Annotated in this window: 56 protein-coding genes (2 of these 56 running past the window's edge); 31 read left to right on the top strand and 25 right to left on the bottom strand. The window is 69.6% G+C overall.

Going from position 1 to position 54,091, the window contains the following annotated elements:
* A protein-coding gene (locus tag AC07NG_RS02545) for an alpha/beta hydrolase family protein (protein WP_494591988.1) crosses the window boundary here: on the bottom strand, positions 1-677 show its 5' portion. 802 nt of this gene lie to the left of the window's left edge; only the first 677 of its 1,479 coding nucleotides appear in the window; the start codon lies at positions 675-677; the stop codon falls past the left edge of the window.
* Between the two features lie 84 nt (positions 678-761).
* A complete protein-coding gene (locus AC07NG_RS02540; RefSeq protein WP_487291348.1) occupies positions 762-1,748 on the bottom strand; it encodes a 2-hydroxyacid dehydrogenase in 987 nt (328 codons plus the stop codon).
* Positions 1,749-1,820: 72 nt separating this feature from the next.
* Between AC07NG_RS02540 and AC07NG_RS02535 the strand changes: the two genes are divergently transcribed.
* The 7 genes from AC07NG_RS02535 to AC07NG_RS02505 all read left to right on the top strand — a co-directional run bounded on the left by AC07NG_RS02535 (position 1,821) and on the right by AC07NG_RS02505 (position 7,288).
* A complete protein-coding gene (locus tag AC07NG_RS02535; protein ID WP_487291346.1) occupies positions 1,821-2,366 on the top strand; it encodes an SH3 domain-containing protein in 546 nt (181 codons plus the stop codon).
* A gap of 107 nt (positions 2,367-2,473) precedes the next feature.
* Positions 2,474-2,989, top strand: a complete 516-nt coding sequence (gene fabA, locus AC07NG_RS02530) for a 3-hydroxyacyl-[acyl-carrier-protein] dehydratase FabA (RefSeq protein ID WP_110119995.1) — start codon at positions 2,474-2,476, stop codon at positions 2,987-2,989.
* A 68-nt stretch (positions 2,990-3,057) separates the two neighbouring features.
* Positions 3,058-4,272 (top strand): beta-ketoacyl-ACP synthase I, encoded by a 1,215-nt coding sequence (fabB, locus tag AC07NG_RS02525; RefSeq protein ID WP_492854084.1) that lies wholly within the window; start codon positions 3,058-3,060, stop codon positions 4,270-4,272.
* A gap of 76 nt (positions 4,273-4,348) precedes the next feature.
* Complete coding sequence (locus AC07NG_RS02520) at positions 4,349-5,227, top strand: hypothetical protein (RefSeq protein ID WP_494591986.1); 879 nt, start codon at positions 4,349-4,351, stop codon at positions 5,225-5,227.
* A gap of 28 nt (positions 5,228-5,255) precedes the next feature.
* Positions 5,256-6,179: a phytanoyl-CoA dioxygenase family protein gene (locus AC07NG_RS02515; protein WP_494591984.1), complete on the top strand. Its 924-nt coding sequence runs from the start codon at positions 5,256-5,258 to the stop codon at positions 6,177-6,179.
* 65 nt (positions 6,180-6,244) lie between these two features.
* Positions 6,245-7,060: an enoyl-ACP reductase FabI gene (locus AC07NG_RS02510; RefSeq protein ID WP_492854081.1), complete on the top strand. Its 816-nt coding sequence runs from the start codon at positions 6,245-6,247 to the stop codon at positions 7,058-7,060.
* A gap of 81 nt (positions 7,061-7,141) precedes the next feature.
* Positions 7,142-7,288, top strand: coding sequence for a hypothetical protein (locus tag AC07NG_RS02505; RefSeq protein WP_494591982.1), 147 nt, complete (start codon positions 7,142-7,144; stop codon positions 7,286-7,288).
* On the opposite strand, the gene AC07NG_RS02500 is transcribed toward AC07NG_RS02505, so the two are convergent.
* The 4 genes from AC07NG_RS02500 to AC07NG_RS02485 form a co-directional block, all read right to left on the bottom strand.
* Complete coding sequence (locus AC07NG_RS02500) at positions 7,285-7,893, bottom strand: TetR/AcrR family transcriptional regulator (protein WP_487291338.1); 609 nt, start codon at positions 7,891-7,893, stop codon at positions 7,285-7,287. The two genes, AC07NG_RS02505 and AC07NG_RS02500, sit on opposite strands and share 4 nt — an antisense overlap.
* Entirely contained in the window at positions 7,893-9,491 is a 1,599-nt protein-coding gene (locus AC07NG_RS02495; RefSeq protein WP_494591980.1) for a DHA2 family efflux MFS transporter permease subunit, read from the bottom strand. Before AC07NG_RS02495 ends, AC07NG_RS02500 begins: the two co-directional genes overlap by 1 nt.
* A 12-nt stretch (positions 9,492-9,503) precedes the next feature.
* Positions 9,504-10,619 (bottom strand): HlyD family secretion protein, encoded by a 1,116-nt coding sequence (locus AC07NG_RS02490; RefSeq protein ID WP_494591978.1) that lies wholly within the window; start codon positions 10,617-10,619, stop codon positions 9,504-9,506.
* A gap of 302 nt (positions 10,620-10,921) precedes the next feature.
* Complete coding sequence (locus AC07NG_RS02485; RefSeq protein ID WP_494591976.1) at positions 10,922-12,718, bottom strand: DUF885 domain-containing protein; 1,797 nt, start codon at positions 12,716-12,718, stop codon at positions 10,922-10,924.
* Between the two features lie 142 nt (positions 12,719-12,860).
* Between AC07NG_RS02485 and AC07NG_RS02480 the strand changes: the two genes are divergently transcribed.
* Together AC07NG_RS02480 and AC07NG_RS02475 are read left to right on the top strand one after the other, a co-directional pair.
* Positions 12,861-13,850, top strand: coding sequence for a TraB/GumN family protein (locus tag AC07NG_RS02480; protein WP_492854075.1), 990 nt, complete (start codon positions 12,861-12,863; stop codon positions 13,848-13,850).
* A 23-nt stretch (positions 13,851-13,873) separates the two neighbouring features.
* On the top strand, positions 13,874-14,266 hold the full coding sequence (locus tag AC07NG_RS02475; protein WP_494591974.1) for a VOC family protein: 393 nt from the start codon (positions 13,874-13,876) through the stop codon (positions 14,264-14,266).
* Between the two features lie 60 nt (positions 14,267-14,326).
* Here the strand turns inward: AC07NG_RS02475 and AC07NG_RS02470 are convergent, their stop codons facing one another.
* On the bottom strand, positions 14,327-15,124 hold the full coding sequence (locus AC07NG_RS02470) for a MipA/OmpV family protein (RefSeq protein WP_494591973.1): 798 nt from the start codon (positions 15,122-15,124) through the stop codon (positions 14,327-14,329).
* Positions 15,125-15,496: 372 nt separating this feature from the next.
* Here AC07NG_RS02470 and ffh point away from each other — a divergent pair, with 372 nt between their 5' ends.
* From ffh to rimM, 3 genes are all read left to right on the top strand, one after another.
* Positions 15,497-17,020: a signal recognition particle protein gene (ffh, locus tag AC07NG_RS02465; RefSeq protein ID WP_110121191.1), complete on the top strand. Its 1,524-nt coding sequence runs from the start codon at positions 15,497-15,499 to the stop codon at positions 17,018-17,020.
* Between the two features lie 24 nt (positions 17,021-17,044).
* Entirely contained in the window at positions 17,045-17,560 is a 516-nt protein-coding gene (gene rpsP, locus AC07NG_RS02460; protein ID WP_110121190.1) for a 30S ribosomal protein S16, read from the top strand.
* A 168-nt stretch (positions 17,561-17,728) separates the two neighbouring features.
* The gene (gene rimM / locus AC07NG_RS02455; RefSeq protein WP_492854072.1) at positions 17,729-18,301 is read left to right on the top strand and encodes a ribosome maturation factor RimM; all 573 of its coding nucleotides are present in this window, start codon (positions 17,729-17,731) and stop codon (positions 18,299-18,301) included.
* Positions 18,302-18,306: 5 nt separating this feature from the next.
* On the opposite strand, the gene AC07NG_RS02450 is transcribed toward rimM, so the two are convergent.
* The 3 genes from AC07NG_RS02450 to AC07NG_RS02440 are packed head-to-tail and all read right to left on the bottom strand — an operon-like array spanning position 18,307 to position 20,822.
* On the bottom strand, positions 18,307-19,419 hold the full coding sequence (locus tag AC07NG_RS02450; protein WP_494591971.1) for a dipeptidase: 1,113 nt from the start codon (positions 19,417-19,419) through the stop codon (positions 18,307-18,309).
* Positions 19,420-19,469: 50 nt separating this feature from the next.
* Complete coding sequence (locus AC07NG_RS02445) at positions 19,470-19,976, bottom strand: MarR family winged helix-turn-helix transcriptional regulator (RefSeq protein WP_494591969.1); 507 nt, start codon at positions 19,974-19,976, stop codon at positions 19,470-19,472.
* A 51-nt stretch (positions 19,977-20,027) separates the two neighbouring features.
* A complete protein-coding gene (locus tag AC07NG_RS02440) occupies positions 20,028-20,822 on the bottom strand; it encodes an alpha/beta hydrolase (protein ID WP_494591967.1) in 795 nt (264 codons plus the stop codon).
* Positions 20,823-20,949: 127 nt separating this feature from the next.
* On the opposite strand from AC07NG_RS02440, the gene thpR reads away from it, so the two are divergent.
* The 5 genes from thpR to AC07NG_RS02415 all read left to right on the top strand — a co-directional run bounded on the left by thpR (position 20,950) and on the right by AC07NG_RS02415 (position 25,211).
* On the top strand, positions 20,950-21,516 hold the full coding sequence (gene thpR / locus AC07NG_RS02435) for an RNA 2',3'-cyclic phosphodiesterase (RefSeq protein ID WP_494591966.1): 567 nt from the start codon (positions 20,950-20,952) through the stop codon (positions 21,514-21,516).
* Between the two features lie 113 nt (positions 21,517-21,629).
* The gene (locus AC07NG_RS02430; protein WP_492854068.1) at positions 21,630-22,094 is read left to right on the top strand and encodes a DUF4126 family protein; all 465 of its coding nucleotides are present in this window, start codon (positions 21,630-21,632) and stop codon (positions 22,092-22,094) included.
* The gene (locus AC07NG_RS02425; RefSeq protein ID WP_494591965.1) at positions 22,094-23,476 is read left to right on the top strand and encodes an FAD-containing oxidoreductase; all 1,383 of its coding nucleotides are present in this window, start codon (positions 22,094-22,096) and stop codon (positions 23,474-23,476) included. Before AC07NG_RS02430 ends, AC07NG_RS02425 begins: the two co-directional genes overlap by 1 nt.
* 93 nt (positions 23,477-23,569) lie before the next feature.
* Complete coding sequence (locus tag AC07NG_RS02420; RefSeq protein ID WP_494591963.1) at positions 23,570-24,148, top strand: TetR family transcriptional regulator; 579 nt, start codon at positions 23,570-23,572, stop codon at positions 24,146-24,148.
* 28 nt (positions 24,149-24,176) lie between these two features.
* On the top strand, positions 24,177-25,211 hold the full coding sequence (locus AC07NG_RS02415) for an NAD-dependent epimerase/dehydratase family protein (protein ID WP_494591961.1): 1,035 nt from the start codon (positions 24,177-24,179) through the stop codon (positions 25,209-25,211).
* On the opposite strand, the gene AC07NG_RS02410 is transcribed toward AC07NG_RS02415, so the two are convergent.
* A complete protein-coding gene (locus AC07NG_RS02410) occupies positions 25,145-25,594 on the bottom strand; it encodes a MerR family transcriptional regulator (protein ID WP_494591959.1) in 450 nt (149 codons plus the stop codon). The two genes, AC07NG_RS02415 and AC07NG_RS02410, sit on opposite strands and share 67 nt — an antisense overlap.
* A 72-nt stretch (positions 25,595-25,666) precedes the next feature.
* Between AC07NG_RS02410 and AC07NG_RS02405 the strand changes: the two genes are divergently transcribed.
* Entirely contained in the window at positions 25,667-26,650 is a 984-nt protein-coding gene (locus AC07NG_RS02405) for an aldo/keto reductase (RefSeq protein WP_494591957.1), read from the top strand.
* 9 nt (positions 26,651-26,659) lie between these two features.
* Here AC07NG_RS02405 and AC07NG_RS02400 read toward each other — a convergent pair whose 3' ends face one another.
* Entirely contained in the window at positions 26,660-28,033 is a 1,374-nt protein-coding gene (locus AC07NG_RS02400) for a sensor histidine kinase (protein WP_494591955.1), read from the bottom strand.
* A 34-nt stretch (positions 28,034-28,067) separates the two neighbouring features.
* Positions 28,068-28,463: a DUF2237 family protein gene (locus AC07NG_RS02395; RefSeq protein ID WP_487291304.1), complete on the bottom strand. Its 396-nt coding sequence runs from the start codon at positions 28,461-28,463 to the stop codon at positions 28,068-28,070.
* Positions 28,464-28,609: 146 nt separating this feature from the next.
* Here AC07NG_RS02395 and AC07NG_RS02390 point away from each other — a divergent pair, with 146 nt between their 5' ends.
* Together AC07NG_RS02390 and AC07NG_RS02385 are read left to right on the top strand one after the other, a co-directional pair.
* Positions 28,610-29,488, top strand: coding sequence for an HpcH/HpaI aldolase/citrate lyase family protein (locus AC07NG_RS02390; RefSeq protein ID WP_492854061.1), 879 nt, complete (start codon positions 28,610-28,612; stop codon positions 29,486-29,488).
* A gap of 11 nt (positions 29,489-29,499) precedes the next feature.
* Complete coding sequence (locus tag AC07NG_RS02385) at positions 29,500-30,600, top strand: hypothetical protein (protein ID WP_494591952.1); 1,101 nt, start codon at positions 29,500-29,502, stop codon at positions 30,598-30,600.
* A 178-nt stretch (positions 30,601-30,778) separates the two neighbouring features.
* Here the strand turns inward: AC07NG_RS02385 and AC07NG_RS02380 are convergent, their stop codons facing one another.
* The 3 genes from AC07NG_RS02380 to AC07NG_RS02370 all read right to left on the bottom strand — a co-directional run bounded on the left by AC07NG_RS02380 (position 30,779) and on the right by AC07NG_RS02370 (position 32,931).
* Positions 30,779-31,801, bottom strand: coding sequence for a proline iminopeptidase-family hydrolase (locus AC07NG_RS02380; protein WP_494591950.1), 1,023 nt, complete (start codon positions 31,799-31,801; stop codon positions 30,779-30,781).
* A 164-nt stretch (positions 31,802-31,965) separates the two neighbouring features.
* Entirely contained in the window at positions 31,966-32,310 is a 345-nt protein-coding gene (locus AC07NG_RS02375; protein ID WP_487291297.1) for a DUF5076 domain-containing protein, read from the bottom strand.
* A 36-nt stretch (positions 32,311-32,346) separates the two neighbouring features.
* Positions 32,347-32,931 (bottom strand): hypothetical protein, encoded by a 585-nt coding sequence (locus tag AC07NG_RS02370; protein WP_494591948.1) that lies wholly within the window; start codon positions 32,929-32,931, stop codon positions 32,347-32,349.
* Positions 32,932-33,105: 174 nt separating this feature from the next.
* Here AC07NG_RS02370 and coaBC point away from each other — a divergent pair, with 174 nt between their 5' ends.
* Both coaBC and dut read left to right on the top strand, forming a co-directional pair.
* A complete protein-coding gene (coaBC, locus tag AC07NG_RS02365) occupies positions 33,106-34,317 on the top strand; it encodes a bifunctional phosphopantothenoylcysteine decarboxylase/phosphopantothenate--cysteine ligase CoaBC (protein WP_494592325.1) in 1,212 nt (403 codons plus the stop codon).
* Positions 34,314-34,775: a dUTP diphosphatase gene (gene dut, locus AC07NG_RS02360; protein WP_487291294.1), complete on the top strand. Its 462-nt coding sequence runs from the start codon at positions 34,314-34,316 to the stop codon at positions 34,773-34,775. The genes coaBC and dut overlap by 4 nt, the downstream gene beginning before the upstream one ends.
* A gap of 37 nt (positions 34,776-34,812) precedes the next feature.
* On the opposite strand, the gene AC07NG_RS02355 is transcribed toward dut, so the two are convergent.
* The gene (locus tag AC07NG_RS02355; RefSeq protein WP_233245315.1) at positions 34,813-34,923 is read right to left on the bottom strand and encodes a hypothetical protein; all 111 of its coding nucleotides are present in this window, start codon (positions 34,921-34,923) and stop codon (positions 34,813-34,815) included.
* Positions 34,924-35,306: 383 nt separating this feature from the next.
* Between AC07NG_RS02355 and AC07NG_RS02350 the strand changes: the two genes are divergently transcribed.
* Positions 35,307-37,100, top strand: coding sequence for a methyl-accepting chemotaxis protein (locus tag AC07NG_RS02350; RefSeq protein ID WP_494591945.1), 1,794 nt, complete (start codon positions 35,307-35,309; stop codon positions 37,098-37,100).
* Positions 37,101-37,332: 232 nt separating this feature from the next.
* Here the strand turns inward: AC07NG_RS02350 and AC07NG_RS02345 are convergent, their stop codons facing one another.
* The gene (locus AC07NG_RS02345; RefSeq protein ID WP_494591943.1) at positions 37,333-39,459 is read right to left on the bottom strand and encodes a M3 family metallopeptidase; all 2,127 of its coding nucleotides are present in this window, start codon (positions 39,457-39,459) and stop codon (positions 37,333-37,335) included.
* Between the two features lie 156 nt (positions 39,460-39,615).
* Between AC07NG_RS02345 and AC07NG_RS02340 the strand changes: the two genes are divergently transcribed.
* The 3 genes from AC07NG_RS02340 (at position 39,616) to AC07NG_RS02330 (ending at position 41,470) form a co-directional block, all read left to right on the top strand.
* Entirely contained in the window at positions 39,616-40,467 is an 852-nt protein-coding gene (locus tag AC07NG_RS02340; protein ID WP_110121170.1) for a glutamate racemase, read from the top strand.
* Between the two features lie 68 nt (positions 40,468-40,535).
* On the top strand, positions 40,536-41,069 hold the full coding sequence (locus AC07NG_RS02335; protein WP_494591941.1) for an SRPBCC family protein: 534 nt from the start codon (positions 40,536-40,538) through the stop codon (positions 41,067-41,069).
* A gap of 53 nt (positions 41,070-41,122) precedes the next feature.
* Positions 41,123-41,470: a hypothetical protein gene (locus AC07NG_RS02330; protein WP_494591939.1), complete on the top strand. Its 348-nt coding sequence runs from the start codon at positions 41,123-41,125 to the stop codon at positions 41,468-41,470.
* A gap of 26 nt (positions 41,471-41,496) precedes the next feature.
* Here AC07NG_RS02330 and AC07NG_RS02325 read toward each other — a convergent pair whose 3' ends face one another.
* From AC07NG_RS02325 to AC07NG_RS02305, 5 genes are all read right to left on the bottom strand, one after another.
* Positions 41,497-42,582, bottom strand: coding sequence for a GNAT family N-acetyltransferase (locus AC07NG_RS02325; RefSeq protein WP_494591937.1), 1,086 nt, complete (start codon positions 42,580-42,582; stop codon positions 41,497-41,499).
* Positions 42,583-42,675: 93 nt separating this feature from the next.
* Positions 42,676-44,820 carry a prolyl oligopeptidase family serine peptidase gene (locus AC07NG_RS02320; protein ID WP_494591935.1) on the bottom strand — a complete coding sequence of 715 codons (2,145 nt, stop codon included), beginning with the start codon at positions 44,818-44,820 and terminating at the stop codon, positions 42,676-42,678.
* Entirely contained in the window at positions 44,821-46,971 is a 2,151-nt protein-coding gene (locus tag AC07NG_RS02315) for a prolyl oligopeptidase family serine peptidase (protein ID WP_494591933.1), read from the bottom strand.
* Positions 46,972-47,159: 188 nt separating this feature from the next.
* Entirely contained in the window at positions 47,160-47,942 is a 783-nt protein-coding gene (locus tag AC07NG_RS02310) for a potassium channel family protein (protein ID WP_494591931.1), read from the bottom strand.
* Positions 47,943-47,955: 13 nt separating this feature from the next.
* The gene (locus AC07NG_RS02305) at positions 47,956-48,765 is read right to left on the bottom strand and encodes a hypothetical protein (RefSeq protein WP_494591929.1); all 810 of its coding nucleotides are present in this window, start codon (positions 48,763-48,765) and stop codon (positions 47,956-47,958) included.
* A 161-nt stretch (positions 48,766-48,926) separates the two neighbouring features.
* Between AC07NG_RS02305 and dapF the strand changes: the two genes are divergently transcribed.
* The 4 genes from dapF to AC07NG_RS02285 all read left to right on the top strand — a co-directional run bounded on the left by dapF (position 48,927) and on the right by AC07NG_RS02285 (position 52,913).
* Complete coding sequence (dapF, locus tag AC07NG_RS02300) at positions 48,927-49,781, top strand: diaminopimelate epimerase (RefSeq protein WP_494591927.1); 855 nt, start codon at positions 48,927-48,929, stop codon at positions 49,779-49,781.
* The gene (locus AC07NG_RS02295) at positions 49,694-50,605 is read left to right on the top strand and encodes an SDR family NAD(P)-dependent oxidoreductase (RefSeq protein ID WP_494591925.1); all 912 of its coding nucleotides are present in this window, start codon (positions 49,694-49,696) and stop codon (positions 50,603-50,605) included. Before dapF ends, AC07NG_RS02295 begins: the two co-directional genes overlap by 88 nt.
* Complete coding sequence (gene mtaB, locus AC07NG_RS02290) at positions 50,602-51,933, top strand: tRNA (N(6)-L-threonylcarbamoyladenosine(37)-C(2))-methylthiotransferase MtaB (RefSeq protein ID WP_494591923.1); 1,332 nt, start codon at positions 50,602-50,604, stop codon at positions 51,931-51,933. The genes AC07NG_RS02295 and mtaB overlap by 4 nt, the downstream gene beginning before the upstream one ends.
* 98 nt (positions 51,934-52,031) lie before the next feature.
* Positions 52,032-52,913, top strand: coding sequence for an endonuclease/exonuclease/phosphatase family protein (locus tag AC07NG_RS02285; protein WP_494591921.1), 882 nt, complete (start codon positions 52,032-52,034; stop codon positions 52,911-52,913).
* A 2-nt stretch (positions 52,914-52,915) separates the two neighbouring features.
* On the opposite strand, the gene AC07NG_RS02280 is transcribed toward AC07NG_RS02285, so the two are convergent.
* Complete coding sequence (locus AC07NG_RS02280) at positions 52,916-53,317, bottom strand: thermonuclease family protein (protein ID WP_494591919.1); 402 nt, start codon at positions 53,315-53,317, stop codon at positions 52,916-52,918.
* A gap of 178 nt (positions 53,318-53,495) precedes the next feature.
* Here AC07NG_RS02280 and AC07NG_RS02275 point away from each other — a divergent pair, with 178 nt between their 5' ends.
* Positions 53,496-53,930, top strand: coding sequence for a GFA family protein (locus AC07NG_RS02275; protein WP_494591917.1), 435 nt, complete (start codon positions 53,496-53,498; stop codon positions 53,928-53,930).
* Here the strand turns inward: AC07NG_RS02275 and AC07NG_RS02270 are convergent.
* Positions 53,899-54,091, bottom strand: the end of a protein-coding gene (locus tag AC07NG_RS02270) for a hypothetical protein (RefSeq protein WP_494591915.1). Its footprint extends 359 nt past the window's final position; the window shows 193 of its 552 coding nt (coding positions 360-552); the start codon falls outside the window, past its right edge; its stop codon occupies positions 53,899-53,901. The two genes, AC07NG_RS02275 and AC07NG_RS02270, sit on opposite strands and share 32 nt — an antisense overlap.

Genomic DNA, 54,091 nt, shown 5'->3' with positions numbered 1-54,091 from the left:
CGCAGCACCGGCCGGCCGTCCTGGACGTCCCAGCCACGGGTGGTGGCGCCGCCGTATTCCACCAGCTCGGCCTCGCCGGTGTAGACGTCGACCTTGTAGACGCCCAGGGCGTCGCGGGTCATTTCCCATACCGCCATCAGCACGTGGCGCGGGTCGTCGCGCAGCATGTCGACGACATAGCCGAGATCGAAGTTCTCGCGCAGCTTGATGCGCTTGTCACCGAACAGCACGACCTCGTCGCCGCCGCCGACATTGATCGCCAGGATCCGGCGCACCGACAGTCCGCCGTACGAGGCGCCGATCCGCGAGCCGGTCGAGGTGAACGAGGCCACGCTGTTGTTGTTGATCCAGATCAGCAGGCGCTCGTCATTGGCCCAGGCGATCCGCTCGACATTGATCGAGCCGATGCGGATGGTCTTGGGCCCGTCGGCGGGATCGGCCGCCTTCAGGAAGGTGACGGTGGCGATCTTCTTGCCGTCGATGTCCTGCAGCGCCAGCAGGGCGATCTTCTCGCCGTTGGGCGACAGGGCGGCGCTGCGCACCCGCGAGGGCTTCAGCAGCTCGTCCAGGCTCGGCGGCCCATCCGCGGGCGCGGACTCCGCCGCGACCGAACTCCAGGCCGACAGGATAGCCGGCACGCCAAAAGCGCCCCCCACGACGCCGCGACGCGAAATCATCGAACTCGAAACCCCCGATACAGGGGTCTAGCTAAAGCTTGGCCTTGGACAAGGTCAAGTTGTCCGCCGCCGAAGGCTCTCGCCTCAGAGCATCGCCGGGATGACGCGGTCGGGCGGACGGTGGCCGTCCATGAAGGTCTTCACGTTGACGATGACCTTCTCGCCCATGTCGATGCGGCCCTCGACCGTGGCCGAGCCCATGTGCGGCAGCAGCACCACGTTGGGCAGCTTCAGGAGCTTGGGGTTGATGGCCGGCTCGTGCTCGTAGACGTCCAGGCCCGCGCCGGCGATCTCGCCGCGCGCCAGCATGTTGGCCAGGGCCCCCTCGTCGATGACCTCGCCGCGGGCGGTGTTGACGACGATGGCGTGGGGCCGCAGCAGCTTCAGCCGCCGGGCCGACAGCAGGTGGTAGGTGGCCGGGGTGTGCGGGCAGTTGATCGAGATGATGTCCATCCGGGCCAGCATCTGGTCGAGGCTTTCCCAGTAGGTGCAGCCCAGCTCCTCGGCGATGCGCGGGCTGACGGGCTTGCGGTTGTGATAGTGCACCTGCATGCCGAAGGCCTTGGCGCGGCGGGCCACGGCCTGGCCGATCCGGCCCATGCCGACGATGCCCAGGCGCTTGCCCCACAGGCGGCGGCCCAACATCCAGGTCGGCGACCAGCCGTGGAAATCGCCGGCCTTCACCACCTCGGCCCCCTCGACCACGCGGCGCGCGGCGGCCATGATCAGGGTCATGGTCAGGTCGGCGGTGTCTTCGGTCAGGACGCCGGGGGTGTTGGTGACGATGATGCCGCGGGCGTTGGCCGTGGCGACGTCGATATTGTCGACCCCGGCCCCGAAATTGGCGATCAGCTTGAGCCGGTCGCCGGATCGCGACAGAAGGCGCGAGTCGATCCGATCGGTGATGGTGGGCACCAGCACGTCGGCTCGTCCCATGGCGTCGACGAGCTCGTCGGGCGTCAGGGGCTTGTCGGCCAGATTCAGTTCTGTGTCGAACAGCTCGCACATCCGCGTCTCGACGGGATCGGGCAGCTTGCGCGTGACGACGACTTTGAGCTTGCGAACGGGCATGGGCGGTCTGAAAAGCCTTCCCTGACGGGCGTTCTAAATCTGTAGCAAAGGGGCCGGAAGCGGCCAAGCAACATGCCGGTGAAAAGCAAACATCGTTCGCTTGGTGGTTTTCGCGGCTTGGGCGGTCTGATCGCGGTCGCCGCCCTGCTGGCGGCGGGCGCCGCGCTCGCCCAGCCGCCGACCACGACCCCGTCGGGCCTTCCGGTGCCGCGCTACGTCGTGCTCAAGTACGGCGAGGTCAACGCCCGCCAGGGTCCGGACGAGGATCACCGCCTGCTGTGGATCTACAAGGCCAAGGGGCTGCCGGTGCAGGTGGTGGCCGAAACCCGCGAGTGGCGCAGGATCTGCGATCCCGAGGGCGGCCTGGCCTGGGTGCACAAGCGCACCACCGACGGCCGCCGCACCGCCATGCGCGTGCAGGACGCTCCCCTGCCCCTTCATTCTTCGCCCAAGGCCGAGTCGCGGATCAGCGCCTATCTGCGCGGCCGCTCGATCGCCACGCTCGACAAGTGCGAGAAGGGCTGGTGCCGCCTGAAGGCCGACGGGGCCTCGGGCTGGGCGCCGGAGGACCAGTTCTGGGGCGCCAAGGAGGCGCTGCAGTGTCCAGAAGCGCGCTGACCCGGACGATATTCGCCCTAAAAGAGCGACTTGAACGGGCGGTCCTCACCAATTGTCGCCGAATGTAACATTGAGGCCCGCCCCGCCGCCGTGCTAGGGGCGTTCTCATGCAAAAGAGCGCCTACACCTTCGAAGAGCTCCTGGCCTGCGGCCGGGGCGAATTGTTCGGACCCGGCAACGCCCAGCTGCCCGTGCCGCCGATGCTGATGTTCGATCGCATCGTCCGCATCGAGGCCGACGGCGGCGCGCACGGCAAGGGCTACATCGAGGCCGAATTCGACATCAATCCGGACCTCTGGTTCTTCGGCTGCCACTTCATCGGCGACCCCGTCATGCCCGGCTGCCTGGGCCTGGACGCCCTGTGGCAGCTGGTCGGCTTCTTCCTCGGCTGGTCCGGGGCCCCCGGCCGCGGCCGCGCCCTGGGCGTCGGCGAGGTGAAGTTCACGGGCCAGGTCACGCCGGACATCAAGAAGGTGGTCTACAAGATCGACCTGAAGCGTGTGATCATGCGTAAGTTGGTCATGGGCATCGCCGACGGCGTCCTGGAAGCCGACGGCAAGGTCATCTACGAAACCAAGGACCTCAAGGTCGGCCTGTTCACGGCCGAACAGATGGCGGGTTGATCCAACCGACTAGCCGGCCGTTCTGCAAGGAGCCGGCTCCGGCGGATCGGGGAGAAAGAGGTACAGATATGCGTCGCGTCGTCGTCACGGGACTGGGCGTCGTCTCGTCCATCGGCAACAACGCCAACGAGGTGCTGGCTTCGCTGCGCGAAGCCAAGTCGGGCGTGGTCGCCGCACCGGAATACGCCGAGCTCGGCTTCCGCTGCCAGGTGCACGCCGCGCCTCAGATCGAGTGGGAAGGCCTGGTCGATCGCCGGGCCGCGCGCTTCCTCGCGCCCGGCACGGCCTACGCCCACATCGCCATGGAGCAGGCGATCGCGGATTCCGGTCTCGAAGAGTCCGAGATTTCCAACGAGCGCACCGGCCTGATCGTCGGTTCGGGCGGCCCGTCCACCCGCGTCATCGTCGAGGCCGCGGCCACGACGAAGGAACGCGGTCCCAAGCGGATCGGTCCGTTCGCGGTGCCCAAGGCCATGAGCTCGGGTCCGTCGGCGGTGCTGTCGACCTGGTTCAAGATCCGCGGGATCAACTATTCGATCAGCTCGGCCTGCGCGACCAGCGCCCACTGCATCGGCGCGGGCGCTGAGCAGATCCAGCTGGGCAAGCAGGACATCGTCTTCGCTGGCGGCTGCGAGGAGCTGGACTGGACCCTGTCGAACCTGTTCGACGCCATGGGCGCCATGAGCAGCAACTTCAACGACCGCCCGGCCGTGGCCAGCCGCGCCTACGACAAGGACCGCGACGGCTTCGTGATCGCCGGCGGCGCCGGGATCGTCGTGCTCGAGGAGTACGAGCACGCCAAGGCGCGCGGGGCCAAGATCTATGGCGAGCTGATCGGCTACGCCGCCAACTCCGACGGCTATGACATGGTCGCCCCGTCGGGCGAAGGCGCGGCCCGCTGCATGAAGCTGGCGATCGCCGAGACCGGCGGCCGCACCATCGATTATCTGAACCCGCACGGCACCTCGACGCCGGTCGGCGACAGCAAGGAGATGGGCGCGGTGCGCGAGGTGTTCGGCGACAAGGCGCCGCTGATCTCGTCGACCAAGTCGCTGACCGGCCACAGCCTCGGCGCGGCCGGCGCTCAAGAAGCGATCTACTCGATCCTGATGCTCAAGAACGGCTTCGCGGCCGAGAGCGCCAACATCGAGAACCTCGACCCCGAGTTCGCCGACCTGCCGATCCTGCGCCAACGCTCTGACAAGCCGCTCGACGCGGTGATGTCCAACAGCTTCGGCTTCGGCGGCACCAACGGCACGCTGATCTTCGGCCAGGTCGACTGACCTGATCCGGGCCGCCGCGATCGATACGGTTCGCGGCGGCGCCCGCCGCCTGTGGTCCATGGCGGATGGACCCGGCGTGGCCGTGGTCCGGTCGGCAGGCGCCTCGCCCCTGCCGGCCTTCCGCCCGCTCGACGGGGCCTGGGCCGAGATCTGCCGGGCCGCCGCCGATCCCGCCTCGCGCCTCGAAGCCCGCCTGCCGGCCCTGGTCGCGGCCGGCGCCCTGCCCTACGGCCTGGTCGGCGACAGTCACGGTCGCTTGCTGTGCCGGCGCGGCCGACGTGACGGGCGCTGGCTGCTGCCGATCTGGAGCCTGGAGACCGGCGCCTCGGCTCGCGGCCTCGCCGGGGATGGCGGTCGGTCGGGCGCGGGCCCTCGCGTCCGCGCCGCCCTCGCCCGCCTGCTGGCGATCGACGGCCTGCCGATCCTCGCCAAGTTCGGCCAGGTCGACATAGAGTTCGTGCATCCCTTCAAGCGGCTGGCGGCCGGCGCCCTGGCCTTCGACGACGCTGAGTTCGACGCCTTCGCGGACGAGACGATCGCCCGCTATGTCGCGTTCCTGGTCGATGCCGTTCCAGCAAGCCAGCGGGCCCGCGTGCGGGTGATGTCGCTGTTCCCGCCTGCCCTGTCGGACGCCGCCTGGCGCGCTGGCTATGTCAACGGCCACATCATCGACCAGCACGGCCCGGCCGGCCAAGATCTGGCGGCGGCGCTGGTCGGGCTGGAGATCCCCGACCTGGCGCGACGCACCGCGCTGCATCGCCGCGTTGGCGAACGCTTGCGCCTGGCCGTCGAGGCCGAGGGCTTGACGTTCGTCGACGATCTGGCGCCGTTCCTGGGTGCGGACGGGCTGGTCGATCCCGCCCTGCTCGGTCCGGTCGCCAGCCGCGACCATCATCTCGACTTCCGCGCTTCCCGCGCCGCGATGCTTGACCGGATCTGGTCGATCGTCGATTGAGTATCGCCACGGTTCGGGGCGTTACGAAATGTCATCTCGTGTTGCGGGCGCGGCGGCGCAGGCGATTTCCGCTCCTTGGATCGAGGCCGGGGATCTTGAGGCTCGTCTGGCCCTGACCGACGCGCCCGAGGCGCACAAGGCCTTCGCCCGCGATCTGGCCCGCGACGGCCTGGCGATCATCGACCTCGGCGACGACCTGCTGGACCTCTGCGACCGCATTGACGCCGAGACCGCCCATCATTTCGAGAGCGGCGCGACGCGGGTGCACGACGCCTGGCGTCGGTCGGAGGCCATCCGACGGGTCGCCACCCATCCGGAGATCCTGGCCCGCCTGGCCCTGGCCTATGGTCGCGAGCCGTTCCCGTTCCAGAGCCTGAATTTCCACCGCGGCAGCCAGCAGGACGTCCACGCCGACACCCTGCATTTCCACGCAGAGCCCGGCGGCTTCATGTGCGGCGTCTGGCTGGCGCTCGAGGATGTGCGGCCCGAGGCGGGTCCCCTCGTCTACTACCCCGGCAGCCACCGCCTGCCGGTGCTGACCATGGCGGAAGCCGGCGCCGAGGACGGCGCGACGACGGCGGCCAACTACAACGACCTCTACGCCCCGGCGATCCGGCGGCAGCTCGACGAGGCCGGGCTGAAACCGAGCCTGGCCATGCTCAAGAAGGGCCAGATCGCGGTGTGGGCGGCCAATCTCGCCCATGGGGGTTCGAAGATGCTCGACCCGGCGTCCACGCGGCGCTCGCTGGTGCTGCACTACTATTTCGAGGACTGCATCTACTACACGCCGATGCTGTCGACGAAGGACCGCCAGGCGCGCCGCCTGCCCGCCGACATCGCCACCGGCGGCTGGCGCTGGCCGCGCCGCGCGGGCCGCCGGGTGGCGGTTCCGGCCAAGCAGCTGGCGGCCGCGATCGTCTACCGGCTGACCCGCCACACGCCGCGTTTCTAGGGCGCCGGGGTTCCGTCGTCGCGACGGGACTGCTAACCAGCGGCCAAAGATCAAGGAGCCGACCGATGGCCGACGACTACGCATTCCCCAAGGGCGAGCTGATGGCGGGCAAGAAAGGCCTCGTCATGGGCGTGGCCAATCACAACTCCATCGCCTGGGGCATCGCCAGCCAACTGGCCGCCCAGGGCGCCGAAATGGCCTTCACCTATCAGGGCGAAGCGCTGGAGCGCCGCGTGCGCCCGCTGGCCGAGAGCATCGGCGTCAACACCCTGATCCCGGCCGACGTCACCGACGACGCCTCGATGGACGCGGCCTTCGCCGCCGTCGAGGAGAAGTTCGGCACGATCGACTTCGTGGTGCACTCGGTGGCCTTCGCCAACAAGGACGAGCTGAAGGGCTCGTTCGTCGACAACACCACCCGCGAGGGCTTCCTCACGGCGATGAATATCTCGGCCTTCAGCTTCGTCGACGTGGCCAAGCGCGCCGCCAAGATCATGCCGAACGGCGGCTCGCTGATCACCATGACCTATCTGGGGTCGGAGCGGACCATCCCGAACTACAACACCATGGGCGTGGCCAAGGCCGCCCTGGAAGCGGCGACCCGCTACATCGCCCGGGACCTCGGCCCCAAGGGCATCCGCTGCAACGCGATCTCGGCCGGCGCCATGCGCACGCTCGCTCTCGCAGGCATCGCCGGCGGCCGCGGCATGATCGCCCAGGGCCGCGCCTTCAGCGCCATGAAGGAAGACACCTCGATGGAAGGCGTCGCCGGCGCCGCCCTGTGGCTGGTCTCGGACCTTGGCCGTTCGACCACGGGCGAAGTCGTCCACGTCGACGCCGGCTTCCACATGATGGGCATGCCCGACGAAGCCGAGGGCTGATCCCCTTCGATTCTCGCTGACGAACGGGCCCGGTGGAGTGATCCGCCGGGCTTTTTCGTGTGCTATCTTCGGATTATGGACATGCCCGATGAAGCGCAGCGCGCCCGTGATATCGAGGCGCTGAGAGAAAAGATCCTTGATGGCGGACGATCGCCTTTGGGCCGGCCGGCGGACGACGCTTATTTCGACGAGCTGCGCGCCAGAATTCTCGGAAAGCAAAAGCCCTAAGGCGCGTAAGCCCGCATGAACCGCGCCGCGGCGGCCGCCGCCTGGGCGTCGAACTGGGCCGGGGTGCGGTCGGACGGCAGGCGCAGCAGGGCGCGCAGCTGGCTGTGGCCCAGGACCATGCCGGCGAAGAACTCGGCGGCCTGTTCGGGGTCGTCGACGGCCAGGCGGCCGAGCCTGGTCTCGGTCTCCAGGAACACCGCCAGCTGGCGGCGGGCCTGGCGGGGGCCGGCCTCGAACACCTCGTTGGCGACGTCGGGCATCTCGCCCGCGCCCTGGATGATCACCCGCAGCACCGAATAGCCGTTGGTGGTGATCACCGTCTCCAGCATCGAACGGGCGAAGGCCTCCAGGGCCTCCTGCGGATTGTCGACCGCGCCCGGCTCGTGCAGCGGCGCGGTGATGCGGGCCACCCGGCGGGCCATCAGCGCCTTCACCAGCTCGGCCTTGGAGCCGTAATGGTTGTAGACCGTCTGCTTGGAGACCCCCGCGCGGCGGGCGATCTCCTCCATTGGGGCGGAAAGGCCGCGCTGGCCGATCACCTCGACGGCGGCGTCGAGGATGGCTTCGGTCTTGGCGACGTCGATCTGGCCGGCGATCCTGGGCATCAGTGGGCGTCCGAAGGCGGAGGCGGCAGCACCTTGGGCGGGGCCGCCAGCAGGCTGACCACGGCGGCGGCGAAGCAACCGTAGGCCAGCAGGGTGAAGCTGTCGCCGAAGGCCAGCACGGTTGACTGCTGGGTGAGCATCTGGCCGATCGCCTTGCGCGCCGCGCCGTCCGGATCGGTGACGCCCAGCTGCTGCATCCGCGCGGCCAGGCCCGCCATCATGGTCGAGGTCTCGCCGCCGGCCATCACCTTCGACGACATGTCGTTGAAGTAGAGGGCGGTCTGCTGGGTGATGCTGGTGGCCAGCAAGGCCAGGCCGATGGCGCCGCCGGTGTTGCGCGCCAGGTTCACGAGGCCGGAGGCGTTCTTGACCATGTGCTGGGGCAGGGTGCTCATCGTGATCTGCTGGGTGGCGATCATCGCGATCATGACCCCGACGCCGCGACAAGCCTGGACCCCGGCGAATTCCCAGAAACCCCAATTTTTGGTCACGCCGTGGGCCATGTACATGCCCCAGCCCGCTAGCAGGAAGCCGATGCACATGGGGATGCGCGGATCCATCTTGCGCACGATGCGGCCGGCGACCGGGCCTGTGGCGAACATCGACAGGCCCGAAATGACCATGGTCGTGCCCACTTCCGAGGCCGAATAGCCCCGCACGCGGCTGAGAAACTGCGGCAGCAGGAAGGTGCCGCCGAACAGGCTGGCGCCCGAGATCGCGGTCATCAGCACGCCGATGCTGAAGTTGCGGTTGGCGAAGGCCCTAAGCTCGACGATCGGGTTCTTGTAGGTCAGCTGCCGCCAGATGAAGACCACGCCGGTGGTCACCGCCACGACGGTCAGGCCCAGGATCAGGTCGTCGTCGAACCAGTTCTCCTTGGCGCCTTCCTCCAGCACGTACTGCATGCTCATCAGGAAGGCGGCCATGACCGCCAGGCCCGTCCAGTCGAAGCCCTTGGCCAGGCTCGGATCGCCCTTGTCGAAGTCGCCCCACTTGGCGACCGCGAACAGCACCAGGATCCCGGGCGGGACGTTGATGAAGAAGAGCCAGCGCCAGGACAGCCACTCGGTCAGGTGGCCGCCCAGGGTGGGGCCGACGGTCGGGGCCAGGGTGACGATCAGGCCCATGATGACGCTGGCGGTGATCCGGCGCTCGGGCGGGAAGGCGGTGAAGGCCACGGCGAACACCGTCGGGATCATCGCCCCACCGATGAAGCCCTGCAGGGCCCGCGTCAGGATCATCATGTCGATCGACGAGCTGAGGCCGGTGGCCACGCTCATGACGATGAAGCCCAGGCACGAGGCCATGTAGAGGCGCTGGGTGCCCCACAGCCGCGACAGATATCCCGACAGCGGGATCATCACGACCTCGGGGATCAGGTAGGCGGTCTGGATCCAGCTGACCTGGTCGGTGCTGGCCCCGACGCCGGCCTGGATCTGCGGCAGCGAGGCGGCCACGATCTGGATGTCGAGGATGGCCATGAACTGGCCGATGACCATGGCCCCGAAGCCGAGGAACAGCTTAGTCCAGTCGACCTCGGCCGCCGGCTTTGCGGCTGGCGGGGCTTTGGCGGAGGCGGGGAAGGCGGCGTCGGTCACGACGGCGCGGCCTTAGCGGCTTTGAGCCGGGTGCGGGGCGTCCTGGCGGGCGACCTGCGGTCCCTGGGCGGCGTCGGCGAACGAGGCGCCCGAACGGTCGCGGACATCGACCTTGACCTCGACCGACAGGCCGGGGCGCAGGGCCGCGCCCAGCTTGCTGCGGTCGACGACGATCTTCACCGGCAGGCGCTGGGTGATCTTGGTGAAGTTGCCGACGGCGTTCTCGACCGGGATCAGGGCGAATTCCTGACCCGTGGCCGGGGCGAAGCTGTCGACCTTGCCGACGATCTTCTGTTTGCCGAAGGCGTCGGCCTGGATCTCGACCGGCTGGCCGATGCGCAGGCGCGAAACCTGGGTTTCCTTGAAGTTGGCGACGATGAAGCTCTGGCCCAGCGGCACGACCGACATCAGCGAGGTGCCCGGCTGCACCAACTGGCCCGGACGCACGCTGCGGGCGCCGACCACGCCGGCGGCGGGAGCGCGGATCACGGTGCGTTCCAGGTCGAGGCGGGCCTGGTCGACAGCGGCGTGGGCGGCGGCGGCCTGGGCGATGCTCTGGGCGCGGGCCGAGCCCAGCGCGCCGGCGGTGCGGCGCTCGGCCTCGAGGGCGGCCTGGGCGCTGGCGACGGCGGCGTCCGACTGCTTGGCGCCGGCGCGTTCGGTCTGGACCTTCTGCTGCGACACCCAGCCCTGCTTGGCCAGGGCGTCGTAGCGCTCGACATCGGCGCGGGCCCGGCCGGCGTCGGCCTGGGCGCTGCTCACGCCGGCCTGGCGCTGCTGGATCAGGGCCTGTTCGAGGATGGCCTTGTCGTCGACGCTCTTGATGGCGGCGTCGAGGGCCGCGGCGTTGGCGATCGCCTGGTCGAGCTTGGCCTGGAAGGTCGAGGGGTCGATCTTGGCCAGCACCTGGCCGGCCTCGACCCGCTGGTTGTCGGCCACCAGAACCTGCGCGACGTAGCCGGTGACCTGCGGGCTGACCGAGACGGTGTCGGCCTGGACGAAGGCGTTGTCGGTGCTCTCGAAGCGCTGCTTGTCGATGTACCAGAACACGCCGCCGACCAGGATGGCCGCGCCGGCGACGCCGGCGACCAGCAGCGGAACCAGCTTCTTCTTCTTCGCCTCGGCCATGGCCTGATCCTGCAAGAAAGGAGGGCGTCCGGACGGGGCGATTATTCGCCTGGCGGACGCGTCGCGGGATAAATGGACGACTTCGTCCAAAAATCAAGCCGAGATCGGCGCGTCATTGTGCGGCGCCAAAAGTCTTCCTTCTCCCCTTGCGGGAGAAGGTGGCGGCGAAGCCGACGGATGAGGGGTCTCTCAGATGGGAGACGCCCCGCCCGGCATGATCGCTGCACGCAGCTTTCAGTTTTGAGAGACCCCTCACCCGACCTCGCTCCGCGAGGCCACCCTCTCCCGCAAGGGGAGAGGGATCAGGCGCCCTTCCTCTCCGCGATCCAGGCGTCCACCTGCGTCTCCAGCACGTCCAGCGGCACCGCGCCGTTCTTGAGCACCGCGTCGTGGAAGCCGCGAATGTCGAACTTCGGACCCAACGTCGTCTCCGCCCGCGCCCGCAGTTCGCGGATCTTCAGCTCGCCCAGCTTGTAGGCCAGGGCCTGGCCGGGCCAGGTGATGTAGCGGTCGACCTCGGCCTCGATGTTGGTGCGGGTCAGGGCCGTGTTTTCGAGCATGAAGGCGATGGCCTGGTCGCGGGTCCAGCCCTTGGAATGGATGCCGGTGTCGACCACCAGGCGGCAGGCGCGCCACATTTCGTAGGAGAGACGGCCCATGTCCTTCTCGGGGGTGTCGTAGAGGCCCATCTCGATGCCCAGGCGCTCGGAATAGAGGCCCCAGCCTTCGACGAAGCCGGTGAAGAAGGCCGCGTTCTTGCGGAACTCCGGCAGGTCCAGCTCCTGCTGCAGCGAGATCTGGTGGTGATGGCCGGGCACGGCTTCGTGCACCGTCAGGGCCGGCATCTCGTAGAGCGGCCGCTGGTCGAGGTGCGTGGTGTTGACGAAATAGACCCCCGGCGCGCCGGTGCTGGCGAAGCCGGCGCTGTAATAGGCGGTGGTGTTGCCCTCGGCGATCTCGGCCGGGATCTCGCGCACGGTGTAGGGCAGGCGGGGCAGGGTTCCGAACAGCTTGGGCATCCAGCCGTCGATGGTCTTGGCCAGGAACGTCGCCTCGCGCATCAGCTCGCCCGGGGTCTTGGCGTAGTATTTCGGATCGGTGCGCAGCTTCTCGATGAAGGCCTTGCGGTCTGGCGCGATGCCGCTCTTGCGGGCCACCTCGTCCATCTCGGCGCGGATGCGGGCCACTTCCGAAAGGCCCAGCTGATGGATCTCCTCGGGCGTCTTGGTCGTCGTGGTCATCACCCGCACCTGGTAGGCGTACCAGGCGGCGCCTTGGGGCAGGGCCGAGGCGCCGATGCTGGTCCGGCACTTGGGCGCGTAGTCCTTCTCGTAGAAGTCCGACAGGGCCTGGTAGGCGGGATTGACCTTGGCCGTGATCGCCGCCTTGGCCCGGGCTTGCATGGCCGCCCAGTCGGCGTCGCTGATGGTCGAGGGCTTCTTGGCCTTGAACGGCTTGTAGAAGGTCGAGGCCTCCGGGTCCCTGGCGATGGAGGCGGTGATCGTCGCGCCGAAGGCCTTCATCGGCTCGCACGGCTGGACGTAGCCCTTGTTCAGGCCCGCCCGGACCGTCTCGATCGAGGCCTTGTTGTAGGCCGGATAGAGGTCGAGCCGAGTCAGGTAGCTGTCGTAGTCGGCCTTGGTGAAGAACGGCAGCATGTCGGGCAGGGCGGCGAAATACTGGTGCCAGCTGCCGATGCTGGAGAACAGCATGGTGCGCTGGCCGAACCCATTGCCCTCGACCTGCTCGCTCAGCATCCGGTGCAGGATCGCCTTGTTGACCCGGTCGGCCGGCGACAGGCCCGCATCCGAGATGGCGTCGAGGCGCTTGAGGAAGGCGGCGGCCTCGGCGGCGCGGCGGTCGGCGAAGGCCAGGGAAGGATCGTCCAGCTGGTCGTCGTAGGTGCGGACGCCGAGCAGCGTGGCCTGTAGCGGCGAACCCTTCAGCCACCAGGCCCAGTGCTCGTCGATCAGGGTCTTCAGGGCCTGGGTGGCGGGAGAAGGAGCGGCGGCCGCGGCAGGCGTCTGGGCCAGGGTCGGCGAAGCGACCGTTCCGGCCAGGACGGCGGCCACGCAGGCCGCGCTCATCAATCCGCGCATGTTTCCCCCTCCAGGATCGCCGAACAGCGCAGGCAGACAGCCATGCGTCGGCCGTCCCGCGCAAGACAGACCCCCTTCAGGCCCCCGTTTCGCCATCCGCCGACGCGCATTATGTCTGCGTGCCTACCCAGGAGAACGACGCATGGCCGCCAAGACCGCCCGGATCGCCGCCGTCGCCGCGCTCGCCTTCGCCGTTTCGGTTCCGGCCCTGGCCCAGACACCGCCGCCGTCTCCAACCGTCGAGCTGCAACCGGCCGATCCCGGCAGCGCGGTGGTCGAGGAACTGCTGGTCGTGGCCCGGCCGCCGGGGCCGGCCCTGTGGCTGGTCGAGAAGAACGGCGCCAAGCTCTACGTGCTCGGTTCGGCCGCGCCGCTGCCGCACCAGCTGAAGTGGGAAAGTCCGCGCCTCAACCGCGCCCTCGACCAGGCCAGCCTGGTGCTCGTCCCGCCCGAGGCTTCGGTGGGGCCGATGCAGATCACCAAGTTCGTGCTGACCGGCGGGGGCGGGGTGCGCCAGGGCTTCGGCAAGAAGCTGGAAGACCGCCTGCCGCCTGATCTGAAGGACCGCTTCGTCAAGGCCCGCACCCAGGCCAGGCGCACGGCCGTGCCCTACAAGGACTGGAAGCCGGCCGTGGCGGGCTTCATCCTGCTGTCCGACTTCCGCCAGGCCGCCGGTCTTTCGGAGGCCAAGCCGGTCAGCACCATCGAACGCATGGCCAAGGCCAAGGGCGTCAAGGTCAAGGCGATGAGCCAGTATCGCCTGGGTCCGGTGCTTTCCAGCGCCGGCAAGCTGTCGGACGAGGCCAACCTCGCCTGTCTGCGCGACGCCCTCAACGAGATCGACTACGAGGCCCCGCGCTGGAACACCCTGGGCCGCGACTGGGCCGACGGCGACATCGCCGCCGTTCGCGCCCGCTACTCGTCCAGCGCCGCCCAGCGCTGCCTGCTGCGCGCGCCGGGCGGGGCGGGCCTGCTCGACGATCAGATCGGCCAGTCGGCCAAGGCGCTGTCGGAGGCCCTCAGCCGTCCCGGCGTCACGGTGGCGGTGGTCGACCTGGCCTTTCTGCTGCCGAGCAATGGCGTGCTGGATCGTCTGAAGGCCCAGGGCGCGACGGTGACCTCGCCGAACTAGGGCCGAACCAGGAGACCCCCGCCATGCGCCTGATCGGCCTCGACCACCTCGTCCTGCGGGTCAGGGATCCCAAGGTCATGGAGCGCTTCTATGTGGATGTGCTCGGCTGCACGGTGGAGAACCGCCAGGACGCGGTCGGCCTGACCCAGCTGCGGGCCGGCGCCCAGCTGATCGACCTGGTGGACGTCGCCGGGCGCCTGGGCCTGATGGGCGGCGCGGCCCCGGGCGTCGAAGGTCGCAACCTCGACCACTTCTGCCTGCGAGTGGAAGGCTTCGACGCAGGCGAGATGCGGTCCTATCTGGAGGCTCGCGGCGTCGCGGTCGGCGCCGAGGGCCTGCGCTACGGCTCGACTGGCGAGGCGGTGTCGATCTACCTCGCCGACCCCGAGGGCAACGGGGTGGAACTGCGGGGGTAGGGGACCCTAAGACCCGTAAAACCCCCGCGAAAGCGGGGATTTTACGGGAGGGGAGTGGATCTACCGCCCGATGAAGCGCCGCACGACGATCAGGCCGCCGCGGTATTCGTCCTGCTGGCCATAGCGCTCGGTCAGCGGGCTGTCGGCGGCTTCGCCCAGGATGCGCTCGTAGTTGGCGAAGGTCCCGACCGCGTACTTGTCGCCGATCGGGGTCATCATCAGGAAGGCGACGCCCACCTGGTTCAGCCCGGCCTTGGGGTCGTACTGGGCGAGGGTCGGCACGGCCGCCACGTCCTTTGCCGACACGCCGTAGAAGGTGCGATTGGTGTTCTTGTCGCCGCCGCGGGCGTAGACCATCGACTGCAGCAGGCCCACGGGCGTGACGTCCTGGCGCGAGACCGAGCCCCAGAAGTCCCAGCCGTCGGAGACGTCGGTGACGTCGCGGCCGATGCGGCCGCCGACCACCCAGTCCTTCCAGGTGCGCTTGTAGGCGTAGAGCGCCAGGTCCGCGCCGGTGTCGGGGCTCTCGATGCCGCTGGAGGTGTCGTCCGGACCGCCCCAGCGCGGGCGCAGCTGCACGCCGGCGCGGAAGTCGTCCTGCTTGACGACGTTGTAGCCCAGGCCGTCGAGGCCGTTGGCGTAGACCTTGTCCTTCCAGGTGGCGCTGCCCCAGAGGGTGAAGTTGGTCTTGTGCGGGTCCTTGCCGCCGGGGCTGAAGCCGTAGACGGGACCGCCGCCGACATCGACCTCCCAGGTCGAGGGCGCTTCGATGTCCTTGTAGGGCAGGGCTTGAGCCAGGGCGCTGGCGGGCAGGGCGAGGGCGACCGCCATCACGGCGGTCAGGCGCTTGGTCGACATGGAGTCCTTGCGATCAAACCAGAAGAAACGGGACCCCAATCCCTGACCGCATCCCGTCGAACGCGTTCGATGAAGCCCATAATCCTCCGCAGGCGGAAAGGCAAAGGCTCGGCATTCCTTGTCGGAGCGGTTCCGGCCGCACCGTGTCTTCCCGGCCGCAGCCCCGCAAGCGACTCGAAATCCTTGCATTTTCCACAGCCGCCCGGCATAAGCGCCCACTTCCGGCGCTTTATCAGCAGCGCCTCCACCGTCACGCCCCCGCCCCGGTAGCCCGGGATCCCATGCGGACGAGGACGGCGAGGACCCCCGTCGACGTTATCGTCCACGGGGGCTGATGGCGTTTGGAGCCTTTGTTTCTAACGCGGGTTCGACATGTTCGACGGGCTTACAGAGCGACTTTCAGGGGTCTTCGACCGCCTCGGCGGTCGTGGCGTGCTGTCCGAAAAGGACATCGACGAGGCCCTGCGCGAAGTCCGCGTCGCCCTGCTGGAAGCCGACGTCGCCCTGCCGGTGGTCAAGGACTTCATCGCCAAGGCCAAGGAAAGCGCCGGCGGCGAAGCCGTCATCCGTTCGGTCAAGCCGGCCGACCAGGTGGTCAAGATCGTCTATGACGGCCTGGTCGACATGCTGGGCGGGGAAGTCCCCACCGGCCTGAACCTGGCGCTCAACCCGCCCACCATCATCCTGATGGCCGGCCTGCAAGGCTCGGGCAAGACCACCACCACCGGCAAGCTGGCGCTGCGTCTCTCCAAGACCGAGCGCAAGAAGGTGCTGGTCGCCTCGCTCGACACCCGCCGCCCGGCGGCCATGGAGCAGCTGGCGACCCTGGCCCAGCAGGTCGGCGTCGAGAGCCTGCCGATCGTCGCCGGCCAGAGCGCCGTCGACATCGCCAAGCGCGCCATGACGGCCGCCCGCCTCAGCGGCTACGACGTCCTGATCCTCGACACCGCCGGCCGCACCACGCTGGACGAGGCGATGATGAGCGAAGCGGCGGAAATCGCCCGCATCGCCAATCCGTCCGAGACCCTGCTGGTCGCCGACAGCCTGACCGGCCAGGACGCCGTGCGCACGGCCAAGGCGTTCCACGAGCGCCTGCCGCTGACCGGCCTGATCCTGACCCGCGCCGACGGCGACGGCCGAGGCGGCGCGGCGCTGTCGATGCGCCACGTCACCGGCCTGCCGATCAAGTTCCTCGGCGCCGGCGAGAAGATCGACCAGCTCGACGTGTTCGACGCCCGTCGCGTCGCCGGCCGGATCCTGGGCCAGGGCGACGTCGTCGCGCTGGTCGAGAAGGCCGCCGCCGACCTCGACGCGGCCGAAGCCGAGCGCATGGCCAAGAAGCTGGCCAAGGGCCAGTTCGACCTCAACGACCTGTCGGCCCAGCTTTCGCAGATGCAGAAGATGGGCGGCATGGAAGGCATCATGGGCCTCCTGCCGGGCGTCCAGAAGGTCAAGAAGCAGATCGCCGACAGCGGCATCGACGACAGCATCTTCCGCCGCCAGCAGGCGATCATCAGCTCGATGACCAAGCTGGAGCGCAAGAAGCCCGACGTGCTGGCCGCCTCGCGCAAGCGCCGCATCGCGGCCGGCGCCGGCGTCGACGTGGCCGAGGTCAATCGCCTGCTCAAGCAGCACCGGCAGATGGCCGACATGTTCAAGTCGATGAGCAAGGACGGCGGCAAGGGCCTGGCCCGCATGGCCGGCATGCTCGGCGGCGGCGACATGGCCCGTTTGAAATCCCTCGGCGGCGGCAAGGCGCCCGCGGCCGATCCCAACGCGACGGGAGGCCAAGGCCTTTCGGGGCTGCCCGGTCTGCCGGGCCTCGGGGGCGGGGCCAACCCGCTCTCCGGCCTGGGCGGCCTGCCGCCCGGCTTCAATCCGTTCAAGAAAAAATAGACTTCAAATCCAAGGACTAATGCAATGCTGAAGATCCGTCTCGCCCGTGGCGGCGCCAAGAAGCGTCCGTACTACTCGATCGTCATCGCCGACAGCCACTCGCCGCGCGATGGCCGCTTCATCGAGAAGGTCGGCACCTACAACCCGCTCCTCAAGAAGGACGACCCGGCTCGCGTGACCCTGAAGGTCGAGTCGATCCAGGAGTGGCTCAAGAAGGGCGCCCAGCCGACCGACCGCGTCGCGCGCTTCCTGGCCGCCCAAGGCCTGTCGACCTGGACCGCCGGCAACAACCCGAACAAGGGCGAGCCGGGCAAGAAGGCCAAGGAACGCACCGCCGAGCGCGCCCAGCGCGAAGAAGAGCGCGCCGCCGCCGAAGCCCAGGCCAAGGAAGACGCCAAGGCCGCCGCCGCCGCCGCCGCTGAAGCCGCCGCCGCCGCCGCCGCCGAAGCCGCCGCTGCTCCGGCTCCGGCCGAAGAGGCTCCGGCTGCTGAAGAAGCCCCGGCCGCCGAGGCCCCGGCTGAAGAAGCTTCGGAAGGCTAAGGGATACGGCGCCGCTCTCCTCGTGGGAGCGGCGCCATTCTCTTCTCTACCCCTACGACCGGCCTGAGCCTGCCAATTGGCAGGCTTTCGTTCTTCTAGAGCGCGCCCGGGCGGGTTAACCGCGCACACTTAACCCTGGCGCGCTCTATCCCGGAAAGTCTCCCGTCGATGCCCATCTCTCCCGATGACCCGTTGATCCTGGTCGGCCGTGTGGCCGGCGGCTTCGGCGTGCGCGGCGAGGTGCGGATCTCGACCTATACCGAGGAGCCGATGGCCCTGAAGGGCTTCAAGCGGCTCCTGCGCCAGGACGGTTCGACCGCCCTGAGCATCGGCTCGGCTCGTCCGGTCAAGGACGGCCTGATCTGCCGCTGCGCTGAAATCACCACCAAGGAAGCCGCCGACGCCCTGCGCGGCCTCAAGCTGTTCGTCCCCCGCTCGGCCCTGCCCGAGCCGGACGAGGACGAGTTCTACCTCACCGACCTGATCGGCCTGGCCGTGCGCCACGTCGCCACCGGCGAGGACCTGGGCAAGATCAAGAGCGTGCAGGACTTCGGGGCTGGCGACCTGCTCGAGATCACGCCTCCGCTCGGCGGCCAGACCTGGTACCTGCCCTTCACCCGCGCCGCAGCGCCGGAAGTGAAGCTGGCCGAACGCGTCGTGCTGATCGATCCGCCGAACCTGGTGGGCGAACCCGAAGGCCCTTCGGAAGAAGACCCGGCGGAAGACGCTTTCGAGGACTGAGGTCCTCAGCCGGTCCAGGTCTCGTTGAAGACCCGCCGGAAATTGCCGCCCAGCACCTTTTCCACCACCCGCGCCTTGTAGCCCCGCTTCGAGAGAGCGTCGGCGATGATCGCGCAGCGGTCGGGCCGGTTCAGTTCGGTGACGAACGGCGGCGGTCCTTCGCCCGGGGCGGCGACGCCGGCGGCCTTGCGATCCTCCAGGCTCTTGTTCCACTCCGCCATGCTCTCGGGCGAGGTGTCGAAGGGCCACAGCAGGGCGTCGCTGCCGATGCCGACATGGTCTTCGCCGCAGACCTTCAGGGCGTGTGTCAGGTGAGCCAGATAGACCTCCAGCGACGGCTGGGCCGGCGCGGTCGTCAGGTAGCTCAGCTCATAGATCCCGATCACCCCGCCGCGGTCGGCCAGTTCGCGCATCAGGTCGTCTGACTTGTTGCGCGGATGGGCGTGCACCGCGCTGCAGCCGGCATGGGTGATCAGCACGGGCCGGTCGGAGGCTTCGATGGCGGCCAGGCTAGACTTTTCGTCGCTGTGGCTGACGTCGATGGTCACGCCTCTGGCGTTCATCCGCGCCACCGCCTGGCGGCCCAGGGCGGTGAGGCCCGTGGACTCCTTCGACATCGTGCCCGAGGCGAACGGGGTGGTGCGGTTGTAGCTGAGGCCCATGACCAGCACCCCGAGGTCGCGGAACTGGTCGATGGCGGCGACGTCCCCCTCCAGCATCTCGGCCGCCTCGAACGAATAGATCACGCCCAGCCGGCCCGAGGCCTTGGCGCGGGCGAAGTCGGCCGGGCCGGCGACCTTCATGTAGAGGTCGGGGTTCAGGGCGATGGCCTTGTCGAAGCCGGCGATGCTTTCGACGACCTCGGCCCGGGTCTCGCCGCCCGAACCGCCGATCGTCATCTTGGCGGCTGTCAGGCCCGAGGCCTTGATCTGGTCGCGGGTCTCCTTGTCCAGCGGCTTTTCGTCGTCGAAGGGCAGGAGCAGGTTGCCGTTGATCACGACGGCGTCGCGATAGAGGTCGGCGGCGGAGAGCGTCTTCGGGGCCGCGGCGAAGGCGGGCCGGGGCAGGCAGGCCAGGGCGGGCAGGGCGCCCAGCAGGGCGCGTCGGGTGGGGGTCATGACCAGCGATCTCCGTTCGGCGGCCATTTATGTAGGTGCCTACATATCTGTCAATCGATAGGCTCGCGCGCCGTCATCCGGGCCATGATCCGGTCGAACATCGACCGGTCCTGCAAGGCGTCGTCGAGGCGGTCGAGCAGGCGGGTGACCTCGCCGGCCTCGGTGTCGAGTTCGCGGGCGGCGGCGTTGAAGGCGTCCCACAGCGGGGTCAGCCGCGCCGCCAGGGTCCTGCCCTCGTCGGTCAGGTCCATCAGGCGCCGGCGGCCGTCGTCGGGCGCGGCGACCGAGGCGACAACCCCGGCCTTCTCCATCGACCGGCTGGTCTCGCTGACCGAGGCGTGGGTGATGTGCAGGATGGCGGCGATCTCGCCCACGGCCATCGGTCGGCCATGCTCGATCAGCTGGCGCATCACGCCGTACCAGCGCTGCTCGAAGCGCACGCCGTGGGCCGCGTAGACCCGGGCGCCGTCCCGGTCGAGGCGCTCGGACGCCCGCCGCAGTCGCGCGGCCAGGGCCGCGCCGCCGAAGCCGCGGCTGTAGTCAGGATCGTCGGACATCACCAATCCTTATCCAAGCGCGCCACCATCGGCCAGCGGCGGCTTCCGGCGCTAGCCCCCTGCCTTGCGGACCATCCAGTCGGCTGCCAGGGCCGGCCAGGCGCCCTGCGGACCGTCGAGTTCGCGCAAGGCGAAGCCGTGCGGGGCGGTTCCGAAGACGTGGGCGTCCAGATCGAGCTTCAGGTCGCGGGCGGTCCTGATGAAGTTCAGCGCGTGTTCGACCGGCACCGCCTCGTCGAGCAGGGCGTAGGCCAGGAACACCGGGCAGGCCGGCACGCCGTGCGGCTGCGCGGCGATGCCGATCGGCCAGGCGTCGTAGAAGGCCTGCTTCTCCACCGGCGGATAGTCGGGCTTGCCGGCCGGGGCCTTGTAGTCCTTGTGGTTGGCGTTGATCGGGGCGTAGGCGATCAGCACGCCGGCCGCATCGACGCCCGGCTGGCAGGCGATGGTTCCGGCCAGGTGTCCGCCCGACGACAGGCCCATGACGAACAGCGGCAGGTCGCGCGGGATCGTCTCCAGCGCCGACAGGGCGTCGGTCAGGGCGATATCGGCGGGGTGGGGCCCACCGGTCGCGGGATCGACCGCGCCGGGCAGGCGGTGGGCCAGGACGTAAGCGTCGTAGCCCAGATCGTTGAGCCACAGGGCGACCTCGACCCCCTCGCGGTCGAGCATCAGCCGCAGATAGCCGCCGCCGGCGCAGACCAGCACCCGGGCCTTGGGCGCCTCGACCTTGAAGGCGTGCAGTTCGGCGCGCGAGACGGTGTCGATCACGCGGTCGGGCCACTGACCTTCGACGAGGTTGGGCGACTCGGCGCTGAGCGCGATGATCTCCGGCGAGCGCGGCATGGAAACGTCCTCGACTGTCGCGGCCGGGGAGGAAGCCGCCGCCCGCCCTTATCGGTTTGTGTTCCCCGGCGGAAGTCCGGGCGGACCTGCATGGACGTCTCGGCCGCCGGGCGTCTAAGCTGGCGGCATGATCCGTCTGTTCACCGCGATCGCCGTGCCGCCCGAGATCGGCGCGCCCCTGCAAGACCGCCAGTCCGGTATCGAGGGCGCCCGCTGGCGGCCGCTGGACGCCTTCCACATCACCCTGCGCTTCATCGGCGACGTGGCCGAGCCCGACGCGGCCGACCTCGACGAGGCTTTGGCGGAGATCCAGGCCCCGGCCTTCGACCTGGAGCTGAAGGGCGCCGGCCATTTCGGCGAGGGTCCCGACATGCACGCCGTCTGGGCGGGGGTGGAGGAGCAGCCCCTGCTGCGCCGCCTGCAGAAGGCCAACGAAAGCGCCGCCCGCCATGTCGGCCTCAAGCCCGAGACCCGCACCTACCTGCCGCACGTCACCCTGGCCTATCTGAAGCGCGCCACGGTTCCCGAGGTCGCCGCCTGGATCCAGCGCAACAACCTGCTGCACTCGCCGGCCTTCCGGGTCGACCGCTTCGGCCTCTATTCCAGCTGGCAGACCCGGGAAGGCTCGGTCTACCGGCTGGAGCGGGAGTATCCGCTGATGGAGCCGGTCCCGGCGGGAGAGACGACCGTGTAGCGATCGGAGCGGCTCGCCCTCTTCGCCAAAGCCGAAACGTCCAAGCCTGCACGCTCCGCTTGCGGTTTGCTCCCAAGGCGCGCCTGATCGCGGCGACGCTCGGGAGTTCTCGCATGACCCTCTACGTCCTCGCCCTGCTGATCGGCGTGATCGCCGGCCTGCGGGCCATGACCGCTCCGGCCGCCGTCGCCTGGGCCGCGCATCTGGGCTGGATCCCGCTGGCGGGGACGCCGCTGGCTTGGCTGGGAAACAACATCGCCGTCTGGATCTTCACCGCCCTGGCGGCGGTCGAGCTGGTCACTGACCAGTTGCCCTTCACGCCCAGCCGCAAGGTTCCGCCGCAGTTCGGGGCTCGCATCGTCAGCGGCGGCTTCTCGGGCGCCGCCATCGGTTTCGCCGGCGGCTCGTGGATCGTCGGGGCCATCCTCGGCGTGGTCGGGGCGGTGATCGGCACTCTGGGCGGGGCCGAGGGCCGTGCCCGCCTGGCCAAGGCCTTCAAGCGCGACACGCCGGCGGCCCTGATCGAGGACGTGGTCGCCCTGGGCGGCGCCTGGCTGATCGTCTCGGCGGTGTCGTGATGGCCGCGCAGGTGTTCGACGCGATCATCATCGGCGCAGGGCAGGCGGGGCCGTCCCTGGCCGGCCGCCTGACCGCCGCCGGCTGGAAGGTGGCCCTGGTCGAGCGCAAGCTGTTCGGCGGCACCTGCGTCAACACCGGCTGCATGCCGACCAAGACCCTGGTGGCGAGCGCCTACGCCGCGCACCTGGCCCGCCGCGCCGCCGACTACGGCGTCGTGCTGCAAGGCCCCGTCGAGATCGACATGAAGGCGGTCAAGGCCCGCCAGCAGACCGTCGTCCACAACGCCCGCGGCGGCGTGGAAAAGTGGCTGAAAGGCATGGACGGCCTCACCGTCTTCGAAGGCCACGCCCGCCTGACCTCGCCCACCACCGTGCAGGTCGGCGAGGCGGTGCTGGAGGCGCCGAAGATCTTCCTCAATGTCGGCGGTCGCGCCAACGTGCCCGACATGCCGGGCGTCAACGACGTCTCCTATCTGACCAACACCGGCATGATGCAGCTCGACGTGCTGCCCGAGCACCTGGTGATCGTCGGCGGCAGCTATATCGGCCTGGAGTTCGCCCAGATGTATCGGCGCTTCGGCGCGGCGGTGACGGTGGTCGAGATGGGGCCGCGCCTGATCGGCCGCGAGGACCCGGAGGTCTCCGACACGGTGCGCGAGATCCTCGAGGCCGAGGGCGTAGCCTTCCGGCTCAATTCCGAGTGCATCAGCTTCTCGCCCTGTGAGGAAGGCGTCCGTGTCCACGTGTCCTGCCGCGAAGGCGAGCCGGCGGTGGTGGGTTCCCACGTGCTGCTGGCCGTCGGCCGCAAGCCCAACACCGACGACCTGGGCCTCGACGCGGCCGGCGTGACGCTCGACAAGCGCGGCTACATCCAGGTGGACGAGGCCCTGCGCACCAACGTCACGTCGATCTGGGCCTTGGGCGACTGCAATGGCCGGGGCGCCTTCACCCACACGGCCTACAACGACTTCGAGATCATCGCCGCCAACCTGCTGGACGATGATCCGAGGAAGGTCACCGACCGCCTGACCGCCTACGCCCTCTACACCGACCCGCCGCTGGGCCGGGTGGGGATGACCGAGGCCGAGGTCCGCGCCACTGGCCGCCCCGCCCTGGTCGGAACTCGACCCATGACCCGCGTCGGCCGCGCCATCGAGAAGGGCGAGACGCAGGGCTTCATGAAGGTGCTGGTCGACGCTGAAACCAAGCAGATCCTCGGCGCCTCGATCCTCGGCGTCTCGGGTGACGAGGCCATCCACGGCATTCTCGACGTCATGTACGCCAAGGCCCCCTACACGGTGCTCCAGCGCACCGTGCCGATCCATCCGACGGTGTCGGAGCTGATCCCGACGGTGCTGGGCGAGCTGAAGCCGCTGGCCTGAGGGCGACAGAACGCCGCGAATCCGCGCCCCGGTCTTTACGGATCGCTTGCTCTCGATTTATAACCATCTGGTCGGTTATGAATTGGAGCCAAGATGGGACGCAAGCGCGTCATCGACCAGCAGGTCATTCTCGACGCCGCCGAGCGCGTCGTCGCGCGGGACGGCGCGGCCAACCTGACGCTGGACGCCGTGGCCAAGGAGGCCGGGGTCGGCAAGGCGACGGTGATCTACGACTTCAAGACCAAGCAGGCCCTGATCGAGGCGGTGGTCGATCGCTCGTTCGCGGCCGACAACGCCCGCCACGCGGCGCTGGAGGCCGAACTGGCGGGCCAGGAAAGTCCCGTCATCCGCGGGCGGATCCGCGGCGGCGCCCATGCCCCGCCCGAGGACTTCCGCGCCGTCGCTCTGAACCTCAGCGCCGCCCTGGTGCTGGACGCCGACCTGCGCCGGAAGATGCAGGCCAACCAGGCCGGCGTGGTCGCCCGGGTGCTCGACACCTCCGCCGCGCCGCGCGGGGCCCTGCTGGCCTATCTCGCCCTCGAGGGCCTGAAGTTCCTCGAGTTCCTAGACTTCCACCACTTCCCGCCGGCCGAGCGCGACAGGATCGTTCGCGAGATCGAATGGCTGTCCTCGGCGACGCCGCAGGACGGCCCGCCGCCGACGGGCGACTGACCCCTCCCCCAAACCGGACTTCAAGACCATGACCAACCCTCCCTCCGCCGCGCCTGGCGCGGCGACGAGCGCGCACGCCTGCCCGCGACGCCTCTTCGTGACCGGCGCGGCCGGCTATGTCGGACGCAATCTGGTGCGCCGCTTCCTGAGCGACGGCGTCGAGGTGGTCGCCCTGGCGCGCAGCCCCGAAGCCGCCGACCGCCTGCGGGCCCTGGGCGCGATCGCCGTGGTTGGCGACATCCTCGATCCGGGGATCGGCCAGGCCATGGCCGGCTGCGACGCCCTGGTCCACGCCGCCGCCGACACCGACCACGGTCATGGAGGCGCGGCGCAGATGCGCACCAACGCCGAAGGGACCCGGACCGTCCTGCGCGCCGCCCGGGCCGCTGGCGTGCGCCGCGTCGTGCACCTGAGCACGGAGTCGGTGCTGAGCGACGGGCGGCCGCTGCGCCATGTCGACGAGACCCGGCCCTATCCGGCCCGGCCGGCCGGCTCCTATTCCCGCAGCAAGATCGCCGCCGAGAAGATCGCCCTCTCCATGAACGACGAGACCTTCGCGCTCGTCGTCGTGCGGCCGCGCTTCGTCTGGGGCCGCGACGACACGACGGCCCTGCCGACGCTGGTCGAGGCCGCCCGTTCCGGCCAGCTGGCCTGGATCGACGGCGGCGGCTATCGGACCTCGACCACCCACATCGACAACCTCTGTCATGGCGTCGATCTGGCGCTGCGGGCCGGACGCGGCGGCGAGGTCTATTTCCTGTCGGACGGCGAGCCGATGGCGTTCCGGACCTTCGTATCGGCGCTGCTGGAGACGCAGGGTGAGGCGGCGCCGGACAAGGTGGTTCCGCGCGGCGTGGTGCGCGCTGTCGCGGCCGTGGGCGACCTGATCGGCCTGGTCACGCGGGGCGCAAAGCCCGTGCCGCTGACCCTGCAAGGCTTCGCCGCCTCGGCCGTGGAGGTGACGCTCGACATCGGCAAGGCCCGCCGCGAGCTCGGCTATGCGCCGGTCGTCTCCCTGGCCGAAGGGCTCTCGGAACTGGCGGCCTCGGCGCGGCAGAGATAGTCCTCCAGGCGCGGGACGTCGCCGGGGCGTCCCGCCGCCAGCCAGTCGAGCTTGCCTTGCAGAAAGTCTAGGCCGGCGTCGAGTTCGGCCCGGCGTTGCAGCAGGCGCTCGATCTGCAGGCGCAGGACCTGCGCCGTGCGCTCGTCCCCGCCGCCGCCCCCCCGGTACTCCTCGTTCAGCGCCGCGATCTCCCGCAGCGAATAGCCCAGGGACTGCTGCAGGCGGATCATGCGGGCGGTGGTGACGTCGTCGCGGGTGAAGACCTGATACGGATTGCCGCCGCCCTTGCCGCCCCGTTCGGGCCGCAGCAGCCCCTTGCCGACATAGAACCGGACGGTGTCGACGGGCAGGCCGGCGACGCGGGCGAACTCCGAGATCAGCATGCCGACGGCTCCTTGACCATGGACCATGGTCCACACTTATAGAGCTGTTCGTCACCCATTCGGAGCCTTTCCATGACGAACCTTTCGCGCGCCCTTCCCCAGGTCGAACTCGGGCGTGGCGGTCCCTCCATCGGCGCCCAGGGCCTTGGCTGCATGGGCATGAGCGAGTTCTACGGCGCGACCGACGAGGCCGAGGCCCGCGCCACGCTGGACCGCGCCCTGGAACTGGGCGTGACCCTGTTCGACACCGCCGACATGTACGGGTTGGGGGCCAACGAGGCCTTCCTGGCGGATTTCCTGCGCCGGAACCGGGGCGCGGCCCTGGTCGCCACCAAGTTCGGCTATGTCCGCACGCCGCAGACGCCCGACGACTGGAGCCTCAGCAACCGGCCCGAACACATCCGCGCGGCCGTCGAGCGGTCGCTGCAACGGCTCGGGGTCGAGACCATCGACCTCTACTATATGCACCGCCGTGACAAGGCCGTGCCGCTGGCCGAGTCCGTCGGCGCCATGGCCGAGCTTGTGAGCGCCGGCAAGGTGCGTCAGCTGGGCCTGTGCGAGGTCGAGCCCGACGAACTGCGCCAGGCCCATGCCATCCATCCGATCGCCGCCCTGCAATCGGAATGGTCGCTGTTCAGCCGCGACATCGAGGACGAGATCGCCCCCCTGGCCGCCGAACTGGGCGTGACGCTCGTGCCCTTCGCGCCGCTGGGCCGGGGCCTGCTGACCGCCCGCGACTTCGCCCGCGCGCTGCCCAAGGACGATGCGCGCCTGAACTTCCCGCGCTTTGCGGCGGAGAACCTGGACGGCAACGACCGGCTGGTCGCCGAGGTTGAGGTGATCGCCGCCGCGCATGGGATCACGGCGGCCCAGACGGCCCTGGCCTGGCTCTACGCCCGCGCCCGGGCGCTGGGCGTGGCCATGGTCCCGATCCCCGGCACGCGCCGGCGGACGCGCCTGGAAGAGAACGTCGCGGCGGTGACCCTGACGCTGTCGGACGCCGACATGGACAGGCTGGAAACCCTGGCCGCGAAGGTCAGGGGCGTGCGGGTCTGACGCCTCGCCTCAGGCCGCCAGCGGCAGGGTGACGCGGAACGCCGAGCCCTCGCCGGGGCGGCTATCCACCCCGAGGCGGCCGCCGTGGGCTTCGACGATGGCCTTGCTGATGGTCAGGCCCAGGCCGTTACCATGGGCGGCGGCCGCATCGGTCTGCCAGTTGCGGTCGAAGATCCGGGCGGCCTGTTCTTCGGTCATGCCCCAGCCGGTGTCGCGCACCTCGACCACCACGGCGACGTCGGAGATCTCGCTGGTCAGCGACACCTGGCCGCCGGGGGCGGTGAACTTGATGGCGTTGGACAGCAGGTTGGCCACCACCTGCTCCAGGCGAGCGCCGTCGGCTTCGAGGAACGCATCGGCCGCGTCCAGGTCGCCGTGCGGCGCGTAGGAGAAGGCCACGCCCTTGCGGGCGGCCGAAACCTCGAACTGGCCGGCGACGTCGGCCAGCAGCCGGCGCAGGTCGACCGTCTCCTTCGACAGCACCAGCCCCCCGGCCTCGATCTTGGAATGGTCGAGGATGTTGCGGATCAGCCGACGCATGGTCTCGGTGGCCATGCGGATGTTTTCGATCGCCCCCTTCATGCGCGGCTGGTGGTCGAGCTCGGGCTCGGCCAGCAGGTTCTCGCTGGCGAACAGGATGGTGGTGATCGGGTTGTTGAGGTCGTGGGCGACGATCTCGACGGCTTCCTTGCGGGCCAGGGAGATGGACTTTTCGCGCTCTGCCAGGCGGGCGGCGGCCTGGTCGTAGGCGCGCTTCTGCTCGACCAGCCGCAGCAGCAGCCGGCCCAGGAAAGCGCAGAAGGCGAAGGCGCAGACCGAGGCGACGGCCAGCACCCAGAAGACGCCCCTCACCACGCGCTGGCTGTGGGCCCGCTCGGCCTGGTAGCCAGCGGTCGCCTGGTCGGCGAAGCGGTCGATGGCCGCGTTGAGCTCCGCCGACAGGGGCACGGCGTTGCGCTGGAAATAGGCGTTGGCCTCGGCCGGCGAGGCGCCGCCCAGCCGCTTGGCCAGGCCCGTGTCCTGCATGGTCAGCAGCCGGCGCTGCAGGGCGGCCACCGTATCGAGGGTGGTGTGGGCGCCCGTGTCGCGCGCCAGGCCGCGCAGCTGGCCCAGCAGGCTGTCGAACTGCTCGTTCGAACGCTTCAGCTCGCCCAGCGGCGCGGCGTCGCCGGTCAGCACGATCACCGGCACCAGCGAATTCTGCCGCATCTTCTCGCCGCGCAGTTCGTGGGCGAGGATCACCGTGCGGGCGTAGAGGGCGTCCAGCCGGTCCTGCGCGGTCGAAACCTGCGACAGGAACACCAGGGACGCGGCCAGCAGCGGCAGGAAGGCCAGGGCGATCAGCCCGACCAGCATCAGCAGCCTGCGCTCGTAATCGACCATCGGGGCTCCCGTCCGGCTGCCAGGCGCGTCGGCCTTAAGCCGACGCATGGTCCTTCAGCACGCCCAGCGAGACGATCGCCAGGGTCTCCTCGTGGGTGGCCTCCAGAATGACCTGGGGGGCCATGCCGGCGTCCAGCGCCTCGCGCCAGCGACCGGCGCACAGGCACCAGCGGTCGCCGGGCCGCAGGCCGCGGAAGGCGAATTCGGGACGCGGGGTCGACAGGTCGTTGCCGGAAGCCTTGGAGAAGGCCAGGAACTCCTCGGTCATCACCGCGCAGACGGTGTGCAGGCCCAGGTCGTGCGGGCCGGTCTCGCAGCAGCCGTTGCGGTAGAAGCCGGTCACCGGATCCAGCGAGCAGGGGACCAGTTCGCCGCCCAGGACGTTGCGGGCCGTCTCGTCATATCGCGTGGGCGTGGGGCGCGTCGTCATGCGGCGAGCTTAACCCCGTTTGCCGCTTTCCCGCCATGGCTTCCCCCGAGACGGTAGCGGGCGCTTCGCCCGCCGCGATATCTCCGCTTTTCGGCCCGCGCGGCAGGTGCTTTACAGGTTTCGCGATCCCGCGCCTCGAGAGCCTCATGACCGACATCGCCCGGCCACGCCGCAGCGCCCTCTACATGCCCGCCTCCAACGCCAAGGCCGTGGAGAAGGCGCGCACGCTGGACGCCGACGTGATCATCCTCGACCTGGAGGATGCTGTCGCGCCGGAGATGAAGCTCGCCGCCCGCGAAGCCGCCGTGGCCGCGGTCAAGGCCGGGGGCTTTGGCCCGCGCGAGATCGTCATCCGCACCAACGGCCTGGACACCCCCTGGGGCGCCGACGACCTGAAGGCCGCCGCCGAGGCCGGCCCCGACGCGGTGCTCGTGCCCAAGGTCAATGACGCCGCCGACGTCCACGCCTATGACGCGGCGCTGCACGCCGCCCCGATCCACACCAAACTCTGGACGATGATCGAGACCGCCAAGGCCGCCTTCCACCTGTGGGAGATCGCAGGGGCCGCCAAGACCACGCGCCTGTCGGCCTGGGTGATGGGGGTCAACGACCTGGCCAAGGAGATGCGGGCGCGGCAGACGCCGGGCCGCGAGGCCTTCCTGCCGATCCTGTCGTTGTCGGTGGCCGCCGCGCGCGGCCATGGCCTGTCCATCCTCGACGGGGTGCACAACGACATCGAAGACCTCCAAGCCCTGGAGGCCGTCTGCGGCCAGGCGGTGGACTTCGGCTTCGACGGCAAGACCCTGATCCACCCCAAGCATCTCGAGATCTGCAACCGCGTGTTCTCGCCCTCGACCGACGAGATCGCCTGGAGCCGGGCGGTGATCGCCGCCTTCGCCGACCCGGACAACGCCGGCAAGGGCGCGCTGCGGGTCGAGGGCAAGATGGCCGAGCGCCTGCATCTGGTTCAGGCCCAGCGCCTGGTGGCCGTGTCCGAGGCCATCGCCGCGAAGACGGCGGGCTGATAGGGAAATCCATGCGTCGCCTCGTCTTGCCGCCCGTTTCCCTGTCGGTCTCGCTGGTCGCCCTGCTGTCGATCCCGGTCGTCGCCCTGGCCCAGGCCTCGGCCCCCGCCGCTGTTCCGGCCGCTTCCGCGCCTGACGCGGTGGTGACGACGGCCCCGGCGTCCGTGGCCGCCCAAGCGCCGGCTCCCGCGCCGGCGATCCCGGTGGTCGCCGCGCCGCCGGCCGCTCAGCCTGGGGCCCCGCCCGTGGCCTCGCCGGCCGCCGCCGATCCGCTGGCCGACCTGATCGCCGCCAGCGGCCCCCAGACCACCGACGAGGAGGACGAGGCCCCGGCCGCCGCGCCCGCCCCGCGCCACAAGGCGACCATCCTGCCGATCCCGGCCCCCGAGCCCGCCGCTCCGGCCGCGGCCGGCGGGGCGATGAGCGTCGAGCAGGCCTATGAGCTGCGGGTGAAGGGCTCGATCGCCGCCGCGCAAGGCCTGCAGGGTCCGCTCGACGGCGGCTGGACGATCCGGGGCGCCGACGGAACCGCCCTCTACGCCCTTCAGATCGTCGATCCGGCCGGCGGCTATGGTCCGGTCGAAGGCGCCTGGCGAGACCTGCGCCGCAAGGGCGCGGTCGGCTCCACCGGGCTGATCGACAGCGTCGAGCGCACCTATGACGGCGGCGCGGCCGTGCGGTTCATGGCCAGGGCCGGGATCGGCTCGACCCTGTCGCTAAGCGGCGGTCCCGACGGCGCCTGGAGCGGTCGCCTGGCCGAAGATGGCGCGGCCCCGGTGGCCGTCAGCGTCGAGCGCACCGGCATGCCGATCCTGCCGGCCGGCTACGCCAGCGCCGCGCGCGGACCGGTGATCTGGCCGCCCCGCGTCGCTCCCGCCGCCCGCACCGTCGCCGCCGCGCCGGCCAAGGCCGCGCCCTGCGTCACCAAGGGCAAGAAGGGCAAGGCCCTGAAGGCCGCCAAGGCCAAGTGCGCCGCCGCGGCGAAGAAGGGCGGCAAGGCTTCGGCCCTGCGCTCGGGCAAGGCCGCCAAGGGCAAGGCGGTGAAGGGCAAGTCCGCCAAGGGCGCCAGCAAGAAGAAGACGACCGCCGCGAAGGGCAAGAAGCGGCGGTAGGAGACGGCGAAGTTGTCGCTTTGGACCCTCCCCCTGAAGGGGGAGGTGGCCCGTAGGGCCGGAGGGGAAGTCCCCTCTGATGTGGAGGCGGCGACTACCTTAGCAGTCACATCCCCCTCCGTCGGCTTCGCCGACACCTCCCCCTTCAGGGGGAGGATCTTTCAGGCCGGCCCGGCCCTCAGCCCAGCCTGTCCTGCCGCCTCAGCCATTGGCGCAGCACTGTAACGGTCTCTTCCGGGCGGTCGGTGAAGGTGGCGTGGCCGGCGCCGGGGACGACGGCCAGTTCGGATCCGGCGACGCGGCGGGCGAAGCGTTCGGCGGTGACCGGCCGGGCCTCGTCGTACTGGCCGACCATGAACAGGGTGCGCCTGCCGTCCAGCCGGTTGAGCAGCGGCTCGCCGTCATAGGTCTTCAGCGTTCCGGTCGACGAGAACTCGGTCGGACCCCACATGGCGCGGTAGAGGGTCTCGTTGAAGCCGCGATCGCCGGGCGGGCGATAGGCGCGGTGGGCCGGCGAAGGCCGCTCACGGGTCAGGAAGGCGGCGTAGAAGGCGTCTGTCGCCGCCGCGCAGGCCGCCTTGGGCGGCGGCGGAGCGGGCGCTTCGCACTGCACCAGCTGGTCGCGCACCGGCGCTGGCAGGTCGCCGCGCAGGGTCTCCGCGTCGGCGATCCAGCTGCGGGTCGAGACCAGGGGGCTGGCCAGGCACAGCCCCGCCTGGGCCGGCAGCCGCCGCGCGCCGTATTCCAGGGCCACCGTGCCGCCCCAGCTGTGACCGACGACGTGCCAGCGCGGGATCTTCAGGCCGTCGCGCACCGCTTCCAACTCGTCGACGAAGCGCGCCACGGTCCAGTTGGCTGGGTTCATCGGATGGTCCGACAGGCCGGAATCCAGCTGGTCGTAGAGGATCACCGCCCGCTCGTCGGCCAGGGCCAGGGCGTCGAGGAAGCCGGCATGCGTCCCGCCCGGCCCGCCATGGACGAAGACCACCGGCGCCAGCGGACCATCCAGCCTCCCGTTGATCCGCACATAGACCCGGCCGCCGGGAACCTCGACCTTCAGGGCGCGGTCGGGCGGCGCGAAGGTCGCCGGCCGTCCCCCTTGCCGTTCCTCTGGCGCAAGGCCCCGCGCGACCGCCCGATCGAGCGCCGTCGCCGCGCCCGTGGTCGCCAGGAGGCCCAGCAACGCCCGCCGATCGATCATCGTCCTTCCCCCCTCGTCTATGTCCGGAATGCGCGCCCCGGCGGCGCAGGCTCTTGGTCCGGCAGGATCCAGGCCCCTTAGCCGCCGCGTCTCGTCCATGGCTGTGACCTAGCGCACGCCTTGCCGGGACACATCCCCCTCGTCTCGACATCCAAGCCTGGCGCTCAGTGCGACCGGGGCGCCGGCCCCCCGGGCGTCGTCTCCGGCGCGTCGGCCAGGCCGCCTTCGATCGGCGTGGTCGGGGCGGCCAGCTCGTCACGCATGGCCTCGAGCACCGCCTCGACCACCTCGCCGGCCTCGCGCTGGTAATAGGCCGACAGGCCCCGGCCGACATGGCGCAGCAGGTCGGCCAGCATCATCCCCCAGGCCCGCGCCTCGTCGATCGGGGTGTCGTCATAGACCCCGATCCGCAGGCTGCAGTGCAGGCCGTGCTCGGCCACCCAGACCCGCGCCATTTCGGTGGCGCCCCCGTCGCGCAGGGCCGCGTCCGGAACCGGTTGCTCCCTCATGGTTCGTCTCCCCCATTTCGTTACGGGCGCCGGCGTTCAGCCGTTGCCGCCTTCGCTGCCCCGCCGGTCGGACGCCGCCGTGCGGCGGGCCTGGCCTTCCTTCTGCTTGCGCCAGTAGTCGGCCCCGTCGTCGGGCTTGAACATGGTGCGCGGCGCCCCGGCCCGGGTGACCACGGCGAAGACGTTGCCGGCCGGGTCGTAGATCAGGGTGTCGCCGTTGGCGCGCTTCAAGGTCTGGCTGCCGGCCGGCGGCTTGGCGACGAAGGCGTGGGTCTTCTTCACGTAGTCGTCGACGGTTCTGGCGCCGAACGCCTCGCCGAACCGCTCGAAGCCGCGCTGGGCGTTCTCCTCGGCGGTGCGCGTCCTGTTGGCGGCCCACATCGGCCGGCCGGCGATCAGCTGCACCGGCGCATCTCGCGGGTCAGCCGCCTGCCTTGCCGCGCCGGAGGCGTCGGCGACTTCGCCGGCGGCCGCCGGAGCGCCGCCCCCGCTACTGCTGGTTCCCTCGCTGGAGGCGACCTGGCCGCCCTTGGCGGCCTTCACCGCCGAGGCCCCGCCGTCGCAGCCCGCCAGCAAGGCGGCCGAAAGGGCCAGAAGTCCGAAACGCAACGCTCCCGTCATGCTCGCTCACTCCCCGATTTTGCAATCTTAACGATTGGTGAACGAAAAAGGAACGCGAGTCGAGTCCCCTCGTGCATCTTCCGCGCGCGGCCTTCCAGCGCGATTGCCTGCGGGCGCGAGGCGCTCTATGCGCGGAGGGGAACCGGCGGACGAGAGGCCTTCAAGGTGAGCGACATCCCGGGCGGCAAGCGCGTGCTCCTGATCGTCGGCGGCGGCGTGGCGGCCTACAAGGCGCTGGAGCTGACCCGCCTACTGCGCAAGGCGGGCATTGGCGTGCGGCCGATCCTGACCAAGGCCGGGGCGGAGTTCGTCACCCCGCTGTCGCTGGCCGCGCTCTCCGAGGACAAGGTCTATGACGATCTGTTCTCGCTGACCGACGAGGCCGAGATGGGCCACATCCAGCTGTCGCGCTCGGCCGACCTGGTGGTGGTGGCCCCCGCCACCGCCGACCTGATCGCCAAGGCCGCCAACGGCCTGGCCGGGGATCTGGCCTCCACCACCCTGCTCGCCACCGACAAGCCGGTGCTGATGGCGCCGGCCATGAACGTGCGCATGTGGCTGCACCCGGCCGTGCAGCGCAACGTGGCGACCCTGAAGGCCGACGGCGTGAGCTTCGTCGGGCCCGACGAGGGGGCCATGGCCTGCGGCGAGTTCGGCCCCGGCCGCCTGGCCGAGCCGCCGGAAATCTTCGCCGCCATAGTGAAAATGTTGAACGCGCCGGCCGAGGAGATCTTCGAGGCCTGGCCGCTGGCCGGCAAGCACGCCCTGGTCACGGCTGGTCCGACGTTCGAGCCGATCGACCCGGTGCGCGGCATCACCAACCGCTCCAGCGGTCGCCAGGGCTACGCCATCGCCGGCGCGCTGGCCAAGCTCGGCGCGAAGGTCACCCTGGTCAGCGGGCCGGTGTCGCTGCCGACCCCGCCGGGCGTCGAGCGCGTCGATGTCGAGACCGCCCGCGAGATGCTGGCCGCGTCCCAGGCCGCCCTGCCGGCCGACGTGGGGGTGTTCGTCGCCGCCGTGGCCGACTGGCGGGTCGACGAGGTGTTCGGCTCCAAGCTGAAGAAGGACAAGGGCGGCCCGCCGGCCCTGACCTTCGTCGAGAACCCCGACATCCTGGCGACCCTGGCCGCCTCCGGCCCGAACCGGCCGAAACTGGTGGTCGGCTTCGCGGCCGAGACCGACGACGTCGAGGCCCATGCCCGCGCCAAGCTGGCGCGCAAGGGCTGCGACTGGATCATCGCCAACGACGTGACCGAACCGGGCGTCATGGGCGGGACGGAAAACGCCGTCCTGCTGATCGCCAAGGACCACACCGAACGCTGGGAACGCGCGTCCAAGGACGACGTCGCCCGCTCCATCGCCCAACGCATCGCGGAAGCTCTATGACCACCACGCCCCACATCCCCGTCGTCCAGCTCGCCCACGCCCACGGCCTGCCGCTGCCCGCCTATGAGACCGTCGGCGCCGCCGGCATGGACCTGCGCGCCGCCGTCGAGGAGGACGCGCCCCTGACCCTGAAGCCGGGCGCCCGGTTCATGGTTCCGACGGGCCTGGCCTTCGCCGTGCCGGCCGGTTTCGAGGCCCAGGTGCGGCCGCGCTCGGGCCTGGCGGCCAAGGCTGGCATCACCTGCCTGAACTCGCCGGGCACGATCGACAGCGACTATCGCGGTGAAGTGAAGGTGATCCTGGCCAATCTGGGCGCCGAGGACTTCGTGATCCGCCGCGGCGACCGCATCGCCCAGCTGGTCATCGCGCCGGTGGTGCAGGCGGCCTGGAGCCTGGTCGCCAGCCTCGACGACACCGACCGCGGCGCCGGCGGCTTCGGCTCGACCGGCGGGCGGTAAGGCTGTAACTAGACCCCTCTCTCTCAGAGAGAGGGGATTAGCGGGCGCTCAGGCCCACCAGCAGGTAGCCGCCGAAACCCGTCGCGAAGGCGGCGGCGGCCAGCCACAGCATCGGGCGGACCAGGGGAAGAGGCGGGGGAGCGTTCATCGGGGGCGCGTCCTTGGCGCGTTCGGCCGAAGCTCGGCCTTGTTCGAATACGCGCGGCCCCGTCCCCCGGTTGCGGCCGTGCGCTGTTTTTATCTCACGATTCGCGTCAAAGATGCAAAATCGTCGAATGCTCCAAGGTGGAGAGCCCCGCTCCACTGTATTCGAAAATACTCAGAATACGGATCAATATCGCCCGCTTCGACCTGTGGAGTCAAAGCCTGCGACCACACGTCGCACCCTATGGTCTATCCTTGTGGCAGAATGATTTGATTGCATGGAACAATCAAGAACGTCGTTCGATGTGCGCTTAGTGTGTTCATGAATAATATCCATTAATCCGCATCGGCGAAAATCCTCCCAACACTCTCCTGGGAAGTCTCGTGATGCTCAGCAACCTCAAGGTGGCGCACAAGCTGCTCCTGGCCTTCGCCGTACTGGTGGCGGCCGTGGCCGGCGCCGGGGCCCTGGCCTGGAGCGGCCTGGCGTCGATCCAGCGGGTCACCGCCCTCAACGCCCACAGCTACGACTATCTGGCGCTGGTCGAGAAGGCCGGCGCGGATCTCGTCGAGCAGCAGAACGCCGCGCGGGGCTTCGTGGCCAGCCTGGATCCGTCGTTCGTCGAGAAGTACCAGAGCTACCAGGGCAAGTACGACGAGGCCTTCCAGGCCCTGACCGCCGGCGCCGAGGACGACGCCGAGAAGGCCAATCTCGACACCCTGACCCAGGCGGTGAGCGTGTTCCGCGCCGAGACCCTGGCCCAGATCGCCGACGCCAAGGACCCCGCCAAGCTGGAGGCGTCCCGGGTCGGCATCGGCAAGAGCGGCCGCCTGACCAATGTGCGCAAGGCGCTGAAGACCATAGACGAGGCCGAGCAGGCCCAGCTGGCCCAGCGCATCGAGGAACAGAAGCGCGCCTTCGCGGGCGCCGGCCTGGCTCTGGCCCTGGGCGGGGCCGCCGCCGTCGGCATCGCCGTGCTGATGGGTTGGCTGCTGGCCCGCAGCATCGCCGCCCCGGTCGACGCCATGACCTCGGCCATGCGCCGCCTGGCCGACGGCGACAACGCCGTGGCCGTGCCGGCCCTGGGCCGCAAGGACGAGATCGGGGCGATGGCCCAGGCCGTGCTGACCTTCAAGGACGCCGCGATCGAGAAGCTGCGGGTCGAGGGCGAGGCCGTCGAGCAGCGCCACCGGGCCGAGGCCGAGCGCGGGGCCAACGAGGCCGAGCGCGCCGCGTCGGCCCGCGAGCAGGCCGGCGTCGTCGCCCAGGTCGGCGAGGGCCTGGAGCGCCTGGCGCAGGGCGACCTGACCGCCCGCCTCGACCACGCCTTCCCGCCCGCCTATCGCAAGCTGCAGGACGACTTCAACGCGGCCATGCAGCGGCTGCAGGAGACCATGAGCGTGATCACCGGCGCGGTCGGCGGCATCCGGGCCGGTTCGGGCGAGATCAGTCACGCGGCCGACGACCTGTCGCGCCGCACCGAGCAGCAGGCCGCCAGCCTGGAAGAGACCGCCGCGGCCCTGGACGAGATCACCGCCACCGTCCGCCGCGCGGCCGAAGGCGCGGGCACGGCCCGCCGGTCGGTCGACGCCGCCCGCAAGGACGCCGAAGCCGGCGGGGCCGTGGTCGAGCGCGCCGTCGCCGCCATGACCCAGATCGAGGCCTCCTCGCGCGAGATCGGCAACATCATCGGGGTGATCGACGAGATCGCCTTCCAGACAAATCTCCTGGCCCTCAACGCCGGAGTCGAGGCCGCCCGCGCCGGCGACGCGGGCAAGGGCTTCGCGGTCGTGGCCTCGGAAGTGCGGGCCCTGGCCCAGCGCTCGGCGGAAGCCGCCAAGGAGATCAAGGGCCTGATCGGCGCTTCCGGCCAGCAGGTGGACGAGGGCGTGGCCCTGGTCGGCCAGACCGGCGAGGCCCTGCGCCGCATCACCGCCGGGGTTCTGGAGATCAATCACACGGTGGCCGAGATCGCCGCCGGCGCCCAGGAGCAGGCCACGGGCCTGGCCCAGGTGAACGTCGCCGTGAACCAGATGGACCAGGCCACCCAGCAGAACGCCGCCATGGTCGAGCAGTCGACGGCGGCCAGCCACTCGCTGTCCAACGAGGCGGCCGAACTGGCGCGGCTGGTGGGGCGGTTCAAGATCGGCGGCGCGGGCGCGGCGAAGCGGGCGGCTTAGTCCTTCTCCCCTTGCGGGAGAAGGTGGCGGCCGAAGGCCGACGGATGAGGGTCTCTCAGATCTGAAAGACCGCATCTGGCGGGCAGGCTGAAAGCAGCGGACAGGGCTTTCGACCCCTCACCCGACCTCCTTCGGAGGCCACCCTCTCCCGCAAGGGGAGAGGGAAAAGAAAACGCCCCGCCTGGATGACCGGGCGGGGCGTTCTCGTTTCAGGTCAGCTCAAGTCAGCCGATCACGCCCCCGGGGGAACCGGGAAGCCGCGGTCGCGCATCAGGGCGCCGATCTTGACGTCACGGCCGCGGAAGGCGCGGAACTGCTCGGCCGGGTCGACCGAGTTGCCGCGCGACATGATCGTCTTGATCAGGCGCTGGCCGGTGGGCTTGTCGTAGAAGCCGCCTGGCGCCTCCTGGAAGGCCTCGGCGACGTCGGCGGTCAGGGTGTCGGCCCACAGGTAGCTGTAGTAGCCGGCCGAATAGCCGTCGCCCGAGAACACGTGACCGAACTGCGGCGTGCGGTGCCGCATGACGATCTCCTTGGGCATGTTCAGCTTGGCCAGCTCCTCGCGCTCGAACTTGTCCGGATCGATATCGACGCCGCCCGCCAGGTGCAGCTTCATGTCGATCAGGGCGCTGGCCAGGTACTCGGTGGTGTCGAAGCCCTGGTTGAAGGTCGAGGCCTTCTTGATCTTGTCCACCAGGGCCTGCGGGATCGGCGCGCCGGTCTTGTAGTGGACGCAGAACTTGTTCAGCACTTCGGGCGTCGACAGCCAGTGCTCGTTCAGCTGGCTGGGGAACTCGACATAGTCGCGGGCGACGTTGGTGCCCGAGACGGTCGGATAGGTGACGTCGCTGTTGAGGCCGTGGATGGCGTGGCCGAACTCGTGGAACAGGGTGTTGGCGTCGTCCCACGAGATCAGCACCGGCTCGCCGGGCTTGCCCTCGATGAAGTTGGAGTTGTTGGAGACGATCGTCGAGATCGGCTTCTTGAAGCGCTCCTGGTTGCGGTAGGCGTTCATCCAGGCGCCCGAGCGCTTGCCCTGGCGGGCATAGGGGTCGAAGTACCACAGGCCCACGTGCTTGCCGCCGCGCAGCACCTCGTAGACGGTCATGTCGTCCTGGTAGACGGGCAGGCCCGACACCTTCTTGAACTCGAAGCCGTAGACCTGGCCGGCGGCCCAGAACATGCCTTCGCGCAGCTTCTCCAGCTGCATGTACGGCTTCACCTCGTTCATATCGAGGTCGTACTTCGCCTTGCGGACCTTCTCGGCGTAGAAGCGGTAGTCCCAGGGCTCGATCTTGAAGCCGCCGCCCTCGGCGTCGACGATGGCCTGCATGTCGGCGACGTCCTTGGCGACCTGCTCGATGGCGGGGGTCCAGACGGCTTCCATCAGGGCCATGGCCTTGTCGGGCGTCTTGGCCATCGAGTTCTCGAGGCGCCAGTGGGCGTGGGTCTCGAAGCCCAGCAGCTTGGCGCGCTCGGCGCGCAGCTTGAGGATCTTGGAGATCAGGGCGTTGTTGTCGGTCGCGCCGCCGTTGTCGCCGCGGTTGACGAAGGCCTTCCAGACCTTCTCGCGGGTGGCGCGCACCGGCGAGTTGGTGAGGTAGGGGTCAACGCTGGAGCGCGTGTTGACGATGATGTTCTTGCCCGGGAGCTTGCGCTGCTCGGCGCTCGAAGCCGTCGCGCCCTTGATGGCGTCGGGCAGGCCGGCCAGGTCGGCCTCGGTCAGCTCGATATAGGTCTCCTCGTCGGCCAGCAGGTTCTGGCTGAACTTGGTGAAGAGGCCCGACAGCTCGGTGTTGATGGCCGCGACCCGGGCCTTGGCGGCCGGGTCCAGCTTGGCGCCCGAGCGCACGAAGTTGGTGTAGTAGATCCAGACGAGGCGCTGCTGTTCGGCGGTCAGCTTGGCCTTCTCGGGGCTGTTGTAGACGGCCTCGATGCGGGCGAAGAGCCCGGCGTTCTGGGTGATCTTGTCGCCGATCTCCGAGAACTTGGCGTCGATCGCCGGCTCGATGGCCTGGTACTCGGGCGAGCTCATGTTCGAGCCCCAGATGCCGTAGTAGCAGGCGACGTCGGCCAGGGTGCGGCCGGTGTCTTCCAGCGCCGCGATGGTGTTGGCGAAGGTCGGCTTTTCCTTGTTGGCGACGATGGCGTCGATCTCGGCCAGGTTCCTGGCCATGGCCGTGTCGACGGCCGGGGTCAGGTCGGCGACCTTCATCTTGTCGAAGGCGGGGACGCCGCCGTACGGGCCGGTCCAAGGAGCGAGCAAGGGATTGGTCTCCGCGGCGAAGGAAAGGGCGGGCGCGGCGGCGCTCGCGGCGGCGGCCGCGGCGGACGAAAGCAGGAAGGTGCGACGTTGCACGGATGGCTCTCCGTTGAGTGTGGCCGGACCCTAGGCCATGCCCGCGCGCCCGTCACATGACAGGACCGTAACCTTTTAAAAGCCGACGCCTTTTCGGCCCTTTTCCCCCGCGCGGACGCATGGACGGAGGCCCTCGGCGCGGCTAATGCTCAGGCCATGACCATCGGCGTTTTCGACTCCGGCGTGGGCGGCCTCAGCGTCCACCGCGCCCTCGTGCAGCGTCTGCCCCAGGCGGACTTCGTCTACCTGGCCGACCAGGCCAACGCCCCCTATGGCGGCAAGCCGGGGGAAGAGATCGTCGACCTGACGCGGGCCGGCTGCGAGCGCCTGTTCGAGGCCGGCGCCAGCCTGGTGGTCCTGGCCTGCAACACCGCGTCGGCCATCGCCCTTCGCCGCCTGCAGCAGACCTGGCTGCCGGGCTATCGCAAGCAGCTGGGCCGTCCGATCAACATCCTGGGCATCATCGTGCCGACCATCGAGGCGGCCACGGGCCTGCCCTGGGAGCACGAGGCCGAGCGCCGCGGCGACAAGGTCGAGCAGCTCGACGTGCTGGGGGTGTTCTCCACGCAGGGGACGACCAATTCCCGCGTCTACGAGATCGAGATCGACAAGCGCAAACAGGACCTGGCGGTGTTCTCGCAACCCTGTCCGGACCTGGTGCCGATGATCGAGGCCGACGCCGGCGTCGTCGATCTGGCCAAGGCCGTCGAGGGCTATGTCCTGGCGCTGAAGACCCGCATCGGCCGCTATCCCGACCGCGCCGTGCTGGGCTGCACCCACTACGAGATCATCGCCGACATCTTCCGCGCCGCCCTGCCGGCCGGCACCCCGGTGATCCACCAGCCGGCCTCGACCGCCGACTCCCTGGAGCGCTACCTGGAGCGTCACCCCGAGTACGACCCGGGGACGGGCGGCGGCCGGGTGTTCCTGACCACCGGCCAGCCGGGCCCGCAGAACGGCCTGGTGCAGAGCTTCTGGGGCGGCCCGCTGGTGTTCGAGAAGGCCTGACGGCTTCCTCTTGCCTGAATGGCGCAGCTGGCGCTTGATCCTCCGAACATCGTTTCCGGAGACGCGCCATGAAACTCGCCGCCCCCGTTCTCGCCGTCCTGACCCTGCTGGCGGCCGGCGCCGCGCGCGCCGAGGTGGTGGACGCCCAGCCGAACGGTTTCGAGACCAAGCGCGTCGTGATCATCGCCAAGCCCGCCGCCGAGGTCTGGGCGGCGCTGGTGCAGCCGGCCAAATGGTGGAGCAGCGACCACACCTGGTCGGGCTCGGCGGCCAACCTGTCGCTGGGCGCGGCGCCGGGCGCCTGCTTCTGCGAGAAGATGCCCAACAGCGGCGCGGTTCTGCACATGACCGTCGTCAACGCCCAGCCGGGCAAGCAGCTGACCCTGTTCGGCGGCCTTGGTCCGCTGCAGTTCTCCGGCGCCAGCGGCCACCTGGTCTGGGCGCTGGCGGAAGCCGACGGCAAGACCACCCTGACCTGGAGCTATGACGCCGGCGGCTACATGAAGGGCGGCCTCGACAAGATCGCCCCGATCGTCGACCAGGTGCTCGGCCAGCAGCAGGATCGCCTGAAGGCCTATCTGGAGACGGGCAAGGCCGGGTAGGACCGGTTCGCCAGAGCCGGCGCCGCCGCCAATCTGACCCGATGTTTGAAGCCATGCATCACGACCTGATCTTCGGAGCCCGGATCCACGATCCGGACTACTGGCGCGCACATCCCATGGTGCGTGGCAGCAAAGCCGAGTTCGACGGGCCGCATGGCTGGGTCGGGCTTACGCTCGAACCCGCGCCGACCGCGAGCCGCTGCGTGGCGAGGCCCGCCAGCGAGGAAGCCACCCGAGACGGGCCGGACCTCTACTTCTGGGGAGAGGGCGACTGTCCTCTGGATCTGTTCGAGACCGCGCCACGGGCGCGCGAGTTGCTTGTCTGGATCGAAGGTCCGACGGCTAACGACGATCGCACCTGCTGGTCCGTCGGAATCTGGCTTCACGACCCTGTTCTCTGAAGGGGCGGGTCGAGACCCCGCGGCCCTCAGTGCAGTCCGCGCAGCAGGTCGATGCGGCGCATGGCCTTGCCCGGCAGCGCCGACATCCGGCCCAGCGGCAGGGCCTCGGCGACCTGGCGCACGCCCCAGGCGGCCGAGCGCACGAAGGTGGCCGGCGAGGGCGCGCCGTAGAAGCCGAACACCACGGTCTGGCGGGCGTTGGAGAGCTCGCGCTTGAAGCGGTAGTCGCCGGTGCCCAGGTCCAGCCGCGTATGGGGGCCGCCGTCCATGCCCTTGAGAATGTCCTGGAACAGCAGCAGGCCGGGCGAATAGCGGTCGAACTTGGCGTTGTGGGCGATCAGCCAGCCGTGGACCGTGTGCGCCCCGCGCAGGTGCAGGTGCACGGCGGCCAGCTCGTCGCCCAGGTGCAGGGTATAGAGCCCGCCGCCGAAGTCCGGGTCGCGACGGGCGAACATGTCCTCGACCAGGCGGTTGACCCAGTCGGTCTTGAAGAGGTCGGTCTGGCCGGTGGCCAGCAGCTGCTCACGCTTCCAGGCGATCAGCTGGTCGAAATCGGCGCGGTTTTCGGACATGGCGGCGTAGCGGGCGGGGCCCACCTCGCGCTCGGCCTTGCGGCGCTTCTTGTCGATGTCCTTGAGTACGCCGACGCCCGCCGTCTTGCGGTCGGCGGCGTAGGCCTCGTAGCCGGCGGAGACGTCGACGATCCAGGAGTCGGCCTGACCGCGGCCGTGCCGGGCCAGGGTCTCGTCGTCGGCCAGCATGTGGCAGAAGTCCAGGCGCTGGGCCTTGAGCGCGGCCAGCAGGCGGCGCGGATCGACGGCGATGTCGTGTTCGGAGACCAGGGCCTGGTAGTCGCACATCGGCGCGCCGGCCGGCATGGCCACGCCCGCCTTCACCCGCACCGGCAGGTAGGCGAGAGCCTGGCCGTCGTCGCCGCGGATCACGGCGACCTTCACGCGATCGCCCTGTTCGCCCTGGGCGGTGGCGACCGCCTTGGCCCATTGCGGCGACAGGAACGGAGAGTCGAGGCGCGGCTGCAACGCCTGGAGCGAGGTCCAGCGCGCGCTGTCCTCGGGCGAAAGCTGCAGAGCCTGGATGACGTCGATCTTCACGGGCGCCCCCCGAGCGCTGATCACGGACCTCCAGAAGGCCAGGTACCGTGATAGCGCCCAGAGATTGCGGTCCGGTTTACGGACGTTGCGGCGTCAGTCCATCAGTTTGCGGGTCAGATACGTGTATTCGAGGGCCACCCGGCGGGCGGTCTCGGCCAGGTTGGCGCTGGCCGCGTGACCGCCGTCGACGTTCTCGTAGTACAGCACCGGATAGCCGAGGGCTTCGAGCCTGGCCGCCGCCTTGCGGGCGTGGGCCGGGTGGACGCGGTCGTCCTTGGTCGAGGTCTCGATGAACACCTCGGGGTACTTCTGGCCCGCCTTGAGGTTCTGGTAGGGCGAGTACTTCTCGATCACCGCCAGTTCCGAGGGGATCTGCGGGTCGCCGTACTCGCCGATCCACGACGAGCCCGCGCCGATCTGGCTGTAGCGGACCATGTCGAACAGCGGCACCTGGATGACGACGGCGTTGTAGAGCTCGGGACGCTGGGTCAGGGCCACGCCCATCAGCAGGCCGCCGTTCGACCCGCCCATGATCCCCAGGCGACGGGGCGAGGTGATCTTGCGGGCGATCAGGTCTTCGGAGACGGCGAAGAAGTCGTCATAGACCCGCTGGCGGTTGGCCTTCAGGCCCTGCTCGTGCCAGCTCGGCCCGAACTCGCCGCCGCCGCGGATGTTGGCCACCACATAGGCGCCGCCGCGCTCCAGCCAGAGCTTGCCGGTCACCCCGGAATAGCCGGGCGTCATCGAGGCCTGGAAGCCGCCGTAGGCGTAGAGCAGGGTCGGGGTCGTCCCGTCGTACTTGAGGCCCTTGGGTCGGACCAGGAAGTACGGGATCTTCGTGCCGTCCTTGCTGGTCGCCTCGAACTGCTCGACCACGTGGGTCGAGGCGTCGAACTTGGCGGGCGCGGCTTTCACCTTGTCCAGCTTGCCGGTGGCCGCGTCGGCCAGCCAGTAGGTGGTGGGCGTCAGGTAGCCGGTCACGCTGACGAAGATACGGTCGTCCTTGTCGGAGGCCGACCCCAGTCCGACCGTCGAATTGGTCGGCAGGTCCAGCTTGGTCCGGGTCCAGGCGCCGCCCTTGAAGTCATAGACATGGGCGCCGCCGGTGACGTTCTGGAACAGGGCCACCACCAGCCGGTCGCGGGTGGCGCTGACGCCCTCGATCGCCTCGCGGGCGGTCGGGTGCAGGATCAGCGTCGCCTTGGCCGTTTCCGGCGCGGCCTTGAAGGCGGCCAGGTCGAAGGCGGCCAGGTCGCCGGTCTTCAGGCCCTGCTCGGCCCAGTCCTGCTCGACGCTGAACACCAGCTGGCCCTTGACCAGGGCCTGGATCGACGACTTCAGCGGGAAGGGCAGCTTCACCGTCTTGTCGCCGACCACCATGTGGGTCTCGGCGTTGAAGGTGTCGAGCGGCCGGTTGACGAACACCGCCTGCACCACGCCGTCATGGTCGCGCAGGGCGTAGGGCGACACGCCGTAGCCGCCGTCGTCCTTGGTTCCGCGGTAGATTTCCTTGGCGGCCGACAGGGGCTGACCGCGTTTGACCAGCTTGACCACATAGGGATAGCCGGACGTCGTCACCTCGCCCGGGGTCCAGTCGGTGGCGACGATCAGGGTGTCCTTGTCGATCCAGTCGAACCGGTGCTTGCCTTCGGGCAGCTCGAAGCCGCCGGCGACGAAGGTCTTGGTCTTGACGTCGTACTCGCGCACGACCACGGCGTCCTTGCCGCCGTTCGACAGCTGGACCAGGCAATACCGGCTTTCCGGGGCCAGGCAGCTGGCGCCCTTCCAGACCCAGTTCTTGCCTTCCGCCTTGGCCAGGGCGTCGAGGTCGAGGATGGTCTCCCAGGCCGGCTGCGCGGTGCGGTAGCTCTCCAGGGTGGTGGTGCGCCAGACGCCGCGCACGTGGTCGGCGTCCTGCCAGTAGTTCCGCAGGTCGTGGTCGTCGATGAAGGCCACGCCCGGGATGCGGTCCTTGGCGTTGACGATCGCCAGGGCGGAGTCGTGCAGGCCCTGGTAGCGCGGGTCGCCCTGCAGGATCGGCAGGGTGCGGTCGTTCTGGGCCTTGGCCCAGTCGAGCGCCTTCGTCCCCTCGATCTCCTCCATCCAGATGTAGGGATCGTCCTTGCCCAGCTCGGTGAGCGGGGTGCGGGCGGCGGTGTCGGCGGGCGCAGGGGCGGCGTGGGCGGAAACGGTCATCAGGCTCGATGCGGCAAGGAGGGCCAGGACAAGGCTACGCATTTAGTGATCCATCAGCTGGCGCGACAGGTAGGTGTAGTGCAGCGCCCAGCGCTTGGCGTTGGCCGCCGGGTCGGCGCCGTTGGCGTGACCCCCGTCGGTGTTCTCATAGTAGAGGTAGGGCTGGCCCAGATCGCCGAGCTTGGCGGCGAACTTGCGGGCGTGGCCGGGGTGCACCCGGTCGTCCTTGGTCGAGGTGGTGATGTAGGCCAGGGGGTATTTCACGCCCGGTTTCAGGTTCTGGTACGGGCTGTAGCGCTCGATCCAGGCGCGTTCGGCCGGGATGGCCGGGTCGCCATACTCGCCGATCCACGACGCCCCGGCCGGCAGCTGGGTGTAGCGGATCATGTCCAGCAGCGGGCTTTCCACCACCACCGCGTTCCACAGGTCGGGCCGCTGGGTCAGGGCCACGCCCATCAGCAGGCCGCCGTTCGAGCGGCCGTAAGCGCCCAGGTGACGGGGCGAGCTGACCTTGGTCGAGATCAGGTCTTCGGCCACGGCGAAGTAGTCCTCGTAGGCCCGCTGGCGGTTGGCCTTCAGGGCCGCCTCATGCCAGGCCGGACCGAACTCGCCGCCGCCGCGGATGTTGGCCACCGCGTAGCTGCCGCCGCGCTCGAGCCACAGCTTGCCGACCAGCGGGTCGTAGACCGGCAGCTTCGACAGCTGGAAGCCGCCGTAGGCGTGCAGCAGGGTGGGGGCGGAGCCGTCGAGCTTCGCGCCCTTCTGGCTGACCAGGAAGTAGGGGATCTTCGTGCCGTCCTTGCTGGTCGCTTCCTTCTGCTGGACCACCAGCTTGGAGGCGTCGAAGCGGGTCGGCAGGGTCTTGACGGTGTCGGCCTTGGCGGTGGTCGCGTCGGCCAGCTTCAGCTGGGTCGGGGTGACGAAGCCCTCGACCGAGTAGAACAGCTGGTCGCCCTCGTCGGCCGTCGCGACGATCGAGACGGCGGCGTTGTCGATCACCGGCAGGGCCTCGCCTTTCCAGCCCCATTCGCCTTGCGACGCGAAGCTGGTCAGCCCGCCGCGCACATTGTCGTAGATCGCCGCCACGACGCGGTGGTCGGTCACGGCCACCTGGTCGATCGACTGGCGCGGCCCCGGGACGAAAACCTTGCAGGGATCGCAGCCGGTGCTGACGACGATCTCGCCTGCCGGAAGCGTCTTGGGGATCAGGGAGGCGGGCGCGACCGACAGCAGCGCCCCGGCCGGGAAGGTCTGTTCCTTGGCGGCGGCATAGGGCTTGAAGCTCCAGGGTTCCTCGATCGTCAACACCAGGCTGCCGCCGATCAGGCCGCGGATCGACGAGCGCTCGGGGATCGACAACGGAACCGTCTTGCCGGCGTCGTCGAGCAGGAAGGTCTTGGTGTGGAAGAAGTCGGTGGCCCGCTCGATCAGCACCACGCGATTGCCTAGCGCGTCGCGCAGCACGTGCGGGCGGGCGCTGACGTCGGCCTTCTCGCCGCGGAACACCTCGACGGCCTCGCTCAGAGCCTGACCGCGCTTCAACGTCTTCACCACCATGCCGTAGCCGCTGTCGGTGGTGGTGCCCGCGCCCCAGTCGCGGGTCAGGATCAGGGTGTCGGCGTCCAGCCAGTCGACGGTCTGCTTGCTCTCGGGCAGCAGGAAGCCGTCCTTGACGAAGCTCTTGGTCGTCAGGTCGAACTCGCGCACCTCGACGGCGTCCTTGCCGCCGTTCGACAGGTTCACCAGGCAGCGGTCGTGGGTCTTGGGCCGGCAGTCGGCGCCCTTCCAGATCCAGTTCTTGCCTTCGGCCTTGGCCAGGGCGTCCAGGTCGATGACCGTCTCCCACTTCGGGTCGGCCGAGCGGTAGCTCTCCAGGCTGGTGCGCCGCCAGACGCCGCGCACGTGGTCGGCGTCCTGCCAGAAGTTGAACACCGTGGTCCCGACGAAGCTGGGGGCGGCGATGCGGTCCTTGGCGGCCAGCACCTTCAGCGCCGCGTCGTGCAGACCCTGGTACCGCTTGTCGCCGGTCAGAACGGGCAGGGTCTTGGCGTTCTCGCCCTTCACCCAGTCGAGCGACGAGGGCGTCTCGACGCCTTCCAGGGCCAGGTGGGGATCCTCCTGGGCGCGGACGGGGCCGGCGGCGAGGAGAGCAAGGGCGAGGACGGCGGGTGAAACGGAGCGGAGCGTCAGCATGGCGCGGGACGTTAATGCCATTCCCGGCGCTGGCTAGGCCATTTTTGACCCTGGACAGGGTGGACCGTTCTCTCCTCCGTAAAACCCCCGCGAAAGCGGGGGCCCAGGCTTTTTCTGAAACGCGTGGCGCTCGACGACAAAACACCTGGGTCCCCGCTTTCGCGGGGATTTTACGGATCAGGTGAGCCTCACGCCCCGTCGTCAGGAATGCACAGCAGCTTGCCGCAGGCCTTGCAGTGTACGGCGTCCGGATCGTGCTTGCGCAGGCCGCAGTCGGGGCAGGGATGGGTCACCTTGTGCGGCCGCAGGATCGACTGGATCAGGCCGATGAACAGCGACACCCCGCCCAGCATCACCGCCATCGACAGCAGCTTGCCCCACACGCCCGGCAGGGTGACGTCGCCATACCCAGTCGTCGTCAGGCTGGTGACGGTGAAATAGAGGGCGTCCACATAGCCGGCCACGCCCTCGTGCCGGCCCGCGAAGCTCGTATAGACGAAGCCCGTCACCACGAAGACGAAGGTCAGCAGCGACGAGGCGGCCTTGGTGACATCCTCGATGCGGGTGTCGTCGTAGCGGCGCGCCACCGTGCGCCAGAAGAACTCGCTGCGCACCAGGGTCCACAGGCGCAGGACCCGCAGGAAGCCGAAATTGAACAGCCAGGCCGGGAACAGCAGGGTGGCCAGCACCAAGAGGTCGATCCAGGTGATCGGCTTCTTCAGCCAGCTCCGGATGTCGCCGTGGGCGATGGCCCGCGCCACGAGATCCACCGCCAGGAACGCCGCCACCCCATAGTCGATCAGGTAGAAGGTCACGCCATGCCGGTGCATCAGCGGCGCGGCGATGAAGAAGGCGATGATCGCCAGGTCGATCAAGATCACCGCATAGCGGAACCGCACCGCCGCCGGTGACGCGCCATGATAGAGCGCCCGCAGCCGGGCGCGCAGGCGAAGGTCTTCGGCGTGGCTCATCGGTCCTCCCATCTCAGGGCGTAGCGATCCGGCCGCTGATCCAGAACGATCCGCTGAGGATCGAACCCGGCGCGGGCACGGCCTTGATGCTGCGCGGATCGATCAGAACGTCCATCGTCGCGTCGCCATAGGTTCGCACCAGCGCCCAGACGAACTCGTCGCCGCCGGCCTGGTTGCGTCGCCGTTCTGCCTTCAGCACCGTGCTGGCGAACAGGGCCTGTGCGGTCGGCCGCTTGGCCGTCTTCAGGTCGCCGTCCTCGCCGTCGGGCGTGAACATGCCCGAGGGAATGAAGTAGTTGGAGGCGAAGGTGATCCCGTCCGGCTTGCCGGCTTCGGCGTTGGCCTGCTTCTGGGCGGCGTAGTAGGCCGCTTCGTCGGCATAGACCTCCGGCTCGAACACGAAGGCCGACAGCCGCACCGGAACCTTGGTTCCCGGTTTCAGCCGCAGCGCCTCGCCGGGATCGGCCAGGTCGAACACGATCGGCGTTTCCTCGCCCTTGAAGCGGGCCGTCAGCGTCACCTCGAACGGCTTCCACTCCGGATCCGAGGCGTCGCCGACGATCTCGACCTCGACCTGGCTTTCGCCGGCGAAGGCGGGGTTGAGGGTGATCAGCTCCTGGTCGCCGCCGAACCGGCGCTTGCGCAGGCCGATGCGAAGCTCGGCCCCCGACGGATCGCGCACCAGACAGACCGAATCCTGGGCCTTCAGCGTCGCCAGGGCGCAGTTGGCCAGGAAGCCTTCGGCCTGCCGGTTCAGGGCGGCGGTGTCGCGCAGGTCGAGCGGAAACCCGACCATGGTGAAGTGGCTGGCGTCGATCGGCATCGTCTGGTCCCCCGGCGCCCACGACACGGGCGCAATCCCGGTATCGATCAACCAGTGCGCGCGACGAAAGGCAAGCTGTCGAGGCTCGGGTCGCGATCCTGGCCAAGCCAATCGCCGCATCCCCTGCCGTTGGCCTAAGTTTTCGACTATATAGCCCGGCCATGAGCCGCACCTTCCTGAAGATGAACGGGCTCGGCAACGACTTCGTCGTCATCGAGACCCTCACCCAGCCGTTCGAACCCTCCGCCGAGGAGATCCGCCAGATCGCCAAACGCGGCCAGGGCGGGATCGGCTGCGACCAGGTGGTGGCCATCGATCCGCCGAAGGCCGAGGGCGCCTCGGCCTATGTGCGCTTCTGGAACGCCGACGGCGAGCCGGCCGGCGCCTGCGGCAACGGCACCCGCTGCGTGGCTTGGCTGCTGATGCAGTCGGGCGGCAAGAACGAGGTGGCCTTCGACACCGTCGCCGGCCGCCTGTCGGGCGTCATGGCCGGCGACAAGCGCGTCACGGTCGACATGGGGCCGCCGCGCCTGGGCTGGGAGCAGATTCCGCTGTCGGAAGAGATGGACACCGCCCGCGTCGAACTGCAGGTCGGCCCGATCGACGCCCCGTGGGTGCACACCCCGGTCTGCGTCTCGATGGGCAATCCGCACGTGGTGTTCTTCGTCGACGCGCCCGTGAGCGACGAGTTCGCCGAGAAGACCGGCAGCTTGGTCGAGCATCACCCGCTGTTCCCCGAAGGCGTCAATGTCGGCTTCGCCCACGTCGTTTCGCGCGATCACATCAAGCTGAAGGTCTGGGAGCGGGGGGCTGGCCTGACCGCCGCCTGCGGCACCGGCGCTTGCGCCGCCCAGGTCGCCGCCGTGCGCCGCGGCCTCACCGACCGCACCGCCACCGTCGAGTTCGAGAGTGGCCCGCTGGTCATCGAATGGCGCGAGGCCGACGGCCACGTGATCATGACCGGTCCGGTGGCCCTGGAGTTCACCGGCAAGCTGCCCGAACTGGCCGGCGCATGAGCGAGCTGCACCCCGCCCTCGCGCCCGGCAAGACGGCGCTCGTCACCGGCGCGGCCGACGGCATCGGCCTGGCCGCCGCCAAGGCCTTCGTCGAGCTGGGCCTCAACGTGGTCATGGCCGACGTCACCGGCCGCAAGCTGAAGCAGGAAGCCGAAGCCATCGGCGCCCTGGCCGTGCCGACCGACGTCGCCGACCGCGCCGCCGTCGAGGCCCTGCGCGACGTCGTGCTGGAACGCTTCGGCGCTGTCGACGTGCTGATGAACAACGCCGGCGTGGGCGGCGGCGGCGACGCCTTCTCGGGCGACGACGCCTGGAAGCGCATCCTCGACGTCAACCTGTGGGGCGTGATCAACGGCGTCCAGGTGTTCGGCGAAGAGATGGCCGAGAGCGGCCGCCCGGGTCTGATCATCAACACCGGCTCCAAGCAGGGCATCACCCAGCCGCCGGGCGACACGGCCTACAACGTCTCCAAGTCGGCGGTGAAGGCCCTGACCGAGGGCCTCGCCCACACCCTGCGCGAGATCGTCGACTGCCAGGTCACCGCGCACCTGCTGATCCCGGGTTATACCTTCACCGGCATGACCAAGCGCGGCCCGGGCGGCAAGCCCGACGCGGCCTGGACCTCCGAGCAGGTCGTCCACTTCATGCTGGCCCGCATCGCCGCCGGCGACTTCTACATCCTGTGCCCGGACAACGACGTGTCGCGCGCCGTGGACGAAAAGCGCATGGCCTGGGCGATGGGCGACATCATCGAGAACCGCCCGGCCCTGTCGCGCTGGCACGACGACTGGAAGGACGCCTTCGCGGCGTTCGTCGCTTCATGAGCGTCTACACCGTCATCAAGGCCACGCCGGCGCCCAAGCCCGAAGTGGGCGAAGAGGGCGGACCGGCGGTCGTGGCCTCGGGCCCGAACGGCGTCGACGTCGTCACCTTCGGTTGCCGCTTGAACGCCTATGAGAGCGAGGCCATGCGCGCCCGCGCCGCCGCCGACGGCTTGTCGGACGCGGTGGTGTTCAACACCTGCGCGGTGACCAACGAGGCCGTGCGCCAGGCTCGCCAGGCGATCCGCAAGGCCCGCCGCGCCCGCCCGGACGCCCGGATCATCGTCACCGGCTGCGCCGCCCAGATCGACCCGGCCGCCTTCGCGGCCATGCCGGAAGTGGATCTCGTGCTCGGCAACGCCGAAAAGGCCGCCCCCGGCGCGCTGATCGAGACCACGACCCGCGTGCGGGTCAACGACATCATGTCGGTCAAGGAGACGGCCGGTCACCTGATCGACGGCCTCAAGGACCGCGCCCGGGCCTATGTCGAGGTCCAGAACGGCTGCGATCACCGCTGCACCTTCTGCATCATCCCCTATGGCCGGGGTAACTCGCGCTCGGCCCCGGCCGGCGAGGTCGTGGAGCAGGTGCGCAAGCTGGCCGCCGAAGGCTATCGCGAAGTGGTGCTGACCGGCGTCGACGTGACGTCCTGGGGCTCCGACCTACCTGGGCAACCTACGCTTGGCCAACTGGTCGGCCGTATCCTGCGCATGGTCCCCGACCTGCCGCGCCTGCGTCTCTCCTCGATCGACGCCGCCGAGATCGATCCGGACCTGCTGAAGCTGTTCGCCGAAGAGCCCCGGCTGATGCCGTACCTGCACCTGTCGCTGCAGGCCGGCGATGATTTGATCCTCAAGCGCATGAAGCGCCGGCACAATCGCACCGACGCCCTGAACCTGGTCGCCAGCGTGCGCGCCGTGCGGCCGGACGTGGCCTTCGGCGCCGACCTGATCGCCGGCTTCCCGACCGAGAGCGAAGAGGCCTTCGCCAACACCGTCCGCCTCGTCGAGGAGGCGGGTCTGGCCTTCCTGCACGTCTTCCCCTACAGCGCCCGCCCCGGCACGCCAGCCGCGCGGATGCCGCCGGTGAAGGGGCCGGTCATCAAGGACCGCGCCAGGCGCCTGCGCGAAGCCGGCCAGCGCGGCCTGGAGCGTCACCTCCAGGCCCAGGTCGGCCGCACCCTGGCGGGCCTGGTCGAACGCGACGGCCTGGCCCGGGCCGAGGACTTCACCGAGATCGCCTTCACCGGCGAGGCGCCGGCCGGGCAGATCGTCGATTTCCGCGTCACCGGCCACGACGGGACCCGGGTCATCGCCGAGCGGGCGGCTTGAGGCGCGTCCTCGCGGCCGCCCTGGCCGCGCTCCTGACGCTTCCCATGGTGGCCTCTCCTTCTTGGGCGAGGGCCGACGACGGGGTGAAGCTCAGCGTCATGAGCTACAACGTCGCCGGCCTGCCCTGGCCGGTGAAGGCCGGGCGCGGCGAGGCGCTGAAGAAGATCGGTGACGAACTGGCCAAGATGCGGGCCGCCGGGACCGAGCCCGACGTCATCCTGATCCAGGAGGGCTTCCGCAAGGAGATCGGCGACCTGATCGACCGCTCCGGCTACCCCTACGTGGCTCGCGGTCCCAAGAAGGGCCAGCGCGACGCCAGCCTGTGGCCCAAGGGCCAGAAGCCCGACTATCGCCGCGTCGCCTATCGCCGCAAGGGCGAGGGCCTGGGCAAGTGGGGCTCCAGCGGCCTGTGGGTGCTGAGCAACTTCCCGATCGAGGACGTGAAGTCCCACGCCTATCACTACTGCGCGGGCCTGGACTGCCTGGCCAACAAGGGCGTGATGCTGGTGACGCTGAACGTGCCGGGGCTGCCGACGCCGGTCGAGATCGCCAACACCCACCTCAATTCCAAGGGCGCCTCGCGCGTGCCCCGCTCGCGCAACCGCATGGCCCACCACCTGCAGGCCGACGAGCTGAAGATGTTCATGCGCGAGGACCGCACGCCGGGCGCGCCGCTGATCGTCGGCGGCGACTTCAACGTCATGCACGCCCCCGACCGCTTCGACTACGTGATGGCCGACTATCCGTTCGAGGTGGTCAGCCGCTGGTGCCACGCCCTGCCGGGCGCCTGCGACACCCAGATCTCGTACGACGGCGACGCCCCCTGGCTCGACACCCAGGACCTGATCGGCTTCCTCGACGGGACGCGGGTGCAGGTCGCGCCGGTCAGGGTCGAGGCCACCTTCGACGGCGCCAGCGAGCCGGTGCTGTCCGACCACGACGGCTACCGGGTGACCTTCCGGCTGACGCCGAAGGGGTAGGCCTACCGCCGGCCCCGGCCGCCCTCGACGCCGCCGCGGGCCCGCAGGAGGTCGCCCACCGCGGCGCCGCCGATCGTGCAGCGGGCCACGACCCGGTCGTAGGAGTGCTTCAGCGCCCGGCACGACAGGTACTGGCGCCAGACCACGTCCTCCAGCCGGCTCTTGGCCTGCCGGCCGCCCGCATCGTGCAGTTCGGGGGCGTAGAAGTCCGACAGCCGCACCTCGATCCAGGTCGAGGGATTGCTGGTCGGGCCGACGCACAGGCTGTCGCCGTCGCCGACATAGCGCACGGGGCCTTCGAAGCGGGTGTTCGGGGCGGGCAGCGGGGCTTCGCAGGGGTCCGCCAGGGCGAGGGAGGGCAGGGCCAGCGCCGCCGCCGCCAGGATTGCACGCCAACCGATCATCGACCCCTCCGCCTTGCACGGGAGGAATCGGTACGCCCTAACGAAGCGGTTGTATTTTCTCACGATTTACTAACTCGAACGCATTACTGCATTCGTTGGACACCGCGTCGGCCCTTGCTGTCACGCCTGATCTCGCCTCTGGTGCGGCCGCGCCTGTGGAAGGGATGTGGAGGGGATCTTGGCTTTGAGCGGCGGCTGCCAGTGCGGCGCGGTGCGGTTCCGGGTGGAGGGCGAGCCTGGCCGGGCCTCCCTCTGCCATTGCCGGATGTGCCAGAAGGCCTTCAGCGGGCCGTTCGGGGCGCTGGTGACGGTCGAGGTCGCCAACCTGACCTGGACGCGCGGCGAGCGCTCGACCTTCCAGAGCTCCGACGCGATCAGGCGCGGCTTCTGCGCCGCCTGCGGCTCGCCCCTGACCTTCGAGTGGAGAGCCGAGAAGATCGATCTCGCCGTCTTCGCCTTCGACGATCCGTCGGCGGTGGCGCCGGTGGTCCAGCTGGCGGTCGAGGCGCGGCCGGCCTGGATGGAGCATCTGGCCGACATGCCGGTGCGCCCACCCGCCGGAGGCTCGGTCGTGGCGGTGGTCAGTCGCCAGCATCCGGATCGGGAGACCTGAGCCGCCGATCGGCGGTCACGGTCGCGCCTCGCAGGCGCCGCAACTGCCGCAGCAGATCGGCGGCGTTCCGCCGGCTGAGGCCCATATAGGGTAGGGCCAGGTGCAGCTCGCGGGTTCCGATCGGATGGTTGAACGATCTCAGGCGCCGCTTCAGCCGAAAA

Source organism: Caulobacter sp. GW821-FHT10C03 (assembly GCF_059415485.1).
This window is presented reverse-complemented; position numbering and strand designations above follow the sequence as displayed.

What these genes read in the sequence shown, in the direction of transcription:
- AC07NG_RS02540 (WP_487291348.1), bottom strand. Translation starts at nt 1,748, where the DNA reads ATGCCCGTTCGCAAGCTCAAAGTCGTCGTCACGCGCAAGCTGCCCGAT.
- AC07NG_RS02535 (WP_487291346.1), top strand. Translation starts at nt 1,821, where the DNA reads ATGCCGGTGAAAAGCAAACATCGTTCGCTTGGTGGTTTTCGCGGCTTG.
- fabA (WP_110119995.1), top strand. Translation starts at nt 2,474, where the DNA reads ATGCAAAAGAGCGCCTACACCTTCGAAGAGCTCCTGGCCTGCGGCCGG.
- fabB (WP_492854084.1), top strand. Translation starts at nt 3,058, where the DNA reads ATGCGTCGCGTCGTCGTCACGGGACTGGGCGTCGTCTCGTCCATCGGC.
- AC07NG_RS02515 (WP_494591984.1), top strand. Translation starts at nt 5,256, where the DNA reads ATGTCATCTCGTGTTGCGGGCGCGGCGGCGCAGGCGATTTCCGCTCCT.
- AC07NG_RS02510 (WP_492854081.1), top strand. Translation starts at nt 6,245, where the DNA reads ATGGCCGACGACTACGCATTCCCCAAGGGCGAGCTGATGGCGGGCAAG.
- AC07NG_RS02505 (WP_494591982.1), top strand. Translation starts at nt 7,142, where the DNA reads ATGCCCGATGAAGCGCAGCGCGCCCGTGATATCGAGGCGCTGAGAGAA.
- AC07NG_RS02500 (WP_487291338.1), bottom strand. Translation starts at nt 7,893, where the DNA reads ATGCCCAGGATCGCCGGCCAGATCGACGTCGCCAAGACCGAAGCCATC.
- AC07NG_RS02490 (WP_494591978.1), bottom strand. Translation starts at nt 10,619, where the DNA reads ATGGCCGAGGCGAAGAAGAAGAAGCTGGTTCCGCTGCTGGTCGCCGGC.
- AC07NG_RS02485 (WP_494591976.1), bottom strand. Translation starts at nt 12,718, where the DNA reads ATGCGCGGATTGATGAGCGCGGCCTGCGTGGCCGCCGTCCTGGCCGGA.
- AC07NG_RS02480 (WP_492854075.1), top strand. Translation starts at nt 12,861, where the DNA reads ATGGCCGCCAAGACCGCCCGGATCGCCGCCGTCGCCGCGCTCGCCTTC.
- AC07NG_RS02475 (WP_494591974.1), top strand. Translation starts at nt 13,874, where the DNA reads ATGCGCCTGATCGGCCTCGACCACCTCGTCCTGCGGGTCAGGGATCCC.
- AC07NG_RS02470 (WP_494591973.1), bottom strand. Translation starts at nt 15,124, where the DNA reads ATGTCGACCAAGCGCCTGACCGCCGTGATGGCGGTCGCCCTCGCCCTG.
- ffh (WP_110121191.1), top strand. Translation starts at nt 15,497, where the DNA reads ATGTTCGACGGGCTTACAGAGCGACTTTCAGGGGTCTTCGACCGCCTC.
- rpsP (WP_110121190.1), top strand. Translation starts at nt 17,045, where the DNA reads ATGCTGAAGATCCGTCTCGCCCGTGGCGGCGCCAAGAAGCGTCCGTAC.
- rimM (WP_492854072.1), top strand. Translation starts at nt 17,729, where the DNA reads ATGCCCATCTCTCCCGATGACCCGTTGATCCTGGTCGGCCGTGTGGCC.
- AC07NG_RS02450 (WP_494591971.1), bottom strand. Translation starts at nt 19,419, where the DNA reads ATGACCCCCACCCGACGCGCCCTGCTGGGCGCCCTGCCCGCCCTGGCC.
- AC07NG_RS02445 (WP_494591969.1), bottom strand. Translation starts at nt 19,976, where the DNA reads ATGTCCGACGATCCTGACTACAGCCGCGGCTTCGGCGGCGCGGCCCTG.
- AC07NG_RS02440 (WP_494591967.1), bottom strand. Translation starts at nt 20,822, where the DNA reads ATGCCGCGCTCGCCGGAGATCATCGCGCTCAGCGCCGAGTCGCCCAAC.
- thpR (WP_494591966.1), top strand. Translation starts at nt 20,950, where the DNA reads ATGATCCGTCTGTTCACCGCGATCGCCGTGCCGCCCGAGATCGGCGCG.
- AC07NG_RS02430 (WP_492854068.1), top strand. Translation starts at nt 21,630, where the DNA reads ATGACCCTCTACGTCCTCGCCCTGCTGATCGGCGTGATCGCCGGCCTG.
- AC07NG_RS02425 (WP_494591965.1), top strand. Translation starts at nt 22,094, where the DNA reads ATGGCCGCGCAGGTGTTCGACGCGATCATCATCGGCGCAGGGCAGGCG.
- AC07NG_RS02420 (WP_494591963.1), top strand. Translation starts at nt 23,570, where the DNA reads ATGGGACGCAAGCGCGTCATCGACCAGCAGGTCATTCTCGACGCCGCC.
- AC07NG_RS02415 (WP_494591961.1), top strand. Translation starts at nt 24,177, where the DNA reads ATGACCAACCCTCCCTCCGCCGCGCCTGGCGCGGCGACGAGCGCGCAC.
- AC07NG_RS02410 (WP_494591959.1), bottom strand. Translation starts at nt 25,594, where the DNA reads ATGCTGATCTCGGAGTTCGCCCGCGTCGCCGGCCTGCCCGTCGACACC.
- AC07NG_RS02405 (WP_494591957.1), top strand. Translation starts at nt 25,667, where the DNA reads ATGACGAACCTTTCGCGCGCCCTTCCCCAGGTCGAACTCGGGCGTGGC.
- AC07NG_RS02400 (WP_494591955.1), bottom strand. Translation starts at nt 28,033, where the DNA reads ATGGTCGATTACGAGCGCAGGCTGCTGATGCTGGTCGGGCTGATCGCC.
- AC07NG_RS02395 (WP_487291304.1), bottom strand. Translation starts at nt 28,463, where the DNA reads ATGACGACGCGCCCCACGCCCACGCGATATGACGAGACGGCCCGCAAC.
- AC07NG_RS02390 (WP_492854061.1), top strand. Translation starts at nt 28,610, where the DNA reads ATGACCGACATCGCCCGGCCACGCCGCAGCGCCCTCTACATGCCCGCC.
- AC07NG_RS02385 (WP_494591952.1), top strand. Translation starts at nt 29,500, where the DNA reads ATGCGTCGCCTCGTCTTGCCGCCCGTTTCCCTGTCGGTCTCGCTGGTC.
- AC07NG_RS02380 (WP_494591950.1), bottom strand. Translation starts at nt 31,801, where the DNA reads ATGATCGATCGGCGGGCGTTGCTGGGCCTCCTGGCGACCACGGGCGCG.
- AC07NG_RS02375 (WP_487291297.1), bottom strand. Translation starts at nt 32,310, where the DNA reads ATGAGGGAGCAACCGGTTCCGGACGCGGCCCTGCGCGACGGGGGCGCC.
- AC07NG_RS02370 (WP_494591948.1), bottom strand. Translation starts at nt 32,931, where the DNA reads ATGACGGGAGCGTTGCGTTTCGGACTTCTGGCCCTTTCGGCCGCCTTG.
- dut (WP_487291294.1), top strand. Translation starts at nt 34,314, where the DNA reads ATGACCACCACGCCCCACATCCCCGTCGTCCAGCTCGCCCACGCCCAC.
- AC07NG_RS02355 (WP_233245315.1), bottom strand. Translation starts at nt 34,923, where the DNA reads ATGAACGCTCCCCCGCCTCTTCCCCTGGTCCGCCCGATGCTGTGGCTG.
- AC07NG_RS02350 (WP_494591945.1), top strand. Translation starts at nt 35,307, where the DNA reads ATGCTCAGCAACCTCAAGGTGGCGCACAAGCTGCTCCTGGCCTTCGCC.
- AC07NG_RS02340 (WP_110121170.1), top strand. Translation starts at nt 39,616, where the DNA reads ATGACCATCGGCGTTTTCGACTCCGGCGTGGGCGGCCTCAGCGTCCAC.
- AC07NG_RS02335 (WP_494591941.1), top strand. Translation starts at nt 40,536, where the DNA reads ATGAAACTCGCCGCCCCCGTTCTCGCCGTCCTGACCCTGCTGGCGGCC.
- AC07NG_RS02330 (WP_494591939.1), top strand. Translation starts at nt 41,123, where the DNA reads ATGCATCACGACCTGATCTTCGGAGCCCGGATCCACGATCCGGACTAC.
- AC07NG_RS02320 (WP_494591935.1), bottom strand. Translation starts at nt 44,820, where the DNA reads ATGCGTAGCCTTGTCCTGGCCCTCCTTGCCGCATCGAGCCTGATGACC.
- AC07NG_RS02315 (WP_494591933.1), bottom strand. Translation starts at nt 46,971, where the DNA reads ATGCTGACGCTCCGCTCCGTTTCACCCGCCGTCCTCGCCCTTGCTCTC.
- AC07NG_RS02310 (WP_494591931.1), bottom strand. Translation starts at nt 47,942, where the DNA reads ATGAGCCACGCCGAAGACCTTCGCCTGCGCGCCCGGCTGCGGGCGCTC.
- AC07NG_RS02305 (WP_494591929.1), bottom strand. Translation starts at nt 48,765, where the DNA reads ATGCCGATCGACGCCAGCCACTTCACCATGGTCGGGTTTCCGCTCGAC.
- dapF (WP_494591927.1), top strand. Translation starts at nt 48,927, where the DNA reads ATGAGCCGCACCTTCCTGAAGATGAACGGGCTCGGCAACGACTTCGTC.
- AC07NG_RS02295 (WP_494591925.1), top strand. Translation starts at nt 49,694, where the DNA reads ATGGCGCGAGGCCGACGGCCACGTGATCATGACCGGTCCGGTGGCCCT.
- mtaB (WP_494591923.1), top strand. Translation starts at nt 50,602, where the DNA reads ATGAGCGTCTACACCGTCATCAAGGCCACGCCGGCGCCCAAGCCCGAA.
- AC07NG_RS02285 (WP_494591921.1), top strand. Translation starts at nt 52,032, where the DNA reads ATGAGCTACAACGTCGCCGGCCTGCCCTGGCCGGTGAAGGCCGGGCGC.
- AC07NG_RS02280 (WP_494591919.1), bottom strand. Translation starts at nt 53,317, where the DNA reads ATGATCGGTTGGCGTGCAATCCTGGCGGCGGCGGCGCTGGCCCTGCCC.